At 66.8% G+C, this 55,730-nt stretch carries 52 protein-coding genes (2 of these 52 cut by a window edge); 11 read left to right on the top strand and 41 right to left on the bottom strand.

The features are described 5' to 3' along the window. The 15 genes from rnc to A4F85_RS24840 all read right to left on the bottom strand — a co-directional run. Positions 1–85, bottom strand: the beginning of a protein-coding gene (rnc, locus tag A4F85_RS24770; RefSeq protein ID WP_012207060.1) for a ribonuclease III. Its footprint begins 599 nt before the window's first position; 85 of the gene's 684 nt are visible here — the first part of the coding sequence; it begins with the start codon at positions 83–85; its stop codon lies off the left edge, out of view. Next, the gene (locus A4F85_RS24775) at positions 86–448 is read right to left on the bottom strand and encodes a DUF4845 domain-containing protein (RefSeq protein WP_063328135.1); all 363 of its coding nucleotides are present in this window, start codon (positions 446–448) and stop codon (positions 86–88) included. 75 nt (positions 449–523) lie between these two features. After that, a complete protein-coding gene (gene lepB, locus A4F85_RS24780) occupies positions 524–1,501 on the bottom strand; it encodes a signal peptidase I (RefSeq protein WP_012207062.1) in 978 nt (325 codons plus the stop codon). After that, positions 1,501–3,309, bottom strand: coding sequence for a translation elongation factor 4 (lepA, locus tag A4F85_RS24785; protein ID WP_063328136.1), 1,809 nt, complete (start codon positions 3,307–3,309; stop codon positions 1,501–1,503). The genes lepB and lepA overlap by 1 nt, the downstream gene beginning before the upstream one ends. Positions 3,310–3,737: 428 nt before the next feature. Then, positions 3,738–5,210 (bottom strand): DegQ family serine endoprotease, encoded by a 1,473-nt coding sequence (locus A4F85_RS24790; RefSeq protein ID WP_063328587.1) that lies wholly within the window; start codon positions 5,208–5,210, stop codon positions 3,738–3,740. A gap of 304 nt (positions 5,211–5,514) precedes the next feature. After that, a complete protein-coding gene (locus tag A4F85_RS24795; RefSeq protein WP_063328137.1) occupies positions 5,515–6,231 on the bottom strand; it encodes a sigma-E factor negative regulatory protein in 717 nt (238 codons plus the stop codon). Positions 6,232–6,306: 75 nt separating this feature from the next. Beyond that, positions 6,307–6,936, bottom strand: a complete 630-nt coding sequence (gene rpoE / locus A4F85_RS24800; protein WP_043783676.1) for an RNA polymerase sigma factor RpoE — start codon at positions 6,934–6,936, stop codon at positions 6,307–6,309. 645 nt (positions 6,937–7,581) lie between these two features. Next, a complete protein-coding gene (fabF, locus tag A4F85_RS24805) occupies positions 7,582–8,826 on the bottom strand; it encodes a beta-ketoacyl-ACP synthase II (protein ID WP_063328138.1) in 1,245 nt (414 codons plus the stop codon). 39 nt (positions 8,827–8,865) lie between these two features. After that, complete coding sequence (gene acpP / locus A4F85_RS24810) at positions 8,866–9,105, bottom strand: acyl carrier protein (RefSeq protein WP_003058049.1); 240 nt, start codon at positions 9,103–9,105, stop codon at positions 8,866–8,868. Positions 9,106–9,254: 149 nt separating this feature from the next. Further along, a complete protein-coding gene (fabG, locus tag A4F85_RS24815; RefSeq protein ID WP_012207068.1) occupies positions 9,255–10,001 on the bottom strand; it encodes a 3-oxoacyl-ACP reductase FabG in 747 nt (248 codons plus the stop codon). After that, entirely contained in the window at positions 9,998–10,942 is a 945-nt protein-coding gene (fabD, locus tag A4F85_RS24820; protein ID WP_063328588.1) for an ACP S-malonyltransferase, read from the bottom strand. Before fabD ends, fabG begins: the two co-directional genes overlap by 4 nt. A gap of 56 nt (positions 10,943–10,998) precedes the next feature. Continuing rightward, complete coding sequence (locus A4F85_RS24825; protein ID WP_013800991.1) at positions 10,999–11,976, bottom strand: beta-ketoacyl-ACP synthase III; 978 nt, start codon at positions 11,974–11,976, stop codon at positions 10,999–11,001. Between the two features lie 5 nt (positions 11,977–11,981). Beyond that, entirely contained in the window at positions 11,982–13,022 is a 1,041-nt protein-coding gene (gene plsX / locus A4F85_RS24830; RefSeq protein ID WP_013800990.1) for a phosphate acyltransferase PlsX, read from the bottom strand. Between the two features lie 113 nt (positions 13,023–13,135). Beyond that, a complete protein-coding gene (gene rpmF, locus A4F85_RS24835) occupies positions 13,136–13,318 on the bottom strand; it encodes a 50S ribosomal protein L32 (protein ID WP_012207072.1) in 183 nt (60 codons plus the stop codon). A gap of 137 nt (positions 13,319–13,455) precedes the next feature. Next, positions 13,456–14,013, bottom strand: a complete 558-nt coding sequence (locus A4F85_RS24840; RefSeq protein WP_034396686.1) for a YceD family protein — start codon at positions 14,011–14,013, stop codon at positions 13,456–13,458. Positions 14,014–14,038: 25 nt separating this feature from the next. Between A4F85_RS24840 and A4F85_RS24845 the strand changes: the two genes are divergently transcribed. Beyond that, positions 14,039–14,659 (top strand): Maf family nucleotide pyrophosphatase, encoded by a 621-nt coding sequence (locus tag A4F85_RS24845; protein WP_063328139.1) that lies wholly within the window; start codon positions 14,039–14,041, stop codon positions 14,657–14,659. Then, complete coding sequence (locus A4F85_RS24850; RefSeq protein WP_013800987.1) at positions 14,656–15,447, top strand: SAM-dependent methyltransferase; 792 nt, start codon at positions 14,656–14,658, stop codon at positions 15,445–15,447. Before A4F85_RS24845 ends, A4F85_RS24850 begins: the two co-directional genes overlap by 4 nt. Before the next feature lie 85 nt (positions 15,448–15,532). Here the strand turns inward: A4F85_RS24850 and A4F85_RS24855 are convergent, their stop codons facing one another. Genes A4F85_RS24855 through A4F85_RS24870 form a run of 4 tightly spaced genes read right to left on the bottom strand, consistent with a single transcriptional unit; the run spans position 15,533 to position 18,771 of the window. Next, on the bottom strand, positions 15,533–16,579 hold the full coding sequence (locus A4F85_RS24855; RefSeq protein WP_012207076.1) for a S49 family peptidase: 1,047 nt from the start codon (positions 16,577–16,579) through the stop codon (positions 15,533–15,535). Position 16,580: 1 nt separating this feature from the next. Next, positions 16,581–16,949: a Rieske (2Fe-2S) protein gene (locus A4F85_RS24860; protein WP_063328140.1), complete on the bottom strand. Its 369-nt coding sequence runs from the start codon at positions 16,947–16,949 to the stop codon at positions 16,581–16,583. 49 nt (positions 16,950–16,998) lie between these two features. Further along, positions 16,999–17,685, bottom strand: coding sequence for an HAD family hydrolase (locus A4F85_RS24865; RefSeq protein ID WP_063328141.1), 687 nt, complete (start codon positions 17,683–17,685; stop codon positions 16,999–17,001). 24 nt (positions 17,686–17,709) lie between these two features. Further along, complete coding sequence (locus A4F85_RS24870; RefSeq protein WP_034396692.1) at positions 17,710–18,771, bottom strand: RluA family pseudouridine synthase; 1,062 nt, start codon at positions 18,769–18,771, stop codon at positions 17,710–17,712. A 535-nt stretch (positions 18,772–19,306) separates the two neighbouring features. Between A4F85_RS24870 and A4F85_RS24880 the strand changes: the two genes are divergently transcribed. The 4 genes from A4F85_RS24880 to queF all read left to right on the top strand — a co-directional run bounded on the left by A4F85_RS24880 (position 19,307) and on the right by queF (position 25,301). Next, positions 19,307–22,429, top strand: a complete 3,123-nt coding sequence (locus A4F85_RS24880) for an Rne/Rng family ribonuclease (protein ID WP_063328142.1) — start codon at positions 19,307–19,309, stop codon at positions 22,427–22,429. 118 nt (positions 22,430–22,547) lie between these two features. Next, complete coding sequence (gene yaaA, locus A4F85_RS24885; protein ID WP_063328143.1) at positions 22,548–23,333, top strand: peroxide stress protein YaaA; 786 nt, start codon at positions 22,548–22,550, stop codon at positions 23,331–23,333. 78 nt (positions 23,334–23,411) lie between these two features. Continuing rightward, positions 23,412–24,296, top strand: a complete 885-nt coding sequence (locus tag A4F85_RS24890) for a 2OG-Fe(II) oxygenase (RefSeq protein ID WP_012207082.1) — start codon at positions 23,412–23,414, stop codon at positions 24,294–24,296. Between the two features lie 156 nt (positions 24,297–24,452). Next, complete coding sequence (queF, locus tag A4F85_RS24895; RefSeq protein ID WP_063328144.1) at positions 24,453–25,301, top strand: NADPH-dependent 7-cyano-7-deazaguanine reductase QueF; 849 nt, start codon at positions 24,453–24,455, stop codon at positions 25,299–25,301. A gap of 23 nt (positions 25,302–25,324) precedes the next feature. Here the strand turns inward: queF and A4F85_RS24900 are convergent, their stop codons facing one another. From A4F85_RS24900 to A4F85_RS24920, 5 genes are all read right to left on the bottom strand, one after another. Then, positions 25,325–26,884, bottom strand: a complete 1,560-nt coding sequence (locus tag A4F85_RS24900; protein ID WP_063328145.1) for a methyl-accepting chemotaxis protein — start codon at positions 26,882–26,884, stop codon at positions 25,325–25,327. Between the two features lie 191 nt (positions 26,885–27,075). Then, positions 27,076–28,398, bottom strand: coding sequence for a DNA polymerase IV (gene dinB, locus A4F85_RS24905; RefSeq protein WP_063328146.1), 1,323 nt, complete (start codon positions 28,396–28,398; stop codon positions 27,076–27,078). Between the two features lie 42 nt (positions 28,399–28,440). Beyond that, positions 28,441–29,379, bottom strand: a complete 939-nt coding sequence (locus A4F85_RS24910) for a DMT family transporter (RefSeq protein WP_043821460.1) — start codon at positions 29,377–29,379, stop codon at positions 28,441–28,443. A 232-nt stretch (positions 29,380–29,611) separates the two neighbouring features. After that, on the bottom strand, positions 29,612–30,439 hold the full coding sequence (locus tag A4F85_RS24915) for an anti-sigma factor (protein ID WP_043821459.1): 828 nt from the start codon (positions 30,437–30,439) through the stop codon (positions 29,612–29,614). A gap of 37 nt (positions 30,440–30,476) precedes the next feature. Beyond that, on the bottom strand, positions 30,477–31,061 hold the full coding sequence (locus tag A4F85_RS24920; protein WP_013800973.1) for an RNA polymerase sigma factor: 585 nt from the start codon (positions 31,059–31,061) through the stop codon (positions 30,477–30,479). A 313-nt stretch (positions 31,062–31,374) separates the two neighbouring features. Between A4F85_RS24920 and A4F85_RS24925 the strand changes: the two genes are divergently transcribed. Further along, entirely contained in the window at positions 31,375–31,923 is a 549-nt protein-coding gene (locus tag A4F85_RS24925; RefSeq protein WP_013800972.1) for a DUF3455 domain-containing protein, read from the top strand. Positions 31,924–31,938: 15 nt separating this feature from the next. On the opposite strand, the gene A4F85_RS24930 is transcribed toward A4F85_RS24925, so the two are convergent. Continuing rightward, positions 31,939–32,790: an AraC family transcriptional regulator gene (locus tag A4F85_RS24930; RefSeq protein ID WP_063328589.1), complete on the bottom strand. Its 852-nt coding sequence runs from the start codon at positions 32,788–32,790 to the stop codon at positions 31,939–31,941. A 296-nt stretch (positions 32,791–33,086) separates the two neighbouring features. On the opposite strand from A4F85_RS24930, the gene A4F85_RS24935 reads away from it, so the two are divergent. Next, positions 33,087–34,787 (top strand): 2-isopropylmalate synthase, encoded by a 1,701-nt coding sequence (locus A4F85_RS24935; RefSeq protein ID WP_063328147.1) that lies wholly within the window; start codon positions 33,087–33,089, stop codon positions 34,785–34,787. Between the two features lie 64 nt (positions 34,788–34,851). Here A4F85_RS24935 and A4F85_RS24940 read toward each other — a convergent pair whose 3' ends face one another. Continuing rightward, complete coding sequence (locus tag A4F85_RS24940) at positions 34,852–36,027, bottom strand: alpha-hydroxy acid oxidase (RefSeq protein WP_034396710.1); 1,176 nt, start codon at positions 36,025–36,027, stop codon at positions 34,852–34,854. A 219-nt stretch (positions 36,028–36,246) separates the two neighbouring features. Here A4F85_RS24940 and A4F85_RS24945 point away from each other — a divergent pair, with 219 nt between their 5' ends. Together A4F85_RS24945 and A4F85_RS24950 are read left to right on the top strand one after the other, a co-directional pair. After that, complete coding sequence (locus A4F85_RS24945; RefSeq protein ID WP_013800968.1) at positions 36,247–37,905, top strand: L-lactate permease; 1,659 nt, start codon at positions 36,247–36,249, stop codon at positions 37,903–37,905. 155 nt (positions 37,906–38,060) lie between these two features. Then, positions 38,061–39,068 carry a bifunctional helix-turn-helix transcriptional regulator/GNAT family N-acetyltransferase gene (locus A4F85_RS24950; RefSeq protein ID WP_063328148.1) on the top strand — a complete coding sequence of 336 codons (1,008 nt, stop codon included), beginning with the start codon at positions 38,061–38,063 and terminating at the stop codon, positions 39,066–39,068. Position 39,069: 1 nt separating this feature from the next. Here the strand turns inward: A4F85_RS24950 and A4F85_RS24955 are convergent, their stop codons facing one another. Further along, the gene (locus A4F85_RS24955; RefSeq protein WP_012207095.1) at positions 39,070–39,621 is read right to left on the bottom strand and encodes a cupin domain-containing protein; all 552 of its coding nucleotides are present in this window, start codon (positions 39,619–39,621) and stop codon (positions 39,070–39,072) included. A gap of 25 nt (positions 39,622–39,646) precedes the next feature. Then, the gene (locus A4F85_RS24960; protein ID WP_012207096.1) at positions 39,647–40,591 is read right to left on the bottom strand and encodes a tripartite tricarboxylate transporter substrate binding protein; all 945 of its coding nucleotides are present in this window, start codon (positions 40,589–40,591) and stop codon (positions 39,647–39,649) included. A gap of 128 nt (positions 40,592–40,719) precedes the next feature. On the opposite strand from A4F85_RS24960, the gene A4F85_RS24965 reads away from it, so the two are divergent. Beyond that, complete coding sequence (locus A4F85_RS24965; protein ID WP_063328149.1) at positions 40,720–41,418, top strand: TetR/AcrR family transcriptional regulator; 699 nt, start codon at positions 40,720–40,722, stop codon at positions 41,416–41,418. A 17-nt stretch (positions 41,419–41,435) separates the two neighbouring features. Here A4F85_RS24965 and pbpC read toward each other — a convergent pair whose 3' ends face one another. The 13 genes from pbpC to A4F85_RS25030 form a co-directional block, all read right to left on the bottom strand. Beyond that, on the bottom strand, positions 41,436–43,760 hold the full coding sequence (pbpC, locus tag A4F85_RS24970) for a penicillin-binding protein 1C (protein ID WP_063328150.1): 2,325 nt from the start codon (positions 43,758–43,760) through the stop codon (positions 41,436–41,438). Between the two features lie 33 nt (positions 43,761–43,793). After that, a complete protein-coding gene (locus A4F85_RS24975; protein WP_012207099.1) occupies positions 43,794–44,354 on the bottom strand; it encodes an HdeD family acid-resistance protein in 561 nt (186 codons plus the stop codon). Between the two features lie 94 nt (positions 44,355–44,448). Beyond that, the gene (locus A4F85_RS24980) at positions 44,449–45,318 is read right to left on the bottom strand and encodes an endonuclease/exonuclease/phosphatase family protein (protein WP_063328151.1); all 870 of its coding nucleotides are present in this window, start codon (positions 45,316–45,318) and stop codon (positions 44,449–44,451) included. Continuing rightward, complete coding sequence (locus tag A4F85_RS24985; RefSeq protein WP_012207101.1) at positions 45,315–45,704, bottom strand: VOC family protein; 390 nt, start codon at positions 45,702–45,704, stop codon at positions 45,315–45,317. Before A4F85_RS24985 ends, A4F85_RS24980 begins: the two co-directional genes overlap by 4 nt. Positions 45,705–45,752: 48 nt before the next feature. Continuing rightward, a complete protein-coding gene (locus A4F85_RS24990; RefSeq protein WP_063328152.1) occupies positions 45,753–46,601 on the bottom strand; it encodes a carbohydrate ABC transporter permease in 849 nt (282 codons plus the stop codon). Then, positions 46,598–47,494 carry a carbohydrate ABC transporter permease gene (locus A4F85_RS24995; protein ID WP_063328153.1) on the bottom strand — a complete coding sequence of 299 codons (897 nt, stop codon included), beginning with the start codon at positions 47,492–47,494 and terminating at the stop codon, positions 46,598–46,600. Before A4F85_RS24995 ends, A4F85_RS24990 begins: the two co-directional genes overlap by 4 nt. 21 nt (positions 47,495–47,515) lie before the next feature. Further along, positions 47,516–48,811 carry an ABC transporter substrate-binding protein gene (locus tag A4F85_RS25000; RefSeq protein ID WP_063328154.1) on the bottom strand — a complete coding sequence of 432 codons (1,296 nt, stop codon included), beginning with the start codon at positions 48,809–48,811 and terminating at the stop codon, positions 47,516–47,518. Positions 48,812–48,911: 100 nt separating this feature from the next. After that, entirely contained in the window at positions 48,912–49,979 is a 1,068-nt protein-coding gene (locus tag A4F85_RS25005) for an ABC transporter ATP-binding protein (RefSeq protein WP_063328155.1), read from the bottom strand. A gap of 66 nt (positions 49,980–50,045) precedes the next feature. Then, positions 50,046–51,446, bottom strand: a complete 1,401-nt coding sequence (locus A4F85_RS25010; protein ID WP_063328156.1) for an amidase — start codon at positions 51,444–51,446, stop codon at positions 50,046–50,048. Between the two features lie 131 nt (positions 51,447–51,577). Further along, complete coding sequence (locus A4F85_RS25015) at positions 51,578–52,522, bottom strand: helix-turn-helix domain-containing protein (RefSeq protein ID WP_063328590.1); 945 nt, start codon at positions 52,520–52,522, stop codon at positions 51,578–51,580. A 95-nt stretch (positions 52,523–52,617) separates the two neighbouring features. Further along, complete coding sequence (locus A4F85_RS25020) at positions 52,618–54,714, bottom strand: BCCT family transporter (RefSeq protein ID WP_063328157.1); 2,097 nt, start codon at positions 54,712–54,714, stop codon at positions 52,618–52,620. 186 nt (positions 54,715–54,900) lie between these two features. Beyond that, positions 54,901–55,197 (bottom strand): hypothetical protein, encoded by a 297-nt coding sequence (locus A4F85_RS25025; RefSeq protein WP_082848291.1) that lies wholly within the window; start codon positions 55,195–55,197, stop codon positions 54,901–54,903. Between the two features lie 39 nt (positions 55,198–55,236). Further along, on the bottom strand, positions 55,237–55,730 hold the 3' portion of the coding sequence (locus A4F85_RS25030; RefSeq protein WP_013800955.1) for a DUF2867 domain-containing protein. It continues 34 nt past the right edge of the window; only the last 494 of its 528 coding nucleotides appear in the window; its start codon lies beyond the right edge, outside the window; it ends in the stop codon at positions 55,237–55,239.

Here is a 55,730-nt window from a genome sequence, read left to right on the forward strand (position 1 = left end):
GGTGCGTGACGGCACGCTGCAGCAATGCAGGCTCGGCAAATTGATGCTGCAGCCTCAGCTGCAGCGCATTCAGTAAGGGAGGCACCTATTGGGTCTGCTTCTTAAAACGGTAAGTCAGGTACGCGGGGCCCACGAGATGGATCTCGCGCGAATATTCAAAGCCCACCACCACACGGTCATTGATCTTGGTCACTTCGAGGTTCTCCCCCGTAATCGACTTGATGTCATCAATCTGGGCTGCGCGATTGAAGCTGGCTTTCACGTCCGCCACAGAACTACCCTCGCGGGCCGCCTTGTTGGCAGCCTTGACGATGGCCTGGTATTCCAGGAAGACCGGCACGGATTGTGCGCCCACGGCCACCACGCCCACGCCCAGGGCAATCACAAACACCAGTCCCAGAAAGGACAGGCCGCGCTGGCGCGAACGCCGGTTGTTCGATGTCAACATGCTTTTTCCTCCTCCGATGTGAATCCCTCGCGCACGCCCGGGCCACTGCTGTCCTCAGGCATGCATGTGATGTGATCAATGGAAGCTGCCGATGCGCTTGAAATCCCCGAAGTTCATCCAGACAAAGAAAGCCCGGCCCACGATGTTCTTGTCGGGCACAAAGCCCCAGTAGCGGGAATCCAGTGAGTTGTCGCGGTTGTCGCCCATCATGAAGTACTGGCCCTCCGGCACCTTGCAGGTGATGCCTTCGACGCTGTAGCGGCAGTTCTCGCGGAACTCGAAGCCGCTGGCGCCCTGGATGAAGGCGGGCACGTCCTGGTTCACGATCATGCGGTGCGGCTTGTCGCCCAGCGACTCCTCGTACTGCTTGAAGTAGCGCATCGCATCCTTGTCGAAGAAGTCGGGCAGTGCATTGACCGGGACTTCCTTGCCATTGATCGTCAGCCGCTTGTTCAGGTAGGCGATCTCGTCGCCCGGCAGGCCCACCACCCGCTTGATGTAGTCCAGGCTGGGCTGGGGCGGGTAGCGGAACACCACCACATCGCCACGCTGCAGCGGCGTTCCCTGCGTGATCTTGGTGTTGATCACCGGCAGGCGCACGCCATAGGTGAACTTGTTCACCAGGATCAGGTCGCCCACGAGCAGCGTGGGGATCATGGAGCCAGACGGGATCTTGAACGGCTCGAACAGGAACGAGCGCAGCACGAAGACGATCGCGATCACCGGGAACAGGCCTGCCGTCCAGTCCAGCCACCAGGGCTGCATGAGGATGCGGCCCTTGGCCTCTTCCGACACCTCGATGTCGGTCTTGGCGATGCCCATGCGGTCGAGTTCTGCGCGGCGTGCCACGGCAGCCTCCTCGATGGCCACGGCAGCGCGGCGGCGGCGCGGCAGGAAGTACAGCCGCTCGGCAACCCAGTACAGGCCCGTGACCACGGTGGCCAGGAACAGTAGCAGCGCGAAGTTGCCCTCGATGAAGCCTGTGTACCAGGCGCCGATATAGCCCACGAAGGCCGCGAGTACGACGGCCGTAATCCATTGCATGGCTTGCATCAATCCTCCACTTGCAGGATGGCCAGGAAGGCCTCCTGGGGCACTTCCACCGATCCGATCTGCTTCATGCGCTTCTTGCCGGCCTTTTGCTTTTCCAGCAGCTTGCGCTTGCGGGTGATGTCGCCGCCGTAGCACTTGGCCAGCACGTTCTTGCGCATGGCCTTGACGGTTTCCCGCGCAATGATGTTGGCGCCGATGGCGGCCTGGATGGCCACATCGAACATCTGGCGGCTGATGATCTCGCGCATCTTGGCCACCACGGCCCGGCCGCGGTACGTGGCCTGGGAGCGGTGCACGATGATGGACAGCGCATCGACCTTCTCGCCGTTGAGCAGGATGTCCACCTTCACCACGTCGGAGGCGCGGTACTCCTTGAACTCATAGTCCATGGAGGCGTAGCCGCGCGAGACCGACTTGAGCTTGTCGAAGAAGTCCAGCACGATTTCGCCCAGCGGCATCTCATAGGTGAGCATCACCTGGCGGCCGTGGTACTGCATGTTGATCTGCACGCCGCGCTTCTGGTTGGCCAGCGTCATCACCGGGCCCACATAGTCCTGGGGCATGTACAGGTGGACGGTGACGATGGGCTCGCGCACCTCCTCGATACGGCCGGCATCGGGCATCTTGGACGGGTTCTCGACCTGGATGACCTCGCCATCGCCCTTGACCACTTCGTAGACCACGCTGGGCGCGGTGGTGATCAGGTCCTGGTCGAATTCGCGCTCCAGGCGCTCCTGCACGATTTCCATGTGCAGCAGGCCCAGGAAGCCGCAGCGAAAGCCGAAGCCCAGCGCCTGCGAGACTTCAGGCTCGAACTGCAGGGACGAATCGTTGAGCTGCAGCTTCTCCAGCGCATCGCGCAACTGGTCGTACTCGCTGGCTTCGGTGGGGTACAGACCCGCGAACACCTGGGGCTTGATTTCCTTGAAGCCAGGCAGGGCCTCGGTGGCAGGAGCCAGATTGTTGGGAAGCTTCTTTTCCAGCGTGATGGTGTCGCCCACCTTGGCTGCCTTGAGCTCCTTGATACCGGCAATGATGTAGCCCACCTCGCCAGCGCGCAGCACGTCGCGGGGCACGTCGGCCGGAGTGAACACGCCCAGGTTGTTGGCTTCATAGGCAGCGCCCGAGGCCATCATCTTGAAGCGCTCGCCACGCTTGAGTTCACCATCGACCACGCGCACCAGCATCACGACGCCGACATAGGTGTCGAACCAGCTGTCGATGATCATGGCGCGCAGCTGGCCATTGGGATCGCCCTTTGGCGGCGGCACCTTGGCGACCACCGCCTCCAGGATCTCTTCGATGCCCATGCCGGTCTTGGCCGAGCAGGGAATGGCGTCGCTGGCATCGATGCCGATGACATCCTCGATCTCGGCCCTGGCATTTTCGGGATCGGCCTGGGGCAGATCCATCTTGTTGAGAACAGCCGTCACTTCCACGCCGAGTTCCAGCGCGGTGTAGCAGTTGGCCACGGTCTGCGCCTCGACGCCCTGCGAGGCGTCCACCACCAGCAGCGCTCCCTCGCAGGCTGACAGCGAACGCGAGACTTCATACGAGAAGTCCACGTGGCCGGGCGTGTCGATGAGGTTGAGGTTGTAGACCTGGCCATCCTTGGCCTTGTACTGCAGGGCTGCGGTCTGCGCCTTGATGGTGATGCCGCGCTCTTTCTCGATATCCATCGAGTCCAGCACCTGGGCTTCCATGTCACGGTCAGCCAAGCCTCCGCAACGCTGGATGAGGCGGTCAGCCAGCGTCGACTTGCCATGGTCGATGTGCGCAATGATGGAAAAATTTCTGATGTGGTTCATCAACGGGAAGGACTGCTAGTGAAAGTGGAAAACGACAGGGCCGGCGCGCAAGAAAAAAGGGCGCGTCCATGAACGACGCGCCCCGAACCAACAATCTCTGGCAACTGCGATAGTTGGGACTTTATTGTAGGCAAAACGGGCTGAAAACCAAGCCCTGACAAGGCCTGCAAAGGTCCGGGCTTGATCTGTCACAATTATTTATCAACAGTTTATCAACAGAACCGCCGAGCCATTTCTCGCCCGTCGATCACCGGATAGTGCGGTGCTTTTGCACCGCAACAATCCCCTTTGAAAACAGGTTTCTGACGCCTTGAGCCGTCACGCTTTGGTGGGGCATTTTACCCAATGCCCCAAGGGGCATGGGCGGCTCCGGGTCAGGATTCCGAGGGTATTCCCCAGGATCCGGAAAACCGCCCTCCCCTGCGGCCTCAGCGCGTCGGACGGATCAGCACGTACTGTGCCCATTCCCCACGGCGCACCAGCAGGTTCACGGGCTTGCTCTTGTCCACCTTGGCCAGCGTGGCCTCGAAGCTCTTGAGCCCCGTGATCTCGACATTGGCCAGCTGCAGGATCACATCGCCTTCGCGCAGGCCCGCACGTGCCGCAGCCTCGACAGCCGCCGTCACGCGCACGCCGCCCTTGATGCCCAGCTCCTTCTTCTGGGCATCCGTGAGCTCGGCCAGCGTCAGGCCCAGCGGCTGGGAAACCAGGGTGCTGCCCTTGCCGGTGGCCTTGGCCTGCGGAGCCGCGCCGTCGGGCTCGACCTCGGCGATCACCATGGTCAGATCCTTGGCTGCGCCGCGACGGAACACGGTGATGGTGCTGCGTGTGCCGGGCTTGGTATTGCCCACCAGGCGCGGCAGGTCGGCCACCTTGTCGATGGCCTTGCCGTCGAACTTAATGATCACGTCCCCGGCCTCGACGCCCGCCTTGGCAGCGGGCGAATCCGGCTCGACGGCCGACACCAGTGCGCCCTGCGCCTTGCCCAGGCCAATGGATTCGGCAATGTCCTTGGTGACCGGACCGATCTGCACGCCAATGCGGCCTCGCGTGACCTTGCCGGTGGCGCGCAACTGGTCGCTGACACGCACGGCCTCATCGATCGGAATCGCGAAGCTGATCCCCATGAAGCCGCCGGAGCGCGAATAGATCTGGCTGTTGATGCCCACGACCTCGCCGCGCATATTCAGCAACGGGCCGCCCGAGTTGCCGGGGTTGATGGCCACATCGGTCTGGATGAACGGCAGATAGTCGCCCGTATCGCGCTGCTTGGCACTGACGATGCCCGCCGTGACGGAGTTGTCGAGGCCGAAGGGCGAGCCGATGGCCATCACCCACTCGCCGACCTTGAGGCGGTTCACATCGCCGATCTTCACGGCCGGCAGCCCTGTGGCGTCGATCTTGACCACGGCCACGTCGGTGCGCTTGTCGCTGCCCACGATCTTGGCCTTGAACTCACGCTTGTCGGTCAGCGTGACGATCACCTCGTCAGCTCCTTCGACCACGTGGGCATTGGTCATCACAAAGCCATCGGCCGTCAGGATGAAGCCGGAACCCACGCCGCGCGGCTGCTCCTCGTCAGGCTGTGAACGCGGTTGGGGACGTTGGCGCGGCACATTGGGCACGGGCAGCCCGAAGCGGCGGAAGAATTCGAGCATGTCCTCGTCCATGCCCAGCGCCTCGGCAGAGTTGGCGGACACCTTCTCCAACGTGCGGATGTTGACCACGGACGGGCCGACCTGCTCGACCAGATCGGTGAAGTCCGGCAGCCCCCGCACCACGGCGCCACTTTGCGCATGGGCGGCACTCACCGGCACCAGCATTCCTGCGCTGCCTGCAGCCAGCGCCAGAACGCCGGCCAGTGTGCAGGACTGCAGCGTCTTCCATCGAACAGTGGTCATGGTCATCCTTTCCATCTCAATCATTACGTTGCCCCGACGCCATCGCGCCCAGGCGGTTTGTTCGGACACATGGCAGCCGACTTGCTTTCGGACGAACGTCACATTCTGGCGCAGTCCTGGCGAGCATCGGCCAGACGATGGCTCAGAAGCCTGAAAGACGCGGTTAGTTCCCGAATCGGCAGCATGCATGGGGCGCGGGCCGCCGTGCATGGAGCACAAATGACTGCACCCGCGTCCATTTCAATGCCGAAAGGCTGGACGCGGGTGCAAAAGAAGGCAGGAGAGCAATGCTCTCCTGTGAGATTCAGCGCTGGTTGGCGCGCGGTGCCGAGGCGAAGTTGGCGTTGCGCAAGAAGCTGGCAGGCATCTGCAACGTGGCGGGCCCACTGTATTGCGGATGGGAGGCCAGCAGCGCATCCAGGCGCGGATCACGCAGCATCACGCTCTGCCCGTAGGGTCCGGCCACCGCAACGACCGAGGAAGACTGGGCCGTATCGCCAAGCGGGAAATCCTGGGCATTGCCAGCCACCGCAACCGGCGCCGACGGAGCACCCGTCTCAAGGGCCGCCAGGGCCCGGCCAGGCGCCGCGCCGGGACCGGCAGGCGCGCCCAGCATCACGCTCCAGCCAATGGCAGCCACGGCCGCCACGGAGGCAAAGCCCGCCGCCATCTTCCAGCGAAATACCGAGGCATTGGCCGCCTCGCGCAGCGGCGCGCCATTGATCACGGCCCGGTCCTGCGCCGGATGCGCAATTTGCGCCAGCTCTTCAGTGGCCACGGAAACCAGCGGACGGCGAGGCTCGTTGGCCAGTTGGGCGCGGATTCCGGAGAGCACATCATGCCGGCTGTGATGGGCCAATTCCGGGGAACGCAGCACATCGCCCACGAGGTGGTACATGCGCCACTCCTGCTGGCCTGCGTCGCTTTCGGCATAGGCCAGCACGGCCTGCAACTCTGCGGCAGAGAGTTCACCATCAGCCAATGCCGACAATTGTTCGCGCTTCGTCAGATCGTCATTCATGATCAATCACCTGCTTGTCTGCTTTGAGACCCTGTACCCAAAAAATGCGCCACCGGCGGCCACAACCCATCACGCCTACCAACGCTTGCCCGACTGGCGCTCCAGCAAAGGCTTGACCCTGGCTGAAATCGCTTCCCGTGCGCGAAAAATCCGTGAGCGCACGGTGCCGATGGGGCAACCCATGGCGTTCGAGATTTCCTCGTAGCTCAGGCCTTCGATTTCCCGCAACGTGACAGCCTGTCGGAGATCCTCGGGCAAAGCCTCCATGGCGGCGTTGACTGCCTGGGCAATTTCCTGGGCTGCCAGGATCGTTTCGGGCGTTTCTTCGGTGGTTAGTTCCTGGCTGACCCGGGAAGTTTCATCATCGTCATCCCCGTTGTGTAACGCGCTTTCGGTGATGAGCGGCGAGCGCTTCATGTCCAGCAGCGCCTTCTTGGCAGTATTCACGGCAATGCGGTACAGCCAGGTATAGAACTGGGCATCACCCCTAAACTGGTGCAGGGCCCGATAGGCGCGGATGAAGGTTTCCTGCGCAATGTCCGGCACCAGGTCCACGTCGCGCACCATGCGGCCGATGAGGCGCTCGATGCGGCGCTGGTACTTGATGACCAGTAGCTCGAAGGCCCGCATGTCTCCTGCGTTGGTGCGCTCGACCAGAGCCAGGTCGCTATCGGCAGAAGAAGGCGGGAATTCGGGAGGCGTCATGAAATCGGTGAAGACGGGCCGCGGCGGCCCTGGCGCAGTCATTGCGCCCGTTCTGTAGGTCTGGCCGGGGAATATACAGCACGCCGCAAATCACCCCAGGTTTCCGGACTCTGCCTGCACAACAGGAGAAGCCAGCGGGAGCTGCGCCAACGCAAGGGCCCCGCCGGCACCATGGAAACCAGGGGAAGGACCTGCACCCACAACCACGATCCACCATCGGCTCTCACCTGCAGCAGCACCGGCTGCGCAGCCTGGCCTGGGTCCGACTCGCAGATCGACCACTGCACGCCATCCCAGGCGATGAAACCCTTACCCAGGCTGTGCCATCCATGCCACATGCCGGCAGCAGCAACCAGGCAAACCGCAACGGCCACGGCTGCAGGCCACCACCCTGACTGGAGATTCAAGGCCCATGCCAGCAAAAGCATGGCGGCCAGCAGCCAAAGCGCACAAAGACACACTGCCACGGTGCGCGATAGCTTCAGCGGATGGCGAACTGCGGGCGGCGCATGGCGAGACGGCATGCCTGCAGTGTCGCAAAACCGCAGCATGACCGACATTTATCCTGCTTTCACCTGGCACATGCGCGAAATAAAAAAGCCCGCTCCCTTGCGGGGCGGGCTTTTCATGTGCGTTGCGCAGGCCTCAGATCCGCTTGAACACCAGCGTTCCGTTGGTGCCTCCGAAGCCGAAGTTGTTCTTCACTGCCACCTCGATCTTCGCGTCCCGTGCCGTATTGGCGCAGTAGTCGAGATCGCACTCCGGGTCCTGGTTGTCCAGGTTGATGGTCGGAGGAATCTTTTGCTCGTGCAGTGCCAGCACGGTGAAGACGCTCTCGATGCCACCAGCACCGCCCAGCAGGTGACCTGTCATGGACTTGGTCGAACTGACAACGATTTTCTTGGCGTGATCGCCCAGAGCCGCCTTGATGGCGTTGGTCTCGTTGAGGTCGCCCAGCGGCGTGGAAGTGCCGTGCGCGTTCAGATAGTCGATCTGGTCGGCATTGATGCCGGCATTTCGCAAAGCTGCCAGCATGGCACGGCGCGGGCCGTCCATGTTGGGTGCCGTCATGTGGCCGGCGTCGGCACTCATGCCGTAGCCACACAGTTCGGCGTAGATCTTGGCACCGCGGGCCTTGGCATGCTCGTACTCTTCCAGCACCAGCACGCCCGCGCCTTCGCCCAGCACGAAGCCGTCGCGGTCCTTGTCCCAGGGGCGCGAAGCGGCCTTGGGATCATCATTGCGCGTGGACAGGGCGCGCATGGCGGCAAAGCCGCCGACGCCCAGGGGGGAGACCGTGGCTTCCGTGCCACCAGCCACCACCACATCGGCATCGCCGTATTCGATCATGCGTCCTGCCTCGCCTATGCAGTGCAGCCCGGTCGTGCAGGCAGTCACCACGGCAAGATTCGGCCCCTTGAAGCCGAAGCGCATGGACACATGGCCAGCCACCATGTTGATGATGGAGGCAGGCACGAAGAACGGCGTGATGCGGCGCGGTCCGCGCGCAGCCAGTTCCGCGTGGGTGTTCTCGATCAGCGGCAAGCCGCCGATGCCCGAACCGATCACACAGCCGATGCGCGTGGCCAGATCATCCGACAAGGCCTCGCCCGTGGGCAGACCTGAGTCCTGCACGGCTTGCGCCGCAGCAGCGATGCCGTAATGGATGAAGGTGTCCATGGAGCGCGCATCCTTGGCGCTCATGTACGACTCCACATCGAATCCCTTGACCTCGCCTGCAATCTTGCAGGCAAAGTTCGAGGCATCGAACTTGGTGATGAGGTCAATGCCGGACTGGCCGGCCAAAAGATTGGCCCAGGCGTCGCCCACCGTGTTACCCACGGGGGAGATGCAACCCAGGCCGGTCACGACAACGCGACGACGGCTCATGCGTAAAACCTTCTGCTGATCGCTCGGGTCAGGGCCCTATCAGGCCTTCTGGTGGGTGTTGGCGTAGTCGATGGCGTTTTGCACCGTCGTGATCTTTTCCGCGTCTTCGTCGGGGATCTCGATGCCGAATTCATCTTCCAGGGCCATCACCAGCTCCACCGTGTCCAGGGAGTCAGCACCCAGATCAGCCACGAAGGCCTTTTCGTTGGTGACTTGAGACTCTTCAACGCCGAGTTGTTCGGCAATGATTTTTTTGACACGTGCTTCGATATCGCTCATGGTTTCCCTCTGGGGGTTGTGAATGAACCCGCGATTCTAGCTGCTTCGGGCCTCAGGCCCTCTTCAGCCGGCCGTCGCGAGGAAACGGCCTCTTCTGTTGCAAGCAACGCCGGCTTCTGGCAGGGGTCTGCCCGAAGCCGGCGTTGCACTTACATGTACATGCCGCCGTTGACGTGCAATTCCTGGCCGGTGACGTATCCCGCACCCGCAGATGCGAGGTAGGCCACGGCATGGGCGATGTCGCTGGGTTGACCCAGATCGCCCATGGCGATCTGCGATTTGAGGGCGTTCTTCTGCTCTTCGGGCAGCTCCGCCGTCATGTCGGTGGCAATGAAGCCAGGCGCCACGCAGTTGACCGTGATGCCGCGGCTGCCCAGTTCACGGGCCAGCGCACGCGTCATGCCGGCAACGCCGGCCTTGGCGGCTGCATAGTTGGCCTGACCGGGGTTCCCGGAGGCGCCAACGACGCTGGTGATGTTGATGATGCGGCCAAAACGCTGCTTCATCATGGGCCGAATGGCCGTACGGCTGACTCGGAAAACCGCCTTGAGATTGGTGTCGATCACCGCATCCCAGTCGTCGTCCTTCATGCGCATGGCCAGGGTGTCGCGTGTGATGCCGGCGTTGTTGACCAGCACATGCAGGCCGCCGTCATTCTTGACGATGCTGTCGATCAAGGCATCGACGGCCGCCCCATCCGTGACATTGAGGTTCACGCCGCGGCAGCCCTCATGGGCCGACAGGGCCTGGCCGATCTTTTCCGCGCCGCCGTCGGTGGTGGCCGTGCCGATCACGCGGTAGCCGCGCGATGCCAGCTCCTGGGCAATGGCAGCACCAATGCCACGCGAGGCACCCGTCACCAGGGCAACCTGGGGCTTGTTCTGGTTGTCAGTCATGCGAGGGATTCTTTCACGTCGGCCAGCGTGGCCGGATCATAGAGGGCAGCGGCCGTCAGGTCCGCGTCAATCCGCTTGGTCAGGCCCATGAGCACCTTGCCGGGACCGCATTCGACGAGATGCACGATGCCGCGCGCCTTCATGGCCTGAACGCATTCAACCCAGCGCACCGGGCCAAAGGCCTGGCGATACAGCGCATCACGGATGGCATCTGCGTCTTGCTCGACCGCCACGTCGATGTTGTTGAGCACGGGAATCTGCGGCGCAGCCAGCGCCGTGGCAGCCAGCGCCGCCCTGAGCTTTTCGGCCGCAGGCTTCATCAGGCTGGAATGGAACGGCGCTGACACGGGCAACGGCAGGGCACGCTTGGCGCCTGCGGCCTTTAGGGCTTCGCAGGCCTTTTCGACAGCAGCCTTGCTGCCGGCGATCACGGTCTGCGAAGGATCGTTGAAATTGACGGCTTCGACGACTTCAGCGCCACCCAGGGCAGCCGTGACCTCGGCGCAGCCTGCGCGCACCTTGTCGGCGTCCAGACCCAGGATGGCCGCCATGGCGCCTGTGCCCACGGGCACGGCCTCCTGCATGGCTGCAGCACGTAGGCGCACCAGCGGGGCAGCCTGGGCCAGCGTCAGCACGCCCGAGGCGACCAGGGCGGAATACTCGCCCAGCGAATGACCTGCCACGGCATCGGGCAGCGCGCCGCCTTCGGCCTGCCACACGCGCCAGGCGGCCACACCGGCCACCAGCATCACGGGCTGGGTGTTGGTGGTGAGCGCCAAGGCTTCCTTCGGTCCTTGCTGGATCAGCTGGCCGATGTTTTCACCCAGCGCCTCGGAGGCTTCGGCCAGCGTCTGCGCCACGACAGGATGGTCACCCCATCCGTCGAGCATGCCCACCGATTGCGAACCCTGGCCGGGAAAGACGAATGCAAACTTCTTCATATTTTCAAAAATAAAAGCCGCGCCATGGGAGCCTGCCGACAGGCAGGCATCCCGCATCACATCTTGAGAAGCACCGCACCCCAGGTGAAGCCACCGCCCACGCCTTCCAGCAGCACGGTCTGCCCAGGCTTGACCTGGCCATTGCGCACGCCGTGGTCCAGCGCCAGCGGGATCGAGGCGGCCGAGGTATTGCCATGCTGGTCCACGGTCACCACCACCTTGTCCATGGACAGCTTGAGCTTGCGCGCCGTGCTTTGCATGATGCGGATGTTGGCCTGGTGAGGGATCAGCCAGTCGATATCGGCATCGGTGAGCCCGGCCTTGTCCAGCGTCGCACGGGCGGCCTTTTCCAGCACGCCGACCGCCAGCTTGAACACGGCCTGTCCATCCATCTTCAGCAGCGGATCGCCGAGCACCTGTCCGCCGGACACATTGCCCGGCACGCAGAGGATGCCGACATGCTTGCCATCGGCATGCAGGTCGGACGCCAGGATCCCAGGCTGCTCGGACGCCTCCAGCACCACCGCGCCGGCGCCGTCGCCGAACAGCACGCAGGTCGTGCGGTCGTTGAAATCAAGGATGCGGCTGAAGACTTCGGAGCCCACCACCAGCGCGCGGCTTGCGGCGCCGGACTGGATCATGGCATCGGCCACCGTGAGAGCATAGACAAAGCCGCTGCACACAGCCTGCACGTCAAAGGCCGCGCAGCCATTGGCGCCAAGCTTGTTCTGCAGGATGCAGGCAGTGGACGGGAAGACCATGTCGGGCGTCGAGGTGGCGACGATGATCAGGTCGATGTCCTGTGGCTGGCAGCCAGCGGCCTCCAGCGCCTTCTTCGACGCCTCCAGGGCCAGATCGCTGCTGGCCACGTCGGGCGCGGCAAAGTGACGGGCATGGATGCCGGTGCGCTCGACGATCCACTCGTTCGAGGTCTCGATGCCACGCTGGGCCAGTTCGGCTGCCAGATCGTGATTGGTGAGTCGGCGGGGTGGCAGGTAGCTGCCCGTGCCGGTGATGCGTGCGTAGCGTCTCATCTGTATTAGGGCGCCGACGGTCCCGATTCCGACTGCGCAGCCAGCAAAAGAGGCAGGGCTGCGGAGATGCGGGTACGGACACGGTCGAGCAGGTTGTTGCGGGCCGCATCATACGCGCGGTTCAGCGCGTGCTCGAAAGCCAAGGCATCGGCTGACCCATGGCTTTTGAACACCAGCCCACGAAGGCCCAGCAGCGCCGCACCGTTGTGACGCCGATGGTCCACGCGATTCATCAGAGCAGTTAGCACCGGATAGGCAACGATTGCAGCCATTTTGGTGAAGATGTTGCGCTTGAACTCCTGTTTGAGGGCATTGGAGATCATGGACGCCACCCCCTCGGAAGACTTGAGGGCCACGTTGCCCACAAAGCCGTCACAGACCACGACCTGGGTCGTGCCCTTGAAGATATCGTTGCCTTCGACGTTTCCGTAGAAGTTCAGGTGACCGGCCTTGCCGGCCGCACGCAACAGTTCGCCCGCACGCTTGATGACTTCGCTGCCCTTGATCTGCTCTTCGCCGATATTGAGCAGGCCCACCGAAGGCGCCTCTTCGTTGTTCAGCGCAGACACCAGGGCCGAGCCCATGACGGCGAACTGCAGCAGATGCTCGGCCGAGCAATCCACGTTGGCACCCAGGTCCAGCACCGTGGTGGCACCACCCTTGGCATTGGGCAACTGGGGAGCGATGGCGGGGCGATCGATGCCATCCAGCGTCTTGAGCAGGTAGCGCGAGATGGCCATCAGCGCACCCGTATTCCCAGCCGACACGGCAGCAGCAGCCTGGCCATCCTTGACCTGCTGGATGGCGACGCGCATCGAGGAATCCTTCTTCCTGCGCAGCGCCACCTCGATCGGGTCATCCATGCCGACGACTTCCGAGGCCGGCACCACGCTGGCGCGCTCATGCGCAAAGCCAGCCAGCGCATCGGGCTGGCCGACCAGCAGCAGCCGGGCATCGGAATGGGAATCGAGGAACTGGCGGCACGCCGCGAGCGTGACGCGGGGGCCGTGATCACCCCCCATGCAGTCAACGGCCAAAGTGATCATGAGCGACTGGCAAGCCTGTTGCAAGGCCTGGAAAGATAGGAACGGCCATCAGAAAAAACAAAAGCCCGCGCTACGAAAACTGTAGCCGCGGGCTCTGCGGGAACGGTCGAAGGTCAGGCTTCGGACTTGTTCTTCAGCACTTGACGGCCGCGGTACACGCCGTTGGGGCTGATGTGGTGACGCAGGTGGGTTTCACCCGTGGTGGGTTCCACGGCGATGCCAGGCACATTCAGTGCATTGTGCGAACGGTGCATACCGCGCTTGGAGGGGGACTTCTTGTTCTGCTGAACAGCCATGATGGCTCCTGTGTATCTGAAAAGGGTTGGTAAAAAACGCGATCAGCCCATTAAAGACACGAGGGGGTTTCGCGCGAAGCCCTTGATTATAGCGCAATCGCTTTTCCCGGCCTCGACCTTTTTTCCGGGCATCTCGATCAGTCTGCGGATTTGCCCACATCCAGGCCGCGAAGGACGGCGAACGGGTTGGGCTTGTCCTCGATGGCCTGCTCGAAGTCCGCGTCGCTGGACTGCAAGCTCACAGACTCGGGGCAGACATCGTGACGCGGCACCACGGGCAGTTCCATGAGCAACTCGTCCTCTATGAGTTCGAGCAGATTGAACTCGCGGCTGAGCACCAGCAGGTCCTCATCGCTTTCATCGTCCTCGGACTCGGCCGTGGCTTCATCCGCAACAAAGCGAAAAGACCGATCAACCTGCAGGGTGATGGGCGCCAGGGCCAGGCAGCGCTGGCACACCATTGGCACGACGGCATCGGCCTGCAGATGCAGCCACACCTGACCGGGGCCGCCGGTCTGCTCGACCAGCTCGCCGTCCGCCTGCCAGTGCACCTGGCCGTGCGTGTCACCGGCATCCGGCTGCGCATCCTGGGCCAGACGCGGGAAGACTGACAGTGTTGTCTGGTCCTGAAGATGGCCCTGCGATTGCGCGAAAGCGCGAACATCGAGGCGGGCCGCAGAAAATTCCTTGCTCATGCGGGCAGTGTAAGAGAATCCGGGCATGCAAGCTCCCCACCCCGCCTTAGCCCAGGCTCCCGGCCTGGCGCGTCCCCTGATCCTTGGCTCCACCTCACGCTACCGCCGCGAACTCCTGGAGCGGCTGCGGCTGCCATTCCAGACCGTCTCCCCGGAAGTCGATGAAACACCTCTGGCAGGAGAGACACCGCACGCCCTTTCCCTGCGCCTGGCCCTGGCCAAGGCCCAGGCCGTGGCTGCGCTGCACCCCGGCGCCGTTGTCATCGGCTCCGACCAGGTGCCCGAGCTCGATGGCCTGCCGCTGTCCAAGCCCGGCAACCATGAACGCGCCACCGAACAGTTGCGCCAGATGAGCGGGCGCCAGATGAATTTCCACACTGCCGTGAGCGTGGTCTGCCAGGAAACCGGCTTTTCCGAGACCGACGTGGTGACGGTTCAGGTGCGCTTTCGCGATCTCAACGATGCGGAAATCGAGCGCTACCTGCGCGCCGAGCAGCCTTATGACTGTGCAGGCAGCGCCAAGAGCGAGGGCCTGGGCATTGCCCTGCTCGACGCCATCGTCAGCGACGACCCCACGGCACTGATCGGCCTTCCACTGATCCGCACATGCCAGTTGCTGCGCGCCGCAGGAGCCGTGCTGCCATGAGCGATGCCATCACCAAGCCCCTGACAGGAACGCTCTACCTGGTGCCCGCGCCGCTGGACTTCGGCTGCGATGAGCAAACACCGCTGACGCAGGTCCTGCCCGATGGGACACTGCGCACCGCTGCGCGGCTGACCCACTGGATCTGCGAAAACGCCAAGAGCACACGCGCCTATCTCAAGCGCATCGACGCGCTGCATGCACTGGCCCAGCCCTTGCAGACCCAGCAGATCACCGAGCTGCCGCGCGAGGCCCACAAGAAGGGGGACCATGGCGACAAGGGTGCCGCCGTCTTTGACGCCAAGCCACTGCTCGCCCCCTTGCTGGCCGGACACGACATGGGACTGGTCAGCGAGGCCGGAATGCCCGCCGTGGCCGACCCCGGCAGCTCCATCGTGCGCGCCGCGCACGATTTGGGCATACGTGTCGTGCCGCTGATCGGACCCGTATCGCTGCTGCTGGCGCTGGCCGCCAGCGGGCTCAACGGACAGAACTATGCCTTTGTGGGCTACCTGCCCCAGGATGCCGGCGGACGGGTACAGCGCATCAAGGAGCTTGAAGCCCTGGCATTGCGCCAAGGCCAGACCCAGCAGTTCATCGAGACGCCATACCGCAACGCCGCGCTTTGGCAAGCCCTGCTGCAGACGCTGCAACCCCATACCCGTTTGGCGTTGGCCTGCGGCCTGACACTGGAGAGCGCCCGCATCGAAAGCAGGCTGGTGCGCGAATGGCGCCAGCACAAGGAAGCGCCGGACAACCGCACGCCGGTGGTGTTCTCCATCGGCCGCTGAAGCCGCCCATCAGCGAAAAAGCCCGCCTTCGACAGGAAGGCGGGCTTTTTCGTCTTGGCAGACCGAGCGGGAAACCCCGCAAGAATCAGCGCAGAGCCGGGAGGCTGGAACGCAGTGCCTGCACCGCACCGCCGCCAAAGGCCGCGCCGAAACGCTTGGCCAGGCGCTCGGCCACGTTGTCGCGGCGCGTGTAATCCACCACCTCTTCCGCCTTGACCACTTCACGGGCCACATAGTCAAGACTGCCCAGCTTGTCGGCCAGGCCCATCTCCACCGCCTGCTGGCCGGTCCAGAACAGGCCGCTGAAAGTCTCGGGCGTCTCATGCAGGCGGTCACCACGGCCAGCCTTGACCACGTTGATGAACTGCGAGTGGATCTGGCCCAGCATCTTGTGGGCATGTTCGCGCTGCCCTTCGGACATGGGGCTGAACGGGTCCAGGAAACCCTTGTTCTCGCCAGCCGTCAGCAGGCGGCGCTCCACGCCGAGCTTTTCCATGGCGCCGGTGAAGCCAAAGCCATCCATGAGCACGCCGATGCTGCCCACGATGCTGGCCTTGTCCACAAAGATCTCATCGGCGGCGGCGGCAATGTAGTAGGCGGCCGAAGCGCAGGTTTCTTCCACCACGGCATACAGGGGCTTGTCGTACTTGCCCTTGAGCCGCACGATTTCGTCATTGATGATGCCGGCCTGCACAGGGCTGCCGCCCGGCGAGTTGATCAGCAGCACCACGGCGCGCGAGCCCGAATCCTCGAAGGCACTGCGCATGGCGGCCACCACGAATTCCGCACTGGCGTCGGCACCTGCGGCGATCTCGCCCTTGACCTCGACCACGGCCGTGTGCGGGGAGGAACTGGTCGTGGTCGCCGTGTCCTTGGCAAACAGCACCCACAGCACCACGAGGATGAGCGCCGTCCACAGCAGGCGGCCAAACAGGCGCCAGCGGCGCGAGGCACGCTGCTCGTTGATGGTGGCGAAGACCAGCTTTTCCAGCACCTCCCGCTCCCAGCCGCTCGATGCCGCCGTGCGCGCATCGGCAGCCGCCGTGGCGGGCGTGGCCCGGGCCCACAGGTCCGCCCCCGGGGATGGGTGCGATGCGGAGCCAGGATTTTCCGGAGGTATGGGGGAAGTCATGTCAGAACTCGACGGGTTTCAGGTTATCGGCAGTATGCCAGTGCACCACCCCCGCGCTTTCGCTCAGGGAGATTTTCACAAGGCCGCCACGGCAGGGCCCGCCAGCGCAGGCGCCGCTGTCGGGCGCGTAGGCCGCTCCATGGGTGGCGCACAGCAGCCAGCGTCCGGTGTCATCGAAAAAGCGGTCCGGCTGGTAGTCCATCTCCATGGCCACATGGGTGCAGCGATTCAGATAGGCATGCACCTGTCCCTCGAAGCGGATGGCGAATGCGCGGCAGGCATGACCCGCGTAGACCACGTCGAAAGGCACGGCATTCGCCCCTTCCTGCAGGGCATCGCTGGCGCACAGAACGATGCTTTCAACGGTCAACGGCACACCTCACAAGCATGAAACCACGCGCTGACGCGGGCATGACGACTCAGCCATGGGCCAACAGCCACTGATGCAAATCCGCAACACTCTGCGCCACATGCAACGGCTTCAGCACGCCAAAGCCTTCGGTGGGATGCGCGCCATAGCCCACGCCCACGCTGGCACAGCCTGCATTGCGGGCCAGTTCCAGGTCGTGCGTGGTGTCGCCGATCATCAGCACCCGCGAAGGGTCCGCACCAAACTCGGCCATCAACTCCTGCAGCATCAGCGGATTCGGCTTGCCAGCGGTCTCGTCCGCCGTGCGCGAGCTGTCGAACATGCCGCGCAGCTGCGGGTCCTGCAGCGCATCGTTCAGACCACGGCGGCTCTTGCCCGTGGCCACGGCCAGCAGGTGCCCTCGCTCGCGCAGCGCCGCCAGCATGGGCAGCACGCCGGCGAACAGGCTGATGTCGTCCTGGTGCTTGATGAAATGGTGGCGATAGCGGTTGCCCAGCTCGGGGTATTTTTCGGGCGGCACATCGGGCGCTGCACGCGCCAATGCGGGCATCAGCGCCATGCCGATCACATAGGACGCCGCCTCATCGCTGGGAGGCGTGCCCCCCACATCGGCCACGGCCGCCTGAATGCACTTGACGATCACCGCGGTGGAATCCGACAGCGTCCCATCCCAGTCGAAGGCAATGAGATCGAAGCGGCGCGCACGGTGCATCTCGGAAGAACCAGGATTTGTCATATCTACAAGGAGTCAGAGCCAGCGTCAGCCGGCGAAACGGGCCAGTTCTTCGGGAAGCTCGGCGCGCAGCTCCACCCGCTCGCCACTGGCCGGGTGGGTGAACTGTAGCCGCCATGCGTGCAGGAACATGCGTTTGAGCCCCTGCTTCTGCAGGCGTCGGTTCAGGTCGAAGTCGCCATATTTGTCATCGCCCGCAATCGGGTGCCCCTGGCTGGACAGGTGTACGCGGATCTGGTGCGTGCGCCCGGTCTTGATGGTCACCTCCAGCAGGCTCATGGCCGGCAGTCCCAGCAGAGGCTGGGGCGCCAGCGTGCTGCGAACGCGCACCAGCGTGACGGAGCGCATGCCGTCAGGATCATCGGCCGTGGTCACCCGCACGCGGCGTTCGCCGTCGGCCTGCAGGTATTTGTGCAGCGGCAGATCAATCACCTTGTGGTTGGCCGGCCAGGTGCCCTGGACCAGGGCCAGGTAGGTCTTGCCGGTTTCGCGCTCGCGGAACTGGTCCTGCAGATGCGTCAGCGCCGAGCGCTTCTTGGCCACCAGCAAGATGCCGGATGTCTCTCGGTCTAGCCGATGCACCAGCTCCAGAAAACGGCTTTGCGGCCGCGCCTGGCGCAGTTGCTCGATGACACCAAAACTCACACCCGAGCCGCCATGCACGGCCACACCGGCGGGTTTGTCGATGGCGATCAGGTGCTCGTCTTCCAGCAGACTGGGGAAATCCCTGGCTGGCGCTGGCCGCTCGGCCTTTTCGGCGACTTTTTCGGAAATGCGCACGGGCGGTATGCGGACGATATCGCCGGTAGAAACGCGGGTTTCCGCACTGACGCGCCCTTTGTTGATGCGCACTTCTCCACTGCGGATGATGCGATAGACATGGGTCTTGGGAACGCCCTTGAGATGGCGTATGAGAAAGTTGTCCAACCGCTGTCCGGCCGAATCGTCATCGACTTCAATCAGCCGCACTGCGGCAGTGGCTGCGTTCAGGGAACGGTCGTCTGCCGGTTTGCCCTCTATAATGTGTTTCACCTGTGCCGAACTATTTATAAGTGGTTGATTCTCATGGAGTTTAGTCCAAACAACCATTTCCCCGCACAGGCAGGTCGATGCCATCCGGTGTCATGCACGCGAAACAGCAGGAAAAGATGGCCTGCGAAGTTCGTCGTTGCATCGGTTGTGGCTGACGAATTGAAACACTGATACGGAATCTCAAGCTGGCAGAAGGGGTCGGACCCGGCGTCCACCGCTGCCAGCGGATCAAAAGCGAGCATGTGGATCTTTTGGGCATGGATGGTCACGCTGTGGAGCAGGAAAACGCCTGCGCCCAGGATCATTGCCGCCCCCAAGCCTCCCGCCTGCCCCGCACGTGCAGCAGCTTCGCTTGAAGCTGGACGGCGTGCCTCTCTCATCGCTCTCGTCCCCCTGCCCTTGCCCCCATTGCTGACTTGAGCCAGGTCTCAAGCATCAGGGCATCCGGCGATTCCTTTCGTTTCGACGCGTCAGTCCGGCATCTCGGCTCCCTCGCGAGCCTGTCTTTGATTACGAGTCAAAGGCGTGACGGTCTGGCAGCAGAGGCTGCACTCCGGCGCGCCCCAGAGAAAACGAATAAAGGAAACGCATCATGAAACGGATGCTCATCAACGCCACGCAGTCGGAAGAACGTCGCCTTGCCATCGTCGATGGCCAGAAGCTGCTCGACTACGAAATCGAAATCGAAGGGCGCGAGCAGCGCAAGGGCAACATCTACAAAGCCGTGGTCACGCGCGTGGAGCCCAGCCTCGAGGCCTGCTTCGTCGATTACGGCGAGGACCGCCACGGCTTCCTGCCCTTCAAGGAAATCTCCAAGCAGTATTTCGCCGAAGGCGTCTCCCCCAGCCAGGCCCGCATCAACGAAGTCATCCGCGAAGGCCAGGAACTGATCGTCCAGGTCGAGAAGGAAGAGCGCGGCAACAAGGGCGCGGCCCTGACCACCTTCATCTCGCTGGCCGGCCGCTACGTGGTGCTGATGCCCAACAACCCGCGCGGCGGTGGCGTCTCGCGCCGCATCGAGGGCGAGGACCGTGCCGAACTCAAGGAGGCGATGGACCAGCTTGAGTACCCCAAGGGCATGTCCATCATTGCGCGCACCGCCGGCATCGGCCGCACCGCGCCCGAGCTGCAGTGGGACCTGAACTACCTGCTCAAGCTGTGGAACGCCATCGATGGCGCCGCCAAGTCGGCCAAGGGCGCCTTCCTGATCTACCAGGAATCGAGCCTGGTGATCCGCGCCATCCGCGACTACTTCAACGGCGACATCGGCGACATCCTCATCGACACCGACGACATCTACGAGCAGGCGCAGCAGTTCATGCAGCACGTCATGCCCGAGCATGCCGCCCGCGTCAAACGCTACCGTGACGACGCCCCGCTGTTCAGCCGCTTCCAGATCGAGCACCAGATCGAATCGGCCTACGCACGCACCGTGACCCTGCCCTCGGGCGGCGCCATCGTCATCGACCACACCGAAGCGCTGGTCTCCATCGACGTGAACTCGGCCCGCGCCATCAAGGGCGGCGACATCGAGGAAACCGCCACCCGCACCAACCTGGAAGCCGCCGACGAAGTCGCGCGCCAGATGCGCCTGCGTGACCTGGGCGGCCTGATCGTCATCGACTTCATCGACATGGAGGAGAGCAAGAACCGCCGCGAGGTCGAGAACCGCCTGCGCGACGCGCTGCGCCAGGACCGTGCCCGCGTGCAGTTCGGAACCATCAGCAAGTTCGGCCTCATGGAGATGAGCCGCCAGCGCCTCAAGCCCGCCCTGTCCGAAGGCGCGCACATCAACTGCCCGCGCTGCGGTGGCTCCGGCCACGTGCGTGACACGGAAAGCTCGGCGCTGCAGATCCTGCGCATCATCCAGGAAGAGTCCATGAAGGACAACACGGCCGCCGTGCACTGCCAAGTGCCCGTGGAAGTGGCCAGCTTCCTGCTCAACGAAAAGCGCGGCGAGATCACCAAGATCGAACTCAAGCAGCGCGTCAACGTGATCATGGTTCCCAACAAGTCCATGGACACGCCGCACTACAAGCTCGAGCGCCTCAAGCACGACGACGTGCGCCTGGAAAGCATGGAAGCCAGCTACAAGCTGGCCGAGGAGCTGGACGCGGAAACCACGGTGACGCGCCGCTCGCAGGAGCCCACCAACAAGCAGACGCCCATGATCAAGGGCGTGCTGCCCGACATGCCGGCCCCTATTGCCGAGCCCCGTCCCGAAGGCAGCCGCAACCGCCCGGCCAACGGCCAGCAGCGCGATGCCAAGCCTGCGGCAACCGCTGCAGCGCCCGCACCGGCCGTCGCCCCCGTCGTGGTCCGCGAGCAAGGCTTCTTTGCCTGGCTCAAGAGCCTGTTCGGCTTTAGCGCGGCACCTGCGCCGGTCGCAGCGCCTGCTCCGGCCGCCGAAGCCCCCGCTCGCGAAGCACGCCGTGATGGCCGCAACGACAACCGAGGCCGCCGCAACGAACGCAATGGTGAGCGTGGCGAGCGCTCGGAGCGCAATGGCGAGCGCGCTGGCACCCCCAATGCCGAACGCCAGGCCGGCAACGGTGACCGCAACCGCCGCAATGCCGAGCGTGGTGAGCGCACTGAACGCGGTGAACGCCCGGAGCGTGGAGAGCGCCCGGATCGTGGCGAGCGCGGTGAGCGCGCCGACCGCGGCGAACGCCGTGGCCGTGGTGAACGCAACCGTGACGGTGAAAGCCGCCAGCCGCTGGAAGCCGTGAACGGCGTGGCCGCTGTCGCTGCAGATGGCAGCACCATCGAGCAGCGTCCCGAGCGCGCCCCGCGTGGCGAGCGCCAGGAGCGCGGTGAAGGCCGCCGCGAACGTGGCGAGCGCGGTGAACGTGGTGAACGCGCCGAACGCAGCGAGCGCCAGCCCCGCCAGTTCGAAGTCGCTCCCGAGACCGAAGAGAACCTGGACAACCAGGCCCAGCAACAGGACCCGACCCTGGACAACGCTGCCCCCGCCTCCGGCGAAGAGCAGCCGCGCCAGCGCCGTTCGCGCGACCGCTATGGCCGTGACCGCCGCGAGCGTGGCGATCGCGGTGACCGTGCAGAGCGCGCACCGCGCGAAGCGGAGGGCGAAGCCGTCCAATCCTTCGAAGCCGCCGCTCCCGAGCAGGACCAGCCTGCCCGCCGCAGCTACTTCAACGCAGCCAGCCCTGCCGCCGAAGCCCAGGCTCCTGAAGCCATGGCCGAAGCGCAAGTGCCTGCGCAGCCCGCAGCAGCCGCAGCAGCCCAAGCGGTGCAGCAACCCGTGCCCGAGCAGCAGATTGCCGCTCCCGCGCCCGTGGCTGCGGTGACCCCCGCGCCGGTCGCACCCGCCCCCGTGGTGGCACCCGTGGCAGCACCTGCACCCGTGGCCGCTCCTGCCGCAGTGGCAGTCGCGCCCGCAGCAGCCAAGGCCGTTGAAGCAACCGTCGAACGCGGCCTGCCCAAGGTCCAGGCCTACCAGTTGCCCATGTCCGAGCTGCAGGCGCTGGCCGCCGCTTCGGGTCTGCAATGGGTGGGCTCCGATGCCGACAAGGTGGCAGCAGCCCAGGCAGCCATCGCCGCCGAACCGCAGCCCGAGCGCGTCGTGCGCGAGCGCCCGCCCGTGATCGCTCTGGATGACGGCCCGCTGATCCTCGTGGAAACACGCAAGGACCTCAGCGAGCTGCAACTGCCGTTCGAGCAGCAGCCGCAGCCACAGGGCGCGGCCCAGGTCTGACCACAGACAGTGACAACACAGGGGCCCTCGCGGCCCCTGTTTGTTTCCGCCTCCGCCCTCACCTCATCCGTCTCCCCACGCCTTCCGTCCACCTCTTTCCAGGAGCTTCCGTCCCGCCATGCTGTTGCTGCTCTCCCCCGCCAAATCGCTGGACTACGACACGCCACTGCCCCCGAAACTGCCGCACACGCTGCCCGTCTTCTCCGAACAGCCACTGGAGCTGATCGAAGTGCTGCGCCGCCAGTCGCCCCAGCAACTGTCGGAACTGATGGGCATCAGCGACAAGCTGGCCGCGCTCAACGTGGCGCGCTACGAGGCCTTCAGCCCGCGCTTCACGGCCACCAACGCCCGGCAGGCGCTGCTGGCCTTCAACGGCGATGTCTACGAGGGCCTGCAGGCACGCAGCCTGGATGCCGAGGACCTGGACTGGGCACAGCAGCACCTGGCCATCCTCAGCGGCCTGTACGGCGTGCTGCGCCCGCTGGATCGCATGCAGCCCTACCGCCTTGAAATGGGCACGCGGCTGGAAACCGCGCATGGCAACAACCTCTACCAGTTCTGGGGCAGCCGCATTGCCGAGCACCTGAACCAGCGCGCGGCCCGGCAGCCGGCGGGCGAACGCGTCATCGTCAACCTGGCTTCGCAGGAATACTTCAAATCGGTAGACTTGAAGCACCTCAAGCCCCCGGTGGTGGAATGCGCATTCGAGGATTACAAGAACGGCGCCTACAAGATCATCAGCTTCCATGCCAAACGTGCGCGCGGGCTGATGGCACGATTTGCCATACAACGACGCGCTCGCAGCGCGGCTGAACTCGAAGCCTTCGATCTGGAGGGCTACGCGCTGGCGCCAGCTTCCTCGACGCCTGCGCGCCTGGTGTTCCGTCGCAAGACCGCTGACTGAGCCTCGCCGGCCACCGGCCGGCCCCGGCCTCGATGCCTTTGGAGTCCATTCACTGCGGCAAGGGCCGCACTGCACGCCATGAGCCTCAAATCCTCACCAGATTCCCAGACCGCCGCGCAGGACCTGCCCGTCGGTCTCACGCCTGAACTCATGCAATGGGTGCGCGACCAGCGCGCATCGGGCATAGGGCCTGCGGCCCTGCTGCGCTCCATGCGCGACGTGGGCTGGAGCGAAGAACTGGCAAGGCGGGCGCTGGACCTGCCCGAACAGGGCGAGGTGTCGCCACCGGCCGTCGTCGTCTCGGCCTCGAGCCTGCCCGAACCGGACCTTGCCCAGGACCCCAGCAGCATCGATGTCGGCGACCGCCAGGTCCAGGTGCTGGTCAGCATGCGCAACCCGCGCATCGTGGTCTTCGGCAACCTGCTCTCGCACGAGGAGTGCGACGCCATCATCGCCGCCGCGCGTCCGCGCATGGCGCGCTCGCTCACCGTGGCCACGCAAAGCGGCGGCGAAGAGATCAATGACGACCGAACCAGCAACGGCATGTTCTTCCAGCGCGGAGAAACCGGCATCGTCAGCCAGCTGGAAGAACGCATCGCCCGCCTGTTGCGCTGGCCGCTGGACCATGGCGAAGGCCTGCAGGTGCTGCACTACGGCCCGGGCGCCGAATACAAGCCCCACCACGACTACTTCGCGCCTGGCGAACCCGGCACGCCCACCATCCTCAAGCGCGGCGGCCAGCGCGTGGGCACCCTGGTCATCTACCTGAACGAGCCCGAGCGCGGCGGCGCCACCATCTTTCCCGAAGTGCCGCTGCAGGTCGTGCCACGCCGGGGCAACGCCGTCTTCTTCAGCTATGAACGCCCCGACCCCTCCACGCGCACCCTGCACGGCGGCGCGCCCGTGCTGGCCGGCGAAAAATGGATCGCCACCAAATGGCTGCGCGAACGCGAATTCCACTGAAGAGCCGGCAAACCCGGGGGCACCGACCCTTATTGACCTTATATGGCCGCCCATGCCTGCGGGCATGGAAATTCAGTTAGCTTCAAAGCCTGGGTCCACGCGCTCCGCGCGGACCGTCCAGGCCTGACCAGCGCCGGCACGGCCGGCCCTTTTTCCATGAACACTCCCGAACAATCCCAGCTGGGCAAAAGCTCCGCCTACATCGACCAGTACGACCCCTCGCTGCTGTTCCCGTTGCCGCGTGCGCCCAAGCGCGAAGAGATCGGCCTGCAGGGCGGCCAGATGCCCTTCTTCGGCGCCGACCTGTGGACGGCCTTCGAGCTGTCCTGGCTCAACCTGCGCGGCAAGCCGCAGGTGGCGCTTGTGCATTTCACGATTCCCTGCGAGACCCCCAATCTCATCGAAAGCAAGTCGTTCAAGCTCTACCTCAACAGCTTCAACAACACCCGCCTGGCCGACGCGTCCGAAGTCCAGGCACGCCTGCGCACCGACCTGGCCGAAGCGCTGTGGCGCGGCAGCGAGCAAAAGGGCAGCATCGGCGTGAAGATCATCGGCCTGGACCGCTTCGACCAGGAAATGGTGCAGGAGCTCGACGGCCTGCTGCTGGACCGCCTGGATGTGGAGTGCACGCAATACCAGCCCGCCCCGGAGCTGCTGCGCGCCAACCATGAAGAAGGCCCCGTCACCGAAACCCTGGTCAGCCACCTGCTCAAGAGCAACTGCCTGGTCACGGGCCAGCCCGACTGGGGCAGCGTGCAGATCCGCTACAGCGGCGCGCAGATCGACCAGGAAGGCCTGCTGCAATACCTGGTGAGCTTCCGCAACCACAACGAATTCCATGAGCAATGCGTGGAACGCATCTTCATGGACATCTGGACGCGCTGCCGTCCCCTCAAGCTCTCGGTCTACGCACGCTACACGCGCCGTGGCGGCCTGGACATCAACCCGTTCCGCACCAGCCATCCTGGCGCCTTGCCGGCCAACGTGCGCTCGGCGCGGCAGTAAAAGAGGCGGCCGGCCCCTACCCCTCACCGCAACGTAAACACCTCCAGCGACCGCTCCAGCGACTGGGCGCTGGCGCGCAGCGAGCCCGCCGCGCCGGCCGATTGCTCGACCAGGGCGGCGTTTTGCTGGGTGACGGAGTCGAGCTGGGCCACGGCGTCGTTGACCTGGGCAATGCCTACGGATTGTTCGCGCGTGGCGATGCTGATCTGGTGGACCAGATCGCTGACGCGGCCCACGGCGTCGACCATGCCGTCGATGGTGCGGCCTGCGGCGTCCATGCGGGCGTTGCCATCGTTGATGCCGTCCACGGTGCGGTTGATGAGGCCGCTGATTTCCTTGGCGGCTGAGGCGCTGCGCTGGGCCAGGGCGCGCACTTCGCCCGCCACGACGGCAAAGCCGCGGCCCTGCTCGCCTGCGCGTGCTGCTTCGACGGCGGCATTCAGGGCCAGCAGGTTGGTCTGGAAGGCAATGCTTTCGATCACGCCGATGATCTCGCCCATGCGGCGCGAAGAGCCGCGGATGTGCTCCATGGCAGAGCCCACTTCCTGGATGGCGGCGCCGCTCTTGCCGGCGACCTGGCGGCTCTGGTCGCTTTCATGGGCCATGAGCTGTGCCGTGTCGGCGGTCTGCGCCACGGTGCCTGATATCTCTTCCATCGAGGCCGCCGTCTGCTGCAGGCTGGTGGCCTGGGATTCTGTGCGCTGCGCGAGGTCGAAGCTGCCCTGGGCGATCTCGTGGGCGGTGGTGGCAAAGCCGCGCATTTCGGTGCGCACGTCGCCGACCACGGCGCGCAGGTTGATCTGGATCTGCTGAAGCCGCTGCATCAGGGCACCCATGGGGCCGCTGTAGTCGTGCTGCATGTTGGTGCCCAGCTGGCAGCTGGCAATGTCGGCGGCAAAGCCGCTGGCCTGCTCCAGGCCCGCCACGCAGCGCTGCTGGAAGCGCCAGAGCACAAAGCTGCCCCCCGCCAGCAAGGCGGCCAGGCGCGTGCCCCAGGCTGCGGCGCCCTGCCAGCCCAGCAGGTCGGGCAGCATGGCCGCCAGGCCCACGCCGCCCAGCATCAGCGCCATGCGGGCTGTCAGGCCCAGGTCGCTGCGGCGGTCCCACAGGCCTGCCAGGCCCAGGCGGCGCAGTTCACCGCCGCGCAGTCGCACGGTTTCCTGGCCGGCATCGGCTTCGGCGCGCATGCGGGCATAGAGGGCTTCGGCGGCTTCGATCTCGTCCGGCCGGGGCTTGGTGCGCACCGACAGGTAGCCGCGCGGCCGGCCGCCCTCCATGATGGGCGTGACGTTGGCGCGCACCCAGTAGTGGTCGCCGTTCTTGCGCCGGTTCTTGACCAGGGCAGTCCACGGGTAGCCGTGGGCGATGGTGCGCCACATGTCCTTGAAGGCGGCGGCCGGCATGTCCGGGTGGCGGATCAGGTTGTGCGGCTGCTCGATCAGTTCCTCGTAGGAATAGCCGCTGACCCGCACGAAGGCCGGGTTGCAATGGGTGATCTCGCCCTTGGTGTTGGTGACGGATACCAGCAGCTCATCGCCCGGAAAGTCGTAGTTGAGCTGGCTGACGGGCAAATTCACGCGCATGGGTACCACTCCTTTGGGATGTCTCTTGTTCTTGTGAAATGGCATGGCAAAACGCTCAGAAGCCACCGGAATCCATCAAACGGAAACACAAATTCACATTTCCAAATCATCTCACAGCACGGCAACCGCGGTCTCATGCTCGGAACTGGTGCATGGTTTTACAGCGTGTGCGCCAGATTTGTGGTGATGATTCAGAACAGTTGAGGTGTAAAGGGATCGCTGTCCGGCGCGGGCTGGGCCGCTCCCCTGAGCAGTTGCTCGCGCGCCAGCGGGTCGTGGGCGGTGGCATTCCAGTCGGCCGTGCGAACGAGGTTGCCCACGCGCACGCCCAGCAGGCGCAGCCGCTTGGCCAGGGGCACGCGTTTGAGGCATTGGCCTGCGGCGCGGCGCAGGGTGGCGGCATCGGCCATGGGCAGTTCCAGCGTGTGGTCCCGCGTGGCGGTCTTGAAGTCGTCGTAGCGCAGCTTGATGCCGACAGTGCGGCCCATGTAGCCCTTGCGCTGCAGGTCCTGGGCCAGGCGTTCGCACAGGTCGGTGAAGATGGTGCTCAATTCGGCCCGGTCGCGCACGGCGTGCAGGTCGCGCTCGAAGGTGGTTTCGCGGCTCATGGAGACGGGCTCGCTGTGCGTGACCACGGGCCGCTCATCACGCCCCCAGGACACGCCATGCAGCCAGTTGCCGTAGGCGCGGCCGAACCACTGCACGAGCTGGGGCAGGCTTTGCGTGGCCAGCTCGCCAATGGTCTGTATGCCCAGCGATTGCAGCTTGGCGTCGGCCTTGGGGCCTATGCCGTTGATCTTGCGGCAGGCCAGCGGCCAGATCACGGCCTGCAGATCGTCGGGCTGGACGATGGAGATGCCGTTGGGCTTGTTGAATTCGCTGGCCATCTTGGCCAGCAGCTTGTTGGGCGCCACGCCGATGGAGCAGGTCAGGCCCGTGGCGTCGGTGATGGTTTTCTGGATCAGCCGCGCCAGCACGCGCCCGCCTTCGCGCTGGCCACCGGGCACATCGGTGAAGTCGATGTAGACCTCGTCCACGCCGCGGTCCTCCATCAGCGGGGCGATGGAGACGATGATTTCCTTGAACATGCGCGAGAAGCGCCGCACCTCGGCAAAGTCCACGGGCAGCAGGATGGCCTGGGGGCACAGGCGCGCGGCCTTCATCATGCCCATGGCCGAGCCCACGCCGAACTGGCGCGCCGGGTAGGTGGCCGTGGTGATCACGCCCCGGCCCACGTAGTCCTTGAGACGCGAGAACTCGTCCACCGGAATCTCGTGCAGCCGGCCGGCGTAGCGTGCGTCCAGCGCCTCGTCGTGCGCGCGGCGTCCGCCGCCGATGACCACGGGCAGCCCCTTGAGCTGCGGATAGCGCAGCAGCTCCACCGAGGCATAGAAGGCGTCCATGTCCAGGTGGGCGATGCGGCGCGGGGGCGCAGCATCGGCAGGGCTTGCGGGTGTCGTGGGTGTCGTTGGTGTCGTTTCAGGCACGCCGCCATTATTGCGGCAACTGTGCATTCATACAGCCTGCAGGGCCTGTTCACGCAAGCCCTGGACCATTCATCCCTGCAGGCAGATCAGCACCAGTCCGAGCACCATCAGAGCCATGCCGATCATTTCCTGGCGGCTCAGGCTTTCGCTGAGCACGCGGCGCGAGACGATGTAGCTGAACACCACCTCGACCATGCCCAGCGTGCGCACGGGTGCCGCGCCCTGCATGGCGTAGGCGGTGAACCAGGCCAGCGAGGCGGCCGCGCCCATGCCGCCGGCCAGCAGCGAGACGCGCCAGGCACGGAAGATGGGGCGCAGGCCCTGCGCGTGGGTGCGAGCGATCCAGGCGCCCAGGCCCAGGGTCTGCATGAGCTGGGCGATCAGCACGCCCCAGGCGCCCGACAGCCAGGGAGATATCTCGCCCAGGCGCGCCAGTTCCACGGCGCCGCCCCGATAGCCCACGGTGGCAATGGCAAAGCAGGCACCGCAGGCCAGGCCGTAGAGTGCCGAGCGGCTGGCCCAGGCCGACAGCGACAGCATCTGGCCGCGCGGCGGCAGCGACAGGATGAGCACGCCGAAGGTGGCCAGCGCCATGGCCGCCAGCGCCACGGCGGTGGGCAACTCATGCAGGAAGATGCCGGCGAACAGGGCCACCTGCAGCACCTCGGTCTTGGACAGGGTGACGGCCACGGCGAAGTTGCGCTCCTTCATGGCCAGCAGCAGCGCCGCCGTGGCCGCGACCTGGAAGAAGGCCCCCAGCGCGATCCAGCCCAGGTAGGCCCATGAGAACCGGGGCAGCGACCAGGCGCCATCGCCTCCAAGGTACAGCGCCAGCAGGTAGATGCCTGCAAACGGCAGGCCGTACAGAAAGCGCACCAGGGTGGCCGGCAGGGTGCCGAGCTCGGCGGTCAGCGAGCGCTGCGCCGTGTTGCGCACGGTCTGGGCGGCTGCGGCGAACAGCACCACGGGCACCCACAGCCAGGTCAGGTCTTGGAGGGAAGAAAGCATGTCGGCAAAAAAGGGAAGGCACCGCCGGCACGGCGCGGGCGACTGAGTGCCGGCCAGCATAGCCGCCGGTCGGGCACCAGGCGCACGCGCTTGGAGAAGGCTGCCGCGCCCGGCAGCGAAACAGAGGCCGGCCAGCCAGCGCTGCACGCGCGCCCTGCTCTGGCCAGGGCAAGCAGGCTGCGTTGTGCAGCAGCACGGCCGTCGCCAATGGCGAGCGGGCCTGCGCTGCGCGCTACAGGTCGCGCCGGATCAGAGCGCCCTTGAACAGCACCGGTCCCGTGGGCCCGGTCTGGCTGGGCACGCCGCCCTTGGGCTCCAGGCTGATGGCCAGGGCAGGCACGCCCTGGACCTCGGCGGCCGCGGCGGTCAGCTTGACCAGCTTGTCGCGTCCCAGCACGCCCAGCGATTGCGGGCCGCCCTGGGGCGGCAGGGCCCACAGCTGCAGTGATTTGTCGGAGGCCTCATGGAAGTCGCCCACGCGCTGCAGCACCAGGGTGTTCTTGCCGGGGTCGAAGGTCACGAGCATGGAGGCATCGGCCTTGTCGTCGGCCAGCACGGCCACGTACTGGATCTGGGGCGCGGCCTGCAGCGCAGCCTGGGTGGCCTGCAGCTGGTTGTTCAGCACGGCCAGCTGGCGTTCGCCGCTTTGGCGCAGGTCCTGGTGCGACCACAGCCCCACGGCCACGGCCGCCACGGTGGCGCAGGCGCCCAGCACGGCGGCGCCGCGCCACCAGGCCAGGGCCCGGCCCACGGCGGATTCCGTGCGCCGGGCCATGCCAGGCGCATCGTCGGCGCGCCGCCGGTGCGCCTGGGCGGCGCGGGCCTTTTCGGCCTGCAGGAGGTTGTCGATACGGACCCAGACCGCATCGTCAGGGCGTACGGGCGCCTGCATTTCGGACAGGGCCGACCAGCGGCCCTGCCACAGCAGGGCGGCGGCGCGCACCGGGGCCTGGTCACGGGCCAGTTGCTCGAAGCGGCGGCGTGCCGCGCCCCGCAGCGTGCCCAGGGCGTAAGCGGCGGCCAGCCGGTCCAGCAGTTCGGGGTGTCGGGAAATATTCATGGCAAATCCTTTGGCCGCTCAGAGCATGTCAACTGCTTCACGCATGGCGTGACAGGCAGCGGCGCAGTTGCTCCAGGCCGCGCCGTATCCAGGTCTTGACCGTGCCCAGCGGCAGTTGCAGCTGGCCCGCCAGCTCGCCATGGCTGAGGTCGCGCAGATAGGCCAGGCTGACCACCTCGCGCTGGCGGCCTTCCAGCCGCTCCAGGCACTGGTACAGCGCCACGGCCTGTTCGCTGGCCTCGGCCAGTTGCAGCGGGCCCTGGCTTTCATCGTTCCCGCCGCCATGGGCCGCCAGTTGCGCCTCGTCGAACTCTTCGTTCAGGTGCAGGCGTTCGGCGCGGCGCCGGCGCAGAAAGTCCAGGGCCCGGCTGCGCACCACCAGCCCCATCCAGGCCAGCGGCGGGCTGAGCGTGCCCCGGTAGCCCGAGGCGCTGCGCCAGATGTGCAGGTAGCTGTCCTGCAGCACGTCTTCGGCCCAGTCCTTGTGCCGCAGGATGCGCAACGCCAGCCCGTACAGCCGGGACGAGGTGGCCTCGTACAGGCTGCGGAGCGCGGGCTCGTCCTGCGCGGCGATGCGGTCCAGAAGGTCCATCAGCTCTTGGTCGGTTGGTGTGGTGCCCATGCACGCATTGTGGGCGAGCGGGCGGCCCCGTGGCCCGCACTGTTGCGTGGCCGCCCGGGGGCTTGTTCTGTCTTTCGATCGGATTCAAGGGGCATATCTGTGCTCAGCCGGGGGTTTGCAGAAGGTCTGGCAGGGGTCTCCCGGCTTGCACCGGCTCTCCGTGAGCAATACGCAGCGCATTGCGAACCGGATGCGGATAAATTTTTTTTCCATTCAGGTGAATCCAGCCGCTGCCTTGCTGCGTATTCCCTGTGTCGCGCCCCGGACAGCGGTTCAAGGCGACATCCCTCAACCCATCGACCTGGAGACCTTCATGAGCTACATCCTCCCCCTCGGCCTGGCCACCATGGCCGCACTGACTCTTGGCGCCTGCTCCTCCATGGACATGGGCAAGAGCTATTCCCAGTCCGACCTGCCGGCCGCCGTGCAGGTGCCCGCAGGCCACAAGGTTGCCATGGAGACGGTGGGCATAGGCCAGATCACCTATGAATGCCGCGCCAAGAAGGACCAGGCGATGGAGCAGGAATGGGCCTTTGTCGGCCCTGATGCGCGTTTGACGGACCGCCAGGGCCGCGTCATCGGCCGCTACTTCGGCCCGCCCGCCACCTGGGCGCACCAGGACGGCTCCAAGGTCACGGCCACCCAGGTCGCCGTGGCGCCGTCCAGCGCAGGCAACATCCCCATGCAACTGGTCAAGGCCGAGCCCGCAACCGGCATGGGCGCCATGCAGGGCGTGACCTATATCCAGCGCGTGGCCACGCGCGGCGGCGTGGCCCCTGCCATGGCCTGCAACAGCTCCACGCTGGGCCAGAAGCAGGTCGTGCAGTACCAGGCCGACTACATCATCTGGAAGGCGGCCTGACGCGGCCCGGCCCTCCTACGGCCTGTCGCCCCTGGCCCCGAAGGCCGAGGGCGGCATGCCGAACTGGCGCCTGAAGGCCAGAGAATAGGCGCTGTGGCTTTCATAGCCGGCCTCCAGCGCCACCTGCACGATGGGCCTTCCGGCCAGCAGCGCCTGCATGGATGACAGCAGCCGTGCGCGCTGACGCCAGCGGCCAAAACTCATTCCCGTGGCCTGCAAAAAGTGGCGATGGAAGGTCTTCTCGCCCATGGCCAGCCGTGCGGCCCAGTCGGCGGCTGTGGCAGTTGCGGCGGCTGTGGCGGCAAAGCCATCCGCCCCGTCTCCTTCGGCCAGCGCATGGCAGACAGCGGCCATGCGCGCATCCTGCGGCCAGGGCAGGTGAAACGGCACCACGGGCGGCTGGCGCAGTTCCTGCAGCAATAGCTCGACCACCATGGATTCACGCCGCCCCGGCGGTGCCGATGCAGGCCAGCGCGCCACCTCGCTGATGAGCTCGCGCAGCAGGGGAGAGACCTCGATCACGCAGTCCGTACCCGGCAGATCTGCAGCGGCCTGCGCATCGACGAACAGGCTGCGCACCTGTACCGCGCCGCGCATGCGCAGGCCGTGGGGCACGCCCGAGCGCAGCCAGACGCCGCGCGTGGGCGGCACCACCCAGCGCCCGCTGCCTGCGCGCACCTCCAGCACCCCCTGCACGGCGTAGAGCAGCTGGCAGCATTCGTGGGAGTGTTCCTCCACCTCCAGCCCCGCCGGATAGTCGGCGGCCACGCCCGTGACCGGCAGCGGTGCGGCGGCCTGCAGCTCGGGCAGCCCGGCATGGCTGCAGGGAACGGCGGCTGCCGAAGCCGGGGCATGGGTCGTGCGCATATTGTCCAGATCCATATAGAAAATGAGAAATTCTATAAAGACAGACAGACACCCTGCCCGCAAACTGGCATCCGTTCCCTGTGATTCACCGCCATCGCACCATGCACTGCCTGCCCTCGCCCTCCCTACCACCCCTGGCCCATGGCCGGGGTCCGGGCGCCTGCGCAGGCGCCGCATTTCGCACCGACTCTCCCTGATCCCGGCCTGGCGCAGCTTCCCCACACCGGGAAGCCAGGAGAGCGGGGCCACCGGCCGATCCGGTGGCTGCAAACCCCAGCGTTTCCTGCGAGGCCCGCATGCTGAAGAATCCCGCGTCCAGATACCTTCCCTTCCCCGCCGTCGACCTGCCCGAGCGCCAATGGCCCTCACGCCAGTTGAGCCAGGCGCCCGTGTGGCTGTCCACCGACCTGCGTGATGGCAACCAGGCCCTGTTCGAGCCCATGAACCGCGAGCGCAAGCTGCGCCTGTTCCACGAACTGGTGCGCATAGGCTTCAAGGAGATCGAGGTGGGCTTTCCCTCGGCCTCGCAGACCGACTACGGCATCGTGCGCCACCTGATCGACAACGGGCTGATCCCCGGCGACGTGACGCCCATGGTCATCACCCAGCTGCGCGAGGACCTGATCCGCGCCACGGTGGACAGCGTGGCCGGAGCGCGGCGCGCCATCGTGCACTTCTACAACGCCATTGCCCCGGCCTGGCGCGAGATCGTCTTCGGCATGCAGGTGCCCGAGATCATCGCCATGGTGGAGCACCACATCGCCCTGCTGCGCGAACTGACCGATGCCCACCCGGAGACCGAATGGGTGCTGCAGTACTCGCCAGAGACCTTCTGCATGGCCGAGCTCGACGTGTCGCTGGCCGTGTGCAACGCGGCCATCCGCGCCTGGGATGCAGGCCCCGCGCGGCCCATGATCATCAACCTGCCGACTACGGTGGAAGTGAGCACGGCCAATGTCTTCGCCGACCAGATCGAGTGGATGCACCGCCGCCTGGAACGGCGCGAGCACATCGTGCTGTCCGTGCACCCGCACAACGACCGGGGCACGGGCGTGGCCTGCGCCGAGCAGGCGCTGCTGGCGGGAGCCCAACGCGTGGAAGGCTGCCTGTTCGGCAACGGCGAGCGCAGCGGCAACCTCGATGTGGTGACACTGGCGCTGAACCTGTACACGCAGGGCATCGCGCCGGGCCTGGACTTCTCGGACATCGCCGCCGTGGCGCGCATTGCGGAGGAATGCACGGCCCTGCCCATCCATCCGCGCCACCCCTATGTGGGCGACCTGGTGTTCACGGCGTTCTCGGGCTCGCACCAGGACGCCATCGCCAAGGGCTTTGCGGCGCAGCGGCCCGATGCGCCCTGGCGCGTTCCTTACCTGCCCATCGACCCGCAGGACCTGGGCCGCACCTACGACAGCATCGTTCGCGTCAACAGCCAGTCGGGCAAGGGCGGCATTGCCTTTTTGCTGCAGCGTGACCATGGCGTGACCATGCCGCGCCGCATGCAGGTGGAGTTCAGCGCCGTGGTGCAAAAACAGGCGGACGCCTGCGAGGCCGAGCTGGCCAGCGACGACCTGTGGAAGCTGTTCGAGGCCACCTACCTCGCACCCCTGCAGCTTCCCTGGCACTACCGCAGCCACCACCTGTTCGACAGCGCCCAGGGCCAGGGCATTGCGCTGGAAGTGGTGCGGCCAGACGGCCTTCGGCTGCAGCTGTATGGCGAAGGCAGCGGCCCCATCGATGCCGTGGCCGCCGCCCTCGGCCAGCACCTGGGCGTGGCGCTGCGCATTGACCACTACGAGGAGCGCAGCCTGGGCCAGGGCGCCGGGGCCATGGCGCTGGCCATCGTCGAGGCCGCCCTGCCCGGCGTGGCGGGCACGCGCTTCGGCGCGGGGCGCCATGCCAACATCGTGACCGCGTCCATCCTGGCCGTGCTGCATGCGGCGGGCCGGCTGGTGGCGGCGCAGCCGGAAAGCCGGCGCGTACCTGCCCAAGCCTGAGGCGCAGCCTGAAAGTAAAAAAGGACCGCCGAGGCGGTCCTTTTCTCGTGCAGCTTTTGCCGGTTCAGCGCACGGCGCCCGGATAGGTTCCGGGCAGCAGGATGCTGCGGTCCACGGTATCGATCTGCGTATGGCCGCAGAAGGCCATCGTGGTCTCCAGCTCCTTCTGGATGATCTGCAGCGCACGCGTCACGCCGTCCTGGCCGTAGGCGCCCAGGCCGTAGAGGAAGCTGCGGCCGATCATGGTGCCCTGGGCGCCCAGGGCACGCGCCTTGAGCACGTCCTGGCCGCTGCGGATGCCGCCGTCCATCCAGACCTCGATATCCTTGCCCGCCGCCTCGGCAATGCCGGGCAGCGCCTCGATGGACGAGGGTGCGCCGTCGAGCTGGCGGCCGCCGTGGTTGCTGACGATGAGCGCATCGGCGCCGCTGTCGGCCGCCAGTCGCGCGTCCTCGGCGTCCATGACACCCTTGAGGATGAGCTTGCCGCCCCAGAGCTTCTTGATGCGCTCCACATCGCCCCAGTTCAGGCTGGGGTCGAATTGGCTGGCGGTCCACGACGACAGCGAACTCATGTCGGCCACGCCATCCACATGGCCGACGATGTTGCCGAAGGTGCGGCGCTTGGTGCCCAGCATGCCCAGGCACCAGTGCGGCTTGGTCGCCAGGTTGGCCAGGTTGCGCAGCGTGGGCTTCGGGGGCGTGGACAGGCCGTTCTTGATGTCCTTGTGGCGCTGGCCCAGGATCTGCAGGTCCAGCGTCAGCACCAGGGCCGAGCAGTTGGCGGCGCGGGCACGCTCGATCAGGCGCTCCATGAACCGGCGGTCGCGCATCACATAGAGCTGGAACCAGAACGGATGGCGGGCCGTGTGCTCGGCAATGTCCTCGATGGAGCAGATGCTCATGGTGGACAGCGTGAACGGAATGCCGAAGGCCTGGGCCGCGCGCGCGCCCAGGATCTCGCCGTCGGCGTGCTGCATGCCGGTCAGGCCCGTGGGCGCAATGGCCACGGGCATGGCCACCTGCTGGCCGATCATGGTGGTGCGCGTGCTGCGCCCCTCCATGTTCACGGCCACGCGCTGGCGCAGCTTGATCTTCTGGAAGTCGTCCTCGTTGGCGCGGTAGGTGCCCTGGGTGTAGGAGCCCGAGTCGGCGTAGTCATAGAACATGCGCGGCACGCGGCGCTGGGCCACGACGCGCAGGTCTTCGATGCAGGTGATTTTGGAAAGGTCGGTGGACACGTTTTCTGGCTTTCTGGAACCCGCATGCCGCGGGACTGCCGAGCATGGTAGTGCGCAGTGCGCGTTCCAGTCACCCGTTCGGGTTTGAAGTGATTTGTGCGCCGATTGAAATTTTCTCTCTCGCAGCCCAACCGAGGGCTAACGCTAGTGTGCCAACCAGCCATGAGAGCGACGATCCGCCCCGCACAACATCCTAAAAACTCTTCAGGAGACGCTCCTATGGTTTGGCAGCAGGTCTACGACCCTCTTTCCAACATGTGGCTGTCCACACTGCTCGCGGCCATCCCGGTCGTGGTCATGCTGGTGGGATTGGGCTTTTTGCACATGAAGGCCCATCTGGCGGCCGGCGCCGGGCTGATTGCGGCGCTGGTGATCGCGGTCTTCGTCTACAACATGCCGGCAGGCATGGCCGGGCGCGCGGCGCTGTTCGGCGGCTTCACGGGGCTGCTGCCCATCGGCTGGATCGTCCTGAACATCATCTTCCTGCACCAGCTGACCGAGAAGAACGGCAGCTTCAAGATCCTGCAGGACTCCATTGCCGGCATCACCGAGGACAGGCGCATCCAGCTGCTGCTGATCGCCTTCGCCTTCGGCGCCTTCTTCGAGGGCGCGGCCGGCTTCGGCACGCCCGTGGCCGTGACGGCGGCCATCCTCATCGGCCTGGGCTTTTCGCCGCTGGCCGCCTCGGGCCTGTCGCTGATCGCCAATACCGCGCCCGTGGCCTTCGGCGCGCTGGGCACGCCGGTGATCACGCTGGCCAAGGTGCACGGCTACGACCTGATGGAAGTCACCGCCATGGTCGGCCGCCAGCTGCCGTTCTTCTCGGTGCTGGTGCCGTTCTGGCTGATCTGGGCCTTTGCAGGGCGCAAGGCCATGATGGAGATCTGGCCCATCATTTTGGTGACCGGCGTGTCCTTCGCCATTCCGCAGTACCTGGTGTCCAACTTCATCGGCCCCGAGCTGGTGGACATCATCGCGGCCATTGTCTCCATGGTCTGCACGGTGGGCTTCCTGCGCATGTGGCAGCCCAGGACCATCTGGCGCTCGACCTCGCTCAAGGGCCATGAGAACAGCGGCGGCGAAGCCCAGGCGCCCCGCGCCGTGACCCAGCACCCGCGCGCCGACGTGATCCGCGCCTGGACGCCCTGGGCCATCCTCACGGTCTTCGTCTTCATCTGGGGCCTGCCCTCGGTCAAGGCCGCGCTCAACGGCCTGTTCGCGCCCGCCTTTCCCATGGAAGGCCTGCACAACCTGATCGAGAAGGTGCCGCCCGTCGTGCGCCAGCCCACCAAGGAAGGCGCCATCTACACGCTGAACCTGCTGTCGGCCACGGGCACGGGCATCCTGCTGTCGGCCATCGTGGGCGGCCTGGTCATGAAGTACAACCCCGTGCAACTGGTCAGCCAGTTCGTGCGCACCATCTGGCTGGTGCGCTATTCGCTCATCACCATCGTGCTGATGCTGGCCCTGGGCACGCTGACGCGCTACTCGGGCACGGACACCACGCTGGGCCTGGCCTTCGCCAACACGGGCGTGTTCTACCCCTTCTTCGGCACCCTGATGGGCTGGCTGGGCGTGGCGCTGACGGGTTCGGACACGGCCTCGAACGTGCTGTTCGGCGGCATGCAGAAGGTGGCGGCCGAGCAGCTGGGCCTGTCGCCCAACCTCATGGGCGCGGCCAACAGCTCGGGGGGCGTGATGGGCAAGATGATCGATGCGCAATCCATCGTCGTCGCCTCCACGGCCACGCGCTGGTTCAACCATGAGGGCGACATCCTGCGCTACGTGTTCTTCCACTCCGTCGCCCTGGCCTGCCTGATGGGCATCTTCGTGACGCTGCAGGCCTATGTCTGGCCGTTCCGCCTGATGGTCAATTGAGCCTTGCGCATCTGCGCCAGGCTACAGCCGCCCGCATGCGCCGGGCGGCTTTTTTACGCCTGGGGCATGCATCGCTGCATCAACAGATGCGCAGCGGCATTTATGGTTGTACCATGCAACCATATTCAAACCCTGCACGGCCCCAAGGAGCACCCATGCCGCAGCACGATCTTTCCCTGGTGGATGGCATCCGCGCCGCCTCGCGCCTGATGGTGCGCGAGCTGGGCTTCATGCAGGCCACGCTGGCGGCCACCGACTACCCGCCCTCGGCCGTGCACGCCATCCTGGAGATCGGCGCACAGGGGCGCATGGCGGCCTCGCAGCTGGCCCTGGTCCTGGGGCTGGAGAAATCCAGCGTCAGCCGCATGGTGCGCAAGCTGGTGGAGGCGGGCGAGCTGAAGGAAGCCGCCGATGGAGAGGATGGCCGCGTCAAGCAGCTGGCCCTGACCGCCAAGGGCCGACGCACGCTGGCCGCCATCGAGGCCTTCGGGCGCCAGCAGGTGACGGCGGCGCTGGACCGCATGCAGGCGCCGCAGCAGCAGGCCGTCGCCCAAGGGCTGGCACTGTACGCCCGGGCGCTGCAGGCGCACCGGCAGGAGGAGCCCCTGCCCCAGCCCGTGCCCGTGCCCGCACAGATACAGGTCCTGCCCGGATACCGGCCCGGCTGCCTGGGCCGCATCGTGGACATGCATGCGCGCTTTTATGCGCGCCACGCAGGCTTTGGCGTCTTCTTCGAAAGCCGCGTGGCCAGCGGCCTGGCCGAGTTCGCGGGCCGGCTGGACAAGCCCTGCAACCAGCTGTGGACGGCGCTGGACGGCGACCGCATCGTGGGCTCCGTGGCCATCGATGGAGAGGACCTTGGCAAGCACCCCGAGGACCGCCAGGCGCATCTGCGCTGGTTCATCCTGGAAGACGGCCTGCGCGGCGCCGGCACGGGGCGCCAGCTGCTGCAGCAGGCCCTGGCGTTCTGCGACCAGCAGGCCTTCGAGGCCACCCAGCTGTGGACCTTCCGGGGCCTGGATGCAGCGCGCCGGCTCTACGAATCGTCAGGCTTCACCCTGGCCGAGGAATGGCCGGGCCAGCAATGGGGCGAGACCGTGATCGAGCAGCGCTTCGTGCGGCCACGCCCTGCCGTGGCGGCATGGGCTGGCCAGGCCCCCTGAGTCAGGAGCCCTGCTCGCCCGCCACCAGAACGAAGGCAATGCGCGCAGGCCGGCCCGAGCGGTTGGCCCAGGCATGGTTGGTGCCGCGCTGTATGAGCACGTCACCGGCGCGCAGCACGGTTTCCTGGCGGTCCAGGATGGCGACCAGCTCGCCCTCCAGCATCAGCGCGTAGTCCACGGTATCCGTGCGGTGCATGCCCGGATGCTCGCCGGGCTGCACGTTGCGGTGGGCGTCGCCGTACATGCGTGTAAAGGTGGCATGCAGGGCGCGCGCCAGCTCCTGCGGATCGGCAGGTTCGGGCGGAATGTCCAGGATGCGCAGCACCGTGCCATAGGGCGGCGGTGCCACGCCCTGGTGGATGGCAATGGTGTCGGGCGCATTGATCTGCGCGGGTGAGGCATCGGTGCGCCACAGGTTGGTGATGCGGTAGCCGGGGCGTTCCTCGACCAGGCGCACGGCGGGCGAGGCGCCGTCCTCGGCGATGAAGGAGCGGCCCTGTGCGTCGTTGGCCGTGATCACGCGGCGGATGGGGGGCAGGCTGGAATCGGTCATGGATGGAGAGATGGCGGAAAGGAGGTCACTGCGCATGGCGTTCGGCCGCTGCGCCCTGTTTGCGGAATTCGTCGTGGATGCGCCGGTCCCACTGGCGGCGGTCCTGGTGGAAGACCACCTGGTCGCCGCGCTGGGCCACCTGCCTGACGGCATCGGACCGCGCGGCGGCGGCGCAGGCAGCGTCCAGCCGGCCCAGCACCGCCTCGGGCACGCCACGCGGCACGAACAGGCCCGCAAACGATTCCTCCTGCACCGCCATGCCCAGTTCCTTGAAGGTGGGCACCTCGGGGAAGGCCGGGTGGCGGCGCTCCGAGGCCACGGCCAGCAGGCGCAGCTTGCCCGCGCGTATCTGGGGCGCAGCCGAGGCCGCGATGCTGCTGACGAAGTCCAGCCGCCCGGCCAGCAATTCCTGTATCGAGCCGGCATCGCCCTTGTAGGGCACATGCACGAGCTTGAGGCCCTGGTCGCGCTCCAGCTGGTCCATGGCCAGGAAGGGCGCCGAGTTCGGTCCCGGCGATCCGTAGCTCAGCGAGCCCTTCTTCGCCGCCGCCACCAGCTCGCCTATCGTCTTGAAAGGGCTGTCTGCGCGCACGCTGACGCCCAGGATGTTCTCCGTCACGCCGCACAGCGGCTGCACGCTGTCGGGCCCCAGCTTCAGGCCCTTGACGTAGTGGGGCTGCACGGTGATGGGGGTCATGGGCGTGAAGGCCAGCGTCAGCCCGTCGGCCGGCGCCTGGGCCAGCACATTCATGCCGATCACGCCCGAGCCCCCGTCGCGCGAGACCACGACCACGCTCTGGCCCAGCTGCTTGCGGAATTCCTCGGCCAACGTACGCGCCATCACGTCGGTGGAGCTGCCCGCCGCCCAGGGGTTGATGAGGGTCAGCGGCCGCGACGGGAACGGCTCCTGCGCGGTGGCCAGGGTGCAGCCCAGCGCCATCAGGGCGCCGAGCCACTTGCGGGTGGTCATGCTGTGTCTCCTTGTCGTTGTGTGATGGCTGCGCATGTTAATTCAGTCAGTCGACTGAATCAATCCATGTCACCACCATGCCATGGTTTGGTGCGGCAAGGGCCTGGCGCTGTCTATGATCCGCAGCCATGACGTCCAGCACCGATGACACCGCGGCCGAGGAACCCCGCGCCCAGGCCCGCGAACGCCTTCTGCAAGCCGCCGAGCAGCTGTTTGCGCGGCATGGCTACGCGGGCACGTCGCTGCGCGCCGTCATGGCGCTGGCCGAGGTAGACACGGGCGCCATCCACTACCACTTCCGCAACAAGCTGGGCCTGCTCAAGGCCTTGTTCGAGCAGCGCGTGATGGCCGTCAACGGACAGCGCCATGCGCTGCTGCAAAGGCTGGAGCAGCAGTCGCCGCAGCCCGCCGTGGAGGACATTCTTCGGGCCTTCATCGCCCCTGCGCTGCGCGCCGCCCATAGCGAGGGCGAGGCCGACTTCAACCGCGTCACGGCCCTGTGCTCGGTCGATCCCGACCAGGCAGTCAGGGAAGTGGTGTTTGCCGCCTACGACGAGGCTGCCAAACGCTTTGCGGCCCTGCTGCGCCAGGCTCTGCCGCAGCTGTCGCAGCACGATTTCCAGTGGCGCCTGGAATGCATGTACGGCGCCATGATGTACATCCGCTCCGACAACGGCCGAGTCAGCCGCATGCTGGGCGGCGGCCACCGCGCCGACCCCGTGGAGCATGTGATCGACGAGCTGGTGGCCTTCACTGCGGCGGGCTTCCGTGCGGCGGGCTTCCGTGCGGCGGGCTTCCGCGCGGCGGGCCCCCGCGCGGCGCAGTGATCACGACCGGCGCCTGATCAGCGCCCGCCCGCGCGCGAAGCCACCACGCCGGCGCCGCGCACCTCCACCTGCACGCTGTCCAGCACCTGCCCCTTGGCATCGACCAGTTCCAGCCGGTGCCGGCCGGGCCAGGGCATCCAGGCAGCGGCAGCACCCCGGCCGATCTCCTTGGGCGGCGGCTCGGCCGCGCCGGGCGGGGCGGCGCTGACCATGCGCCAGCGCAGGCTCGCATCCTGCCATTCCTGCGTGGCGGCCGTGCCCGAGGGCCGGGCCGACAGCTGCACGCGCTGTCGGTCCGGCGGAATGTCGGGGTCCAGCGCGAGAATGGTGCCGTTGGCCGGGCGCGCAATGCGCACGGGCGAGGCCGCCGAAGTCCCGCGTGTCGATGCGGATGCGGCAGGCAGGCCGCTGCCTGCCATGGCGAACAGGCTCTGCTGCGTGCCCGCCACGAACCACTCGCTGCGTGCGCTCTCCAGCGGCAGGCCCGAGGCATCGGGGCCGAAGCGCACCGCCTGCTGCAGCACACCCGCCGGCGCCTTGGGCGCGCGGCTGGGTGTGCGGGCATGCAGGAAGCCCATCACGGCGGCCCAGACAGGTGCCGCGCCGCTGGTGCCGCTGACCGAGTGCATGGCCTCGCCGCGCGCATTGCCCACCCACACGCCCACGGTGTAGCGCTGCGACCAGCCCACGGCCCAGTTGTCGCGCATGTCCTTGCTGGTGCCGGTCTTGACGGCCGACCAGAAGCGCGTGGCCAGCACGCTGTCCGTGCCGAAAGTGGGCGCGCGCGCCATGGGATCGGACAGGATGTCGCCCACGATGAAGGCCGCGCGTGCGTCGATGGCCTGCACGGGCGCAGCCGGCTTTTGCGCTGCGGACCCCGCGCCCGTGGGCTGCGCCGCCCAGCGTACGGGCGTCAGTTGCCCGCCGTTGGCCAGGGCGCGGTAGGCATTGGTGAGCTGCAGCAGCGGCACCTCGGCGCTGCCCAGCGCCAGGCTGAAGCCGTGGTAGCCGCCGCTTTCGCGCAGCGGCAGGCCCAGCCGCTGCAGCTGCGAGAAGAAGGCATCGGGCGTGACCATGACCAGGGTGCGCACGGCCGGCACGTTGAGCGACGACGCCAGCGCCGTGCGCGCCGAGACCCAGCCCTTGAAGCGCCGGTCGTAGTTCTGCGGGATGTAGAGCCCGTTCTGCGTGGGAATGTGGGCCGATGAATCCTCGATCAGCGAGGCCGCCGTCAGCCGCCGCTCGGCAATCGCCTGGGCATAGAGAAAGGGCTTGAGCGTGGAGCCGGGCTGGCGCATGGCCGTGACGCCATCCACCTCGGCCGCCTGGCTCAATTCGCCCGACGAGCCCACCCAGGCCAGCACCTCGCCCGTGGCGTTGTCCAGCACGACGATGGCGCCGTCCTCCACGTTGCGGCCCTGCAGCTCGCGCAGTTGCTGCTGCAGGCTTTGCACGGCAAAGCGCTGCACGGGCGCGCTCAGCGTGGATCGCACGCGGGCCTGGCCTTTGGACTGCGGCTCGGCCAGCAGGCGACGCGCCAGATGCGGGGCCTGGCCTTCGCTGGCCGCCCATTGCCGGCGCAGCAGCACGCTGGCGGTGAGCAGTTCCATGGCCGTGCAGTCGCGCGCCGCCGCATCCTCGGGCGCCAGCGACTGCAGCACGCCGCAGGCGCGCCGGCCCACGCGCTCGGGCGAGGCGTTGGGCGCGCGCACCAGGGCGGCGGCAATGGCGGCCTCGCGCGCGTCCAGCCCGTGCGCGGCCTTGCCGAACAGGGTGCGCGACAGCGCATCGATGCCCACGATCTCGCCACGGAAGGGCACCAGGTTCAGGTAGGCCTCCAGGATCTGGTCCTTGCGCCAGCGCCGGTCCAGCACCTGGGCCGACACGGTCTGGCCCAGTTTCTGCACCACGCTGCGCCCGCCCGGGCCCTGGCGCCAGTCGCCATCCAGCAGGCCCGCCAACTGCATGGTGATGGTGCTGGCGCCTCGCGTGCGCTGGTTCCAGAGGTTGCCCCAGGCGGCGGCGGACACTGCAGTCCAGTCCACGCCGCTGTGTTCGTAGAAGCGCTTGTCCTCGCTGACGACCAGGGCCGTGCGCAGCGCGGGCGAGATGTCGGCCAGGGCCACCCAGTCGCCACGGCGCACGCTGGCGTCGGTGCGCTGGCGCTGCAGCACCTCGCCCTCGCGCGAGAGCAATTCGGTCTCGGAGGAACGATGGCCTTCGCGGACTTCGGAAAAGCTGGGCAGCGCCTGGGCGGCACCTGCCGCCGCGAACAGCAGCGCGGCCGCCAGGGCCGCGCGGGGAAGACGCATGAAGGGAGAAGGTCGCCGGGATTCGATCATGGAGCCGGCATTGTCCGCCTTTGCACCAGCGGCTCAGGAAGAATGGCGTATGCCCTTCTTGAGCTTGAAGGACAGCAGCACCATGAGCACGCCGAAGACCACCGCATACGTGGCCAGCACCCAGAGCATGGCCATCATGCCCGCGCCCGGCTGGGCCAGCACGAAGGCGCCGAACAGCACGGACAGCACGCCGCCCAGGATCAGCAGCCACTCGCCCGTGATCTCCTTGCGCAGCCGCACGGCCGCCACGATCTGCAGCAGGCCCGTGACCAGGGCCCAGGCGCCGATGTACAGCGTCATGACCAGCGCCGTGACGCCGGGCGCGACCACGGTGAGCACGCCCACCACCACGCCAGCCAGGCCCCATAGCAGCAGCACCCACCAATGGCGCATCTGGTCTCGCCCCTGGATGGCCGAATACACGCCCAGCAGGCCATCGACAAAGGTGAAGGCACCGAAGGTCAGCACCAGCGCCGCCAGCGATACCGCCGGCTGCGCCCAGGTCAGCACGCCGAAGGCGATGGCGACCAGGCCGCGCAGCAGCAGCACCCACCAGGTGCGGTGAAGAATCGTGGACAGCGGATTGGGGCTCATGGATGCTCCTTCAAAACAGTCCCCATGACCTTGGAGCAGGCCCGCCACACTGTCTGTAGGCGAAGGCCGGCTTGGCGGCGGACCCTGACCTGGATCAATCCAGTTGCAGCAGCACGGGCTGGTGGTCCGAGAGCCTTGTGTCGCTGTCCACGGCCCAGCCACGCACATGGCCGCGCAGGCTGTCGCTGACCCAGGCGAAATCGCAGGCGCCGGGCTCGGGGCCCCACTGGCGGTCGAACAACCGGAAGGTGGGCGGCTGGGGCTGGTCCGGGTGCAGCACGCTCCAGCTGTTGTGCCACTGGCCGGCGCTCAGTGCGCCTTCCTCTCCGGCCGCCCAGGGCCGGGACAGGCCGGCGTATTCGTCCTCATGCGGCTCGAAGTTGAAATCGCCGCAGAGCACGGCATGCGGCGTGTGCGGCTTGGTCTGCTGGGGCGAGCCGTCGCTGGCGGGCTGGGGCGGCGCCTCGGCCTGGCCCAGGGCCTCGATCTGCAGGGAACGCAGCGCCAGCGCCTGGGACATGCGCTGGCGGCGCGAGAAATATTCGAGATGGGTGCTCATCACCCGCACGGGGCCCAGCGCGGCATCCATCACCGTGGCCGCCGTGCAGCAGCGCGGCATGCTGCGCACGCCGCCATCGTGCGGATACGGCAGGCGGTGGTGGGCCAGTTGCAGCACCGGCAGGCGCGTGGCCACCAGGTTGCCAAAGCGCTGCCGGCCCACGGCCGTGAACTCGTCCACGGCGGCACCGAAGAAGACCTTCCAGCCTTCGGGCAGGGCCTGGCGGATCTGCGCCACCTGGTCGCCGGGCGCACCCTGCAGGCCGGGATAGTGGATGGCGATTTCCTGCAGGCACAGCACGTCGATATCGGCCATGGACAGCGCATGCGCCACGATGCGCTGCGGGTCCATGCGGCCGTCCAGGCCCAGGCACCATTGGGTGTTCCAGGTGAGGATCTGCATCATGCGGGCAGCGGCTCGCGCAGCTGGAACAGGTTGCCTTCGGGGTCCATGGCGTTGCAGACGCGAAAGCCAGGACCCTGCCAGGACTGCTCCCACAGCTGGCCGCCATGGGCGATGACCAGGGGACGAACGGCCGCGAAGCTGGTCACGGTGGCAAAGAATTTGAGGGCCACGTTCTCGCGCGGCTGGGGTGGCTCGGTGATGGTGATGTGCCGCGCAATCGCCTCGGGAATGGCGTGCAGCACCAGTTGCAGGTCCGGCGACTGCAGCACCATGAGCTCGCTCGTGTGGTGCAGCATGCGCATGGCCAGCACCTCCATGTAGAACAGCGCCAGCCGGTCAGGCTGCTTGGCGTAGATGAACAGACCTGCGGATGCGGGACCGGACATGGTGGACCTCGGGGTGAAAGGCTGGGACAAGGAACTTTAGCACCGCCCTCACTTGATCCCCGCACGCATGAAGCTCCGCACGAACTGGCGCTGGAACAGCACGAAGGCCACCAGCAGCGGGCCCGAGCTCATCAGCGTGGCGGCCGTGATGGTGGCCCATTCCACGCCCGACTCCACGCTGGAGAACACCTGCAGCCCCACGGTGAGCGGGCGCGCCTGCACGCTGTTGGTGATGATCAGCGGCCACAGGAAGTTGTTCCAGTGAAAGCTCACCGACACCAGCGCGAACGCCAGGTACACGGGCCGCACCAGCGGCACGTAGACGCGCCACAGGATCTGCAGGGTGCTGGCGCCCTCCACCCGCGCGGCCTCGTCCAGTTCCCGGGGAATGCCCAGGAAGGTCTGGCGCAGCAAAAAGATGGCAAAGGCCGATGCGAAGTACGGCAGGCCGATGCCCAGCAGCGTATCGACGGCGCCCAGGCGCGACAGGGTCTGGTAGTTCGCCACCAGCAGGATGTCCGGCATGATCATCAGTTGCACCAGCACCAGGGCAAAGGCCAGGCCCTGGCCGCGAAAGCGGTAGCGCGCAAAGGCATAGGCCGCCAGCGTGCCCAGCACCAGCTGGGCCGCCAAAATCATGACCACCAGCACGGCCGTGTTCAGGAAATAGCGCGCAAAGGGCGCGGCCTGCAAGGCACGGCGAAAGTTCTCCAGCGTCCAGGGCGCGGCCAGGTCGAAGCGTGCCGAGTATTCGGGCGGATGGAAGGCCGTCCAGAACGCATAGGCCAGCGGCAGTATCCACAGCAGGGCCAGCAGCCAGGCGGCCAGCGTGTCCAGCCAGGTGGCGCCGTACAGCGCGGGCGGCGCATGGCGCGGGGCAATGGGTGCGGCACTCATTGGTAGTGCACCTTCTTGTCGAGCACGAAGAACTGCAGCAGCGCCACGGCCGCCAGCACGGCGACCAGCACCACGGTCAGGGCCGCCGCATAGCCCGTGTCCCAGAACTTGAAGCCCACTTCGTAGAGGTGATAGAGCAGCAGCGTGGAGGCGTTGTCCGGCCCGCCGCGCGTGAGGATGAAGAGATGGTCCACCAGGCGGAAGGCATTGATCACCGCATTGACCAGCACGAACAGCGTGGTCGGCATCAGCAGCGGCCACTGCACGCGGCGCAGGAAGTACCAGCGCGAGGCCCCCTCGATGGCCGCCGCCTCCTTGAGGCTGGGGTTGAGGGTCTGCAGCGCGGCCAGGTAGAAGATCATGAAAAAGCCCGCCTCCTTCCACACTGCCACCACGGTCACGCAGGCCAGCGCCGTGGACGGGTCGCCCAGCCAGTTGTGCGCGGGAAGGCCCAGTGCGCCGCGCAGTTGCTCCAGCAGCCCGTACTGCGGCGTGTAGAAGAACAGCCAGATGTTGGCCACGGCAATCATGGGCAGCACCGTGGGCGTGAAATACGCCATGCGCACGAAGGCGCGGCCGGCCAGCCTCTCGTTGACCCAAAGCGCCATGGCCAGCGCCAGCGCCATGGACAGCGGAATCGTGGCCGCCGCAAACCACAGGTTGTTGCGCACGGCCTGCCAGAACACCGGGTCGTCGGCCATCACGGCGTAGTTCTCCAGCCCCACCCATGGCCCCGGCTGGCCGCCGCGCGGCGTGGCATGCAGGCTGTCGATCAGCGTGGCCACGGCCGGCCAGTGCGTGAAGGCCACCAGCAGCACCAGCGCCGGCAGCAGCATCAGCCAGGCATGGACGGCCTGGCGGCCACGGACAAGGAAGGCGGGAGCGGAGCTCATGCGGTCAGCGGCACTGCGCCATCACTTGTAGCGGCGCAGGATGCGGTCTGCTTCCTTTTGCGCATCCTGCAGGGCCTGGGCCGAGGTCTTGCTGCCGTTGAGGGCGGCCTGCACGGCGTCGTTGAGCACCTTGGTCACGCGCTGGTTCTCATGCGTGGAGAACTCGGCCACCGATACCGGCAGCTGGTCGCGCGCCACCAGGGCCTGCGGGAAGTCCTGGCCGTACTTCTTGAGCGCGGGCGTGTCATAGGCGGCGGGCGAGACGGCAACGTAGCCGCTGTCCATGCTCCACTGCGCGGCCAGCGGGGGCTGGGTGACCCACTTCATGAACTGGAAGGCCGCCTCCTGCTGCTCCCGGGGCGCCTTCTTGAACAGGTAGAAGTTGCCGCCGCCCGTGGGCGAGCCCTTGCGCACGTTGCCTGCGATCTGGCCCACGCCGAAGTCAAATTTGGCATTGGCTCGGATATTGGTCAGGTTGCCCGTGGTGGTGACGATGATGGCAGCCTTCTTTTCCATGAAGTCCTTGGGCGTCGTGCCCCACTCCACCACGCCGGCCGGGTGCACGCCCTCCTTGACCAGGCCCACCCAGAAGTCCAGCGCCTCCACTACCTTGGGGCTGTCCAGCGTGACCTGGGTGCCGGCCTCGTTGGCCAGCAGCACGTCATTGGGCGTGGTCAGGGTCTGCAGCATCCAGTAGGCAAAGCCGGTGGACGGGATCTGTATGCCGTACTGCACGACCTTGCCGCTGGCGTCCTTCTTCGTCAGCCTGTGGGCGGCTTCCTTGAGTTCCTTCCAGTTCTGCGGCGCCTTGTTCGGGTCCAGGCCGGCTTCCTTGAAGGCTTCCTTGTTGTAGTACATGACCACGGTGGAACGCTGGAAGGGCACGCCCCAGGTCTTGCCGCCCGTCTGGCTGTTGGCCATGAAGGCCGGGTAGAAGCCCTTGAGCCAGGCCCGGTCGGCATCGGTCTTCACGAAGTCGTCGATGGGGGCGATGGCGTCCTCGTCGATCAGCGTGAACATGTCGGTGGACAGCAGCACCGAGCTGGCCGGCGGCTTGCCCGACTTGTGGGCCGTCAGCGCCTTGACGATGGTCTCCTGGTAGGTGCCCGCATAGACGGGCGTGATCCGGTACTGCGGATGGGCCTTGTTGAACTCGGCCGCATAGCCGTCGATCACCTTGGTGATGGGGCCGCCCACGGCCACGGGGTAGTAGAACGGCACCTCCAGCGGCGTCTGTGCGCTGGCGGTGTTCAGCAGGCCCGTGGCGGCCACGGCGGCAGCGGCTGCGAGGGTTTTGATGAAGGCATGGCGTTGCATGGCGGACTCTCCTGGAAGGTGCTTCGGATGCGAAAGCCGGAACGGCTGAAACGGCTGAAACGGTGGATTGGCGAAGGAATTGGGGGCCGGTGCCTCGGCATCAGGCCGTGCAGCGCCGCCCCTTTTCGTCAAAGAAATGCGTGGCCTCGCGCGCCCAGCGCAGGCCCACGAGCTGGCCCGGCTGCAGGCCGCCGAGCTGGCTGCCAGCGGTGCGCACCATCAGTTGTTCGCTGCCCACGCGGCAGCGCAGCACCAGGTCGGCGCCCAGGTATTCGAGGCTTTCGATGTCGGCAGCCACCACGGGGCCGCTGCCGACATCGCCATGGAGCGACAGGCGCATGTCCTCGGGCCTGACGCCCAGCCAGCGCGCCTGGCCCGGCTGCTGCAGGCCGGCGGGCGCGGCGCTGGCATGGCTGCCCGCGATGTGCAGGCCGTCGAGGCGCGCGATGTTCATGGCCGGCGTGCCGATGAAGCGCGCCGCAAAGGTGGTGGCGGGCCGGCTGTAGATCTCCTGGGGCGCAGCGCACTGCTCCACGCGCCCCTGGCTGAGCAGCACCACCTGGTCGGCCATGCCCATGGCCTCGGCCTGGTCGTGCGTGACATAGACCACGGTCAGGCCCAGCCGCCGCTGCAGTTCGCGCAGCTCGGTGCGCATTTCCTGGCGCAGCTGGGCGTCGAGGTTGGACAGCGGCTCATCCATCAGGCAGACGCGGGCGCGGGCCACCAGGGCACGGCCCAGCGCCACGCGCTGCTGCTGGCCGCCCGACAATTGCCCGGGCCGGCGCGCCAGCAGCGCGTCCAGGCCCAGCAGCGCGGCGGCCTCGTCGATGCGCCGGCGCGCCTCGGCCGCCGGGACCTTGCGCACGGACAGGCCGAAGCCGATGTTCTGCGCCACCGTCAGGTGCGGGAACAGCGCGTAGTTCTGGAACACCATGGCAATGCCGCGCCGAGCGGGCGGCAGTTGGGTGACGTCCTGGCCATCGATGCGCACACGGCCCGAGGTGGCGCTTTCCAGGCCCGCGATGATGCGCAGCGTGGTGGACTTGCCGCAGCCCGAGGGACCGAGCAGCACGCAAAAGGATCCGGGTTCAATGCGCAGATCCAGCGCCTGCAGTGCCGTGGTGCCGCCCCAGGACTTGGCGACACCTTCCATCTCGATCAAGGACATCACGCCAGTCTAGGAAGGCTGTGTGACAGGCCCGTGTCGCGCCACCGGCCTGGCGCCCCATGCAGCTCAGGCAGCAGGGTGCTGTCTGTGCCAGTCCGTGGCCTGCTGGAACGCCCAGCCCGCGCGCACCAGCAGGTCTTCGCGGAAGTCGGGGGCCACGAACTGGAAGGCCACGGGCGCGCCCTCAGGAGTGCGTCCGCCGGGCAGCGTGATCGTGGGGCTGCCCGTCAGGTCGAACGGGCAGGTGTAGCGCAGCATGCCCGAGAACAGCTCGGCATCGGAGCCGAAATGCGCCATGCGCTGCAGCGTGGGGGCCGCAAAGGCCGTGGCGGGAACCAGCAGCAGGTCCACCTGCGCGAAGAGTGCACGCACCCGGCCCGTGAAGTCCGCGCGGCGCAGCAGCAGCCGCTGGTAGTCGGTGGCGGACAGGCCCAGCCCCAGGTCGATCAGCCCGGCGAGCCCGGGGCCATAGGCCTCGCGCCGTGCAGGGAAAGTGGCGCCGTGCGCCACGGCGGTCTCCACCGCGCACAGCGCCGGCCAGTCCTCCACCGCCTGGGTGGCATCGGGAAACCGGACCTCCTGCACGCTGGCCCCCAGGCGCTGCGCCACCGCCAGGGCCTGCTCCACCGCCTGGCGGGAGGGGGCATCCACGCCGTCCAGTGCCCATTGCCGGTCCATGCCCAGGCGCAGGCCGGAGAATCCGCGCGTCATCATGGCCAGATAGTCGGGCACGCTGCACTGGCTGGCCGTAGGGTCCAGCGGGTCCGCCCCGGCGATGGCCGCGAGCATGGCTGCGGCATCGGCAGCACTGCGCGCCATCGGGCCTATGTGGTCCAGGGACGCGGCCAATTCGAAGGCGCCATGGCGGCTCACCCTGCCCCAGGTGGGCTTGAGCCCGGTGATGCCGTTGGCGGCCGATGGAAAGCGGATGGAGCCCCCCGTGTCCGTGCCCAGCGATCCGAAGCACAGCCCCGCCGCCGTGGCCACGCCCGAGCCGCTGGACGAGGCCCCGGGCCACAGCTGGGCGCCCCAGGGGTTGACGGGGGCAGTGATCTCGGGATGGTGGTCGGCGAAGGCGCCTTCGGTCTGCTGCAGCTTGCCCAGGATGACGGCGCCAGCCTCGCGCAGCCTGCGCACCACGGTGGCATCTTCCGTGGGGCGATGGTCGCGGTGCAGCGTCATTCCATGCGTGGTGGGGACGCCCCGGGTCCACAGCAGGTCCTTGAGCGCCAGCGGCACGCCGTGCAGCGCACCGCGGCGGCGGCCCTGCGCGATCTCGGCGTCGGCGCGGCGGGCGTCCTCCAGCGCCTGCTGCGCCATCACCGTCACGTAGCTGTGCAGCCGCGCGTCCACGGCCTCGATGCGCGCCAGCATGTGGCGGGTCACCTCTTCCGAGGAAATGCGGCGGGACTGGATCTCGCGCCCCACCTCCAGCAGTGCGAGATGGTGCAGTTCGCTGTCGTTCATGGCATGTCTCCCGACGCCCGGCTCCGGGGCGCCACCGTTGTTGCACTGTAAAAGCCGCACGGGACGCACGGCAGGCCCATGCTAGGGAGCCGGCGGCACCGACGCTTGTTCGTGAGGGTCAGCGACCTTGCTCAGGCGGCCAGCAGGCTGCGGGGCGTGCAGCCGAACGCCTTGCGAAAGGCTCGGCTGAAGTGCGCCGCATCGGAGAATCCATGCGCGAAGGCCGCCTCGGTCACGCTGGAGCAGCGCCCCTGCATCAGGGCCTGGCGGCTGGCCTGCAACCGCAGCTGCCATACCAGGCCCATGGGCGTCTGGTTGCGCCGCGCAAAGGCCCGCGTCACGGTACGCGGCGAGACGTTGTGCTGCTGCGCCAGCCATTGCAGCGACAGCTCGGGCGAGCCCAGGTTGTCCTGGATGAACGCCTGGATGCGGCCGTGCAGGTCCCTTTCCGAGCGGGGCTGCACGGCCATTTCCTGCATCTCCAGCGCCAGGGCCAGCACGTCGAGCAGCGCCATGCCGAAGCGCTGCGCCAAGGCATCACCGTGCGGCGCAGGCGGCATGGCCATGGCCTCGCCGAGCATGGCCCGCAGCGGCGCCACGGCCGAGGCATGGCCATGCAGCGCCCGGCCCGCGTGCGAGGGTGCACGGGCAAAGCGATTCAACAATTCGCTGCGCGGAATGCGCATCAGCAGGATATCGCGGGGCGCCACCGAGAATTCGAAAGGCTGCGCAGCGTCATAAAGCACCAGATTGCCCGCACTCAGCCGGGCCACTTGCCCGCCCTGGCGCACCTCGGCCTGGCCCTGGAGCAGATAGCCCAGCCACAGCTCGTCGCGGGCATGCAGGCGCAGGTGGGCTGCGTTGCGCACCCAGCGGTGGCTGGGTGCCGACATGGCACTGATCTCCAGCAGTCCCAGGGACCGCACGGACAGCGTGGCCCCGAAGCCGCCGGGACCTGCACCATCCCCCTGCGCGCGGTGGCTGTCGGCCGGGATGCAGTGGCGGCAGACCACCTCGTGCCAGTAGTCGAAACGATGGCGTGGCTCCTGCGAATGGGTAGAGTATTCGAGCTGCATGGCAGCGCCCAGTATCCGCAGGCGGCCGCCGGCTGGCACCCCGGTGTTTACCCAAAGGCCCGGGGTACCGCGACGGTGGCACTGCGCAGCACGGCTCAGCTGTGGCCCGGAGCCCGGTTCAGCAGATGCGTGCGCTGGTCGGCGCTCAGCGACAGGTAGCGCTCGTAGTGGCGCAGGATGTCGGCGATGACTTCCTCGCTGCGCAGGTACTGGATGTCGTGGCCCAGGCGGCCGTCCTCGAAGAACGTGATGGGCTCGTAGACATGGCGGCGCTCCTGCTCGCTGGCCGCCTCGCTCACCAGGAAGGTGGGCACCGTGCGGCGCGTGGCGCGCACGCCGTAGACGAAGTCGCGCAGCGAGGGATCGGGCACGGTCAGGCGCACGGCGCCCTCGCCATCCAGGTCCTCGGTGACCACGGCCTGCACGCCGCGCCTTTGCATCTCGGCGGCCACCTCGTTCATGGCCGGCAGCACCACGCCGGCCATGAACCTGCGCACATCGGCGCGCGAGGGCTGGTGCACGATCTGCTCCAGGCGCTTGCGCCAGTGCTGGCCGCTCCAGAAGCTGGTGGCCGGAGCCAGGTCGGGCGAGAAGTGCGCGCGGTCGGCCTGCAGCCCGCGCCACAGCCCGTAGCACAGGGCCAGCATGATGACCGCCACCGGCAGGGCCGCCACCAGGGTCATGGCCTGCAGCGCCTTGAGGCCGCCGGCCAGCATCAGCACCATGGCCGTCACGCCCAGCACGGCAGCCCAGAACAGCCGCTGCCAGACCGGCGAACGCGCATGGCCGCGCGAGGCGATGTTGTCCACCACGAAGGCCCCGGAGTCCGCCGAGGTGACGAAGAACACCGCGATCAGCACGATGGTGAGCCAGGCCACGGGCTTGAACCAGGGCAGGTACTCGAAGAAGCGGAACAGCAGCGCATCCACGTTCGAGGCCGTCTGCCCCAACGCGCCCATGGCCACGTGGGTGTCTATCCAGATGGCGCTGTTGCCGAAGGCCGTCATCCACAGCAGGTTGAAGGCCGTGGGCACCAGCAGCACGCCGGTCACGAACTGGCGGATGGTGCGCCCGCGCGAGATGCGCGCGATGAACATGCCCACGAAGGGCGACCAGGAGATCCACCAGGCCCAGTAGAGGATGGTCCAGCCGCCGAACCAGCCTTCCTGGCTGGGCGGCTCGTAGGCGAAGGTGCGGAACGACAGCTGGACCAGGCCAGACAGGTAGTTGCCGATGTTCTCGCTCAGCGCCTCGAAGAGGAAGACCGTGGGCCCGGCCACGATGACGAAGGCCAGCAGGATGAAGGCCAGCACGAGATTGAACTCGCTCAGGCGGCGCACGCCCTTGTCCAGGCCCGAGACGGCCGACAGCCCGGCCAGGCCGACCACGATGACGATGACCGAGATGCGGAACAGCGCCGTGGAGGTGTCCCATCCCGTCACCGTATGCAGGCCGGCGGCCAGCTGCAGCGCGCCGTAGCCCAGCGTGGTGGCGATACCCGCGATGGTGCCCACCAGCGCGAAGGCATCCACGCTGTGGCCGATGGGGCCGTTGATGCGCTTGCCCAGCAGCGGGTACAGGCCCGAGCGCATGGTCAGCGGCAGGTTGTAGCGAAAGCCGAAGTAGGCCAGCACCAGGCCCATGGTCCCGTAGACGGCCCAGGCATGGAAGCCCCAGTGGAAGAAGGTGGACTGCAGCGCCTCGCGCGCGGCGGCCGGCGTGGAAGGCACGGCCGTGGGCGGCTTGAGGAAATGCTGCAGCGGCTCGCCCACGCCGAAGTACATCAGGCCGATGCCCATGCCGGCGGCGAACAGCATGGCGGTCCAGGAGATGAAGCTGAACTCGGGCTCCGCATCATCGGGACCCAGGCGGATATCACCGAAACGGCTGGACGCGACGAAGATCAGAAAGACCAGGAACAGCGTGACCGAGACGGCATAGAACCAGTCCATGTGCCCCACCACCCAGGCCTGGGCGCTGGAGAACAGCCGGTCGGCGCTGTCGGGCATGAGGCCGCAGTACAGCAGCAGCAGGCCCAGCACCAGCAGGGAAGGAATGACGACGGGGCCTGAGAAGGTGATGCGCGGTGCAGGCTCGGCAGGCGATGGCGTGGCCGCCTGCGGTGCATCCGGTGGCGGAGCCACTGGTGGCGCGGGTGGCGCCGGTCGGGGATCGGTGGTCGTGTCTGGCATATACCCTCTCTCTTGTGATCAATGGTGTGCCCGGGAACCGATTCGCAATGGTGGCGGCCCTGCCCTTGTGGGGCGGGCCGCGTTCCCTGCTCGGGGGATGTCCGCCGGGCAAAGGCCGCAAGTATGCAAGGGCGGCGTGGAAGCAGGCGTCGGACGCCAACGCCAAAGGCTTCCGATTTGCTGACTTCAGGGCCGACGCCCCAGCACGCTGCTCCAGCGCGCCAGCGCAGCCAGTACGGCGGGCCAGAACACGGTATTGGCAATGTCGTGCAGGCTGGCGCCCCAGCGCCAGTACCCCAGGCTCGCGATATCGTCGCGCATGTCCAGCAGCTCGCCCATCATGGCCACCACCAGGGCCGCCAGGAGGGGCGTCCAGCTGCCCAGGGGTCTGCGCAGCACGGCGCAGGCGGCCAGCGCCACCGTCAGGCCCACGTAGATATGCAAGGCGTCCTTGGACAGCCCCGAGGCACCCACGACGGCCATTTTGATGGCTTGGACAGCCGACGGCTCCATCCGCAGCTTTCAGCCGGCCAGCTTGGCCACCACGGCCGGGGCGATGACGCGGTGGGCCGGCGCCACGCCCAGCATGTAGATACGGCCCAGGGCATTGTGCACATGGACCACGGTGGACATGGCGGCGGTGAAGGTGCCGGACGGCGCGCCCTCGGGGCTGGGCAGCCGCATGAGGGAGACCTGCACGTCCAGGTGCCGATCGCTGTCGCCCAGCACCACTTCGCTGTCGCTCAGGGCATGGACACGGAAGATGCCGGCGCGGTCGCCCACGCGGTAGCTCGATGGCTGGCGCTGCGCATCGACGCCGCTGAGCGTGCCCAGGTCCTTGATGCCGAAGGGCGCCACCACGCGGTTGCGCAGGCGCATCAGAAAGTCGATCCAGCCCGGCGTGCGGCCCACGCAGCGCAGGTACAGCGCCATGGGACTGCTGCCGTCGTCCGGCAATTGCAGCTGGTAGCTGTCGTGGAAATAGGCGGTCTTGAGGCGGTCCTGCAGGGCGCTGC

Source organism: Delftia sp. GW456-R20 (assembly GCF_001622915.1).
GTDB lineage: Bacteria > Pseudomonadota > Gammaproteobacteria > Burkholderiales > Burkholderiaceae_C > Comamonas > Comamonas acidovorans.

What these genes read in the sequence shown, in the direction of transcription:
- fabD (WP_063328588.1), bottom strand. Translation starts at nt 10,942, where the DNA reads ATGAAGAAGTTTGCATTCGTCTTTCCCGGCCAGGGTTCGCAATCGGTG.
- A4F85_RS24790 (WP_063328587.1), bottom strand. Translation starts at nt 5,210, where the DNA reads ATGACCACTGTTCGATGGAAGACGCTGCAGTCCTGCACACTGGCCGGC.
- A4F85_RS25010 (WP_063328156.1), bottom strand. Translation starts at nt 51,446, where the DNA reads ATGAACGACAGCGAACTGCACCATCTCGCACTGCTGGAGGTGGGGCGC.
- fabG (WP_012207068.1), bottom strand. Translation starts at nt 10,001, where the DNA reads ATGACTGACAACCAGAACAAGCCCCAGGTTGCCCTGGTGACGGGTGCC.
- A4F85_RS24980 (WP_063328151.1), bottom strand. Translation starts at nt 45,318, where the DNA reads ATGATGCAGATCCTCACCTGGAACACCCAATGGTGCCTGGGCCTGGAC.
- A4F85_RS24920 (WP_013800973.1), bottom strand. Translation starts at nt 31,061, where the DNA reads ATGGGCACCACACCAACCGACCAAGAGCTGATGGACCTTCTGGACCGC.
- A4F85_RS24990 (WP_063328152.1), bottom strand. Translation starts at nt 46,601, where the DNA reads ATGAGTGCCGCACCCATTGCCCCGCGCCATGCGCCGCCCGCGCTGTAC.
- A4F85_RS25015 (WP_063328590.1), bottom strand. Translation starts at nt 52,522, where the DNA reads ATGCAGCTCGAATACTCTACCCATTCGCAGGAGCCACGCCATCGTTTC.
- A4F85_RS24995 (WP_063328153.1), bottom strand. Translation starts at nt 47,494, where the DNA reads ATGAGCTCCGCTCCCGCCTTCCTTGTCCGTGGCCGCCAGGCCGTCCAT.
- queF (WP_063328144.1), top strand. Translation starts at nt 24,453, where the DNA reads ATGAACACTCCCGAACAATCCCAGCTGGGCAAAAGCTCCGCCTACATC.
- A4F85_RS24795 (WP_063328137.1), bottom strand. Translation starts at nt 6,231, where the DNA reads ATGAATGACGATCTGACGAAGCGCGAACAATTGTCGGCATTGGCTGAT.
- fabF (WP_063328138.1), bottom strand. Translation starts at nt 8,826, where the DNA reads ATGAGCCGTCGTCGCGTTGTCGTGACCGGCCTGGGTTGCATCTCCCCC.
- acpP (WP_003058049.1), bottom strand. Translation starts at nt 9,105, where the DNA reads ATGAGCGATATCGAAGCACGTGTCAAAAAAATCATTGCCGAACAACTC.
- A4F85_RS24870 (WP_034396692.1), bottom strand. Translation starts at nt 18,771, where the DNA reads ATGGTTGTTTGGACTAAACTCCATGAGAATCAACCACTTATAAATAGT.
- A4F85_RS25020 (WP_063328157.1), bottom strand. Translation starts at nt 54,714, where the DNA reads ATGCCAGACACGACCACCGATCCCCGACCGGCGCCACCCGCGCCACCA.
- A4F85_RS24925 (WP_013800972.1), top strand. Translation starts at nt 31,375, where the DNA reads ATGAGCTACATCCTCCCCCTCGGCCTGGCCACCATGGCCGCACTGACT.
- A4F85_RS24960 (WP_012207096.1), bottom strand. Translation starts at nt 40,591, where the DNA reads ATGACCACCCGCAAGTGGCTCGGCGCCCTGATGGCGCTGGGCTGCACC.
- rpmF (WP_012207072.1), bottom strand. Translation starts at nt 13,318, where the DNA reads ATGGCTGTTCAGCAGAACAAGAAGTCCCCCTCCAAGCGCGGTATGCAC.
- A4F85_RS24845 (WP_063328139.1), top strand. Translation starts at nt 14,039, where the DNA reads ATGCAAGCTCCCCACCCCGCCTTAGCCCAGGCTCCCGGCCTGGCGCGT.
- lepB (WP_012207062.1), bottom strand. Translation starts at nt 1,501, where the DNA reads ATGCAAGCCATGCAATGGATTACGGCCGTCGTACTCGCGGCCTTCGTG.
- A4F85_RS25025 (WP_082848291.1), bottom strand. Translation starts at nt 55,197, where the DNA reads ATGGCCGTCGTGGGTGCCTCGGGGCTGTCCAAGGACGCCTTGCATATC.
- A4F85_RS24935 (WP_063328147.1), top strand. Translation starts at nt 33,087, where the DNA reads ATGCTGAAGAATCCCGCGTCCAGATACCTTCCCTTCCCCGCCGTCGAC.
- pbpC (WP_063328150.1), bottom strand. Translation starts at nt 43,760, where the DNA reads ATGATCGAATCCCGGCGACCTTCTCCCTTCATGCGTCTTCCCCGCGCG.
- dinB (WP_063328146.1), bottom strand. Translation starts at nt 28,398, where the DNA reads ATGCACAGTTGCCGCAATAATGGCGGCGTGCCTGAAACGACACCAACG.
- A4F85_RS24775 (WP_063328135.1), bottom strand. Translation starts at nt 448, where the DNA reads ATGTTGACATCGAACAACCGGCGTTCGCGCCAGCGCGGCCTGTCCTTT.
- A4F85_RS25005 (WP_063328155.1), bottom strand. Translation starts at nt 49,979, where the DNA reads ATGTCCTTGATCGAGATGGAAGGTGTCGCCAAGTCCTGGGGCGGCACC.
- A4F85_RS24965 (WP_063328149.1), top strand. Translation starts at nt 40,720, where the DNA reads ATGACGTCCAGCACCGATGACACCGCGGCCGAGGAACCCCGCGCCCAG.
- plsX (WP_013800990.1), bottom strand. Translation starts at nt 13,022, where the DNA reads ATGATCACTTTGGCCGTTGACTGCATGGGGGGTGATCACGGCCCCCGC.
- A4F85_RS24880 (WP_063328142.1), top strand. Translation starts at nt 19,307, where the DNA reads ATGAAACGGATGCTCATCAACGCCACGCAGTCGGAAGAACGTCGCCTT.
- lepA (WP_063328136.1), bottom strand. Translation starts at nt 3,309, where the DNA reads ATGAACCACATCAGAAATTTTTCCATCATTGCGCACATCGACCATGGC.
- rpoE (WP_043783676.1), bottom strand. Translation starts at nt 6,936, where the DNA reads ATGACGCCTCCCGAATTCCCGCCTTCTTCTGCCGATAGCGACCTGGCT.
- A4F85_RS24850 (WP_013800987.1), top strand. Translation starts at nt 14,656, where the DNA reads ATGAGCGATGCCATCACCAAGCCCCTGACAGGAACGCTCTACCTGGTG.
- A4F85_RS24915 (WP_043821459.1), bottom strand. Translation starts at nt 30,439, where the DNA reads ATGAATATTTCCCGACACCCCGAACTGCTGGACCGGCTGGCCGCCGCT.
- A4F85_RS24890 (WP_012207082.1), top strand. Translation starts at nt 23,412, where the DNA reads ATGAGCCTCAAATCCTCACCAGATTCCCAGACCGCCGCGCAGGACCTG.
- A4F85_RS24950 (WP_063328148.1), top strand. Translation starts at nt 38,061, where the DNA reads ATGCCGCAGCACGATCTTTCCCTGGTGGATGGCATCCGCGCCGCCTCG.
- A4F85_RS24930 (WP_063328589.1), bottom strand. Translation starts at nt 32,790, where the DNA reads ATGCGCACGACCCATGCCCCGGCTTCGGCAGCCGCCGTTCCCTGCAGC.
- A4F85_RS24985 (WP_012207101.1), bottom strand. Translation starts at nt 45,704, where the DNA reads ATGTCCGGTCCCGCATCCGCAGGTCTGTTCATCTACGCCAAGCAGCCT.
- A4F85_RS24910 (WP_043821460.1), bottom strand. Translation starts at nt 29,379, where the DNA reads ATGCTTTCTTCCCTCCAAGACCTGACCTGGCTGTGGGTGCCCGTGGTG.
- A4F85_RS24955 (WP_012207095.1), bottom strand. Translation starts at nt 39,621, where the DNA reads ATGACCGATTCCAGCCTGCCCCCCATCCGCCGCGTGATCACGGCCAAC.
- A4F85_RS25000 (WP_063328154.1), bottom strand. Translation starts at nt 48,811, where the DNA reads ATGCAACGCCATGCCTTCATCAAAACCCTCGCAGCCGCTGCCGCCGTG.
- A4F85_RS24825 (WP_013800991.1), bottom strand. Translation starts at nt 11,976, where the DNA reads ATGAGACGCTACGCACGCATCACCGGCACGGGCAGCTACCTGCCACCC.
- yaaA (WP_063328143.1), top strand. Translation starts at nt 22,548, where the DNA reads ATGCTGTTGCTGCTCTCCCCCGCCAAATCGCTGGACTACGACACGCCA.
- A4F85_RS24855 (WP_012207076.1), bottom strand. Translation starts at nt 16,579, where the DNA reads ATGACTTCCCCCATACCTCCGGAAAATCCTGGCTCCGCATCGCACCCA.
- A4F85_RS24945 (WP_013800968.1), top strand. Translation starts at nt 36,247, where the DNA reads ATGGTTTGGCAGCAGGTCTACGACCCTCTTTCCAACATGTGGCTGTCC.
- A4F85_RS24900 (WP_063328145.1), bottom strand. Translation starts at nt 26,884, where the DNA reads ATGCGCGTGAATTTGCCCGTCAGCCAGCTCAACTACGACTTTCCGGGC.
- A4F85_RS24865 (WP_063328141.1), bottom strand. Translation starts at nt 17,685, where the DNA reads ATGACAAATCCTGGTTCTTCCGAGATGCACCGTGCGCGCCGCTTCGAT.
- A4F85_RS24840 (WP_034396686.1), bottom strand. Translation starts at nt 14,013, where the DNA reads ATGAGCAAGGAATTTTCTGCGGCCCGCCTCGATGTTCGCGCTTTCGCG.
- A4F85_RS24975 (WP_012207099.1), bottom strand. Translation starts at nt 44,354, where the DNA reads ATGAGCCCCAATCCGCTGTCCACGATTCTTCACCGCACCTGGTGGGTG.